General features: G+C 71.9%; 46 protein-coding genes and 2 tRNA genes. 24 read left to right on the top strand and 24 right to left on the bottom strand.

Annotated elements, in window-relative coordinates; all coding sequences use genetic code 11:
* Positions 1–117: 117 nt before the first annotated feature.
* Positions 118–753 carry a lipoyl(octanoyl) transferase LipB gene (lipB, locus tag Psi01_RS08705; protein ID WP_204063435.1) on the bottom strand — a complete coding sequence of 212 codons (636 nt, stop codon included), beginning with the start codon at positions 751–753 and terminating at the stop codon, positions 118–120.
* Between the two features lie 15 nt (positions 754–768).
* Complete coding sequence (locus Psi01_RS08700) at positions 769–963, bottom strand: PspC domain-containing protein (protein WP_204063434.1); 195 nt, start codon at positions 961–963, stop codon at positions 769–771.
* A 271-nt stretch (positions 964–1,234) separates the two neighbouring features.
* Here Psi01_RS08700 and Psi01_RS08695 point away from each other — a divergent pair, with 271 nt between their 5' ends.
* A complete protein-coding gene (locus Psi01_RS08695) occupies positions 1,235–2,773 on the top strand; it encodes a M28 family metallopeptidase (RefSeq protein ID WP_239127339.1) in 1,539 nt (512 codons plus the stop codon).
* 132 nt (positions 2,774–2,905) lie between these two features.
* Positions 2,906–4,414, top strand: coding sequence for a M28 family peptidase (locus Psi01_RS08690; RefSeq protein ID WP_204063433.1), 1,509 nt, complete (start codon positions 2,906–2,908; stop codon positions 4,412–4,414).
* A gap of 47 nt (positions 4,415–4,461) precedes the next feature.
* Here Psi01_RS08690 and Psi01_RS44055 read toward each other — a convergent pair whose 3' ends face one another.
* Entirely contained in the window at positions 4,462–4,587 is a 126-nt protein-coding gene (locus Psi01_RS44055; protein WP_275424502.1) for a hypothetical protein, read from the bottom strand.
* Between the two features lie 114 nt (positions 4,588–4,701).
* On the opposite strand from Psi01_RS44055, the gene Psi01_RS08685 reads away from it, so the two are divergent.
* The 4 genes from Psi01_RS08685 (at position 4,702) to Psi01_RS08670 (ending at position 7,030) form a co-directional block, all read left to right on the top strand.
* Positions 4,702–4,899, top strand: coding sequence for a hypothetical protein (locus Psi01_RS08685; RefSeq protein WP_204063432.1), 198 nt, complete (start codon positions 4,702–4,704; stop codon positions 4,897–4,899).
* 86 nt (positions 4,900–4,985) lie between these two features.
* Entirely contained in the window at positions 4,986–5,402 is a 417-nt protein-coding gene (locus tag Psi01_RS08680) for a CBS domain-containing protein (RefSeq protein ID WP_204063431.1), read from the top strand.
* 172 nt (positions 5,403–5,574) lie between these two features.
* A complete protein-coding gene (locus Psi01_RS08675; protein ID WP_204063430.1) occupies positions 5,575–6,030 on the top strand; it encodes a DUF6098 family protein in 456 nt (151 codons plus the stop codon).
* A gap of 169 nt (positions 6,031–6,199) precedes the next feature.
* Complete coding sequence (locus Psi01_RS08670) at positions 6,200–7,030, top strand: undecaprenyl-diphosphate phosphatase (RefSeq protein WP_204063429.1); 831 nt, start codon at positions 6,200–6,202, stop codon at positions 7,028–7,030.
* 138 nt (positions 7,031–7,168) lie between these two features.
* On the opposite strand, the gene Psi01_RS08665 is transcribed toward Psi01_RS08670, so the two are convergent.
* The 5 genes from Psi01_RS08665 to Psi01_RS08645 form a co-directional block, all read right to left on the bottom strand.
* The gene (locus tag Psi01_RS08665; RefSeq protein ID WP_204063428.1) at positions 7,169–7,489 is read right to left on the bottom strand and encodes a hypothetical protein; all 321 of its coding nucleotides are present in this window, start codon (positions 7,487–7,489) and stop codon (positions 7,169–7,171) included.
* Positions 7,486–8,118 (bottom strand): hypothetical protein, encoded by a 633-nt coding sequence (locus Psi01_RS08660; RefSeq protein WP_204063427.1) that lies wholly within the window; start codon positions 8,116–8,118, stop codon positions 7,486–7,488. The genes Psi01_RS08665 and Psi01_RS08660 overlap by 4 nt, the downstream gene beginning before the upstream one ends.
* A gap of 183 nt (positions 8,119–8,301) precedes the next feature.
* The gene (locus Psi01_RS08655; protein ID WP_204063426.1) at positions 8,302–8,718 is read right to left on the bottom strand and encodes a hypothetical protein; all 417 of its coding nucleotides are present in this window, start codon (positions 8,716–8,718) and stop codon (positions 8,302–8,304) included.
* Positions 8,693–9,409, bottom strand: coding sequence for a DedA family protein (locus Psi01_RS08650; RefSeq protein WP_204063425.1), 717 nt, complete (start codon positions 9,407–9,409; stop codon positions 8,693–8,695). The genes Psi01_RS08655 and Psi01_RS08650 overlap by 26 nt, the downstream gene beginning before the upstream one ends.
* Positions 9,410–9,536: 127 nt before the next feature.
* Positions 9,537–10,490, bottom strand: a complete 954-nt coding sequence (locus tag Psi01_RS08645) for a hypothetical protein (RefSeq protein ID WP_204063424.1) — start codon at positions 10,488–10,490, stop codon at positions 9,537–9,539.
* Between the two features lie 73 nt (positions 10,491–10,563).
* On the opposite strand from Psi01_RS08645, the gene Psi01_RS08640 reads away from it, so the two are divergent.
* Complete coding sequence (locus Psi01_RS08640) at positions 10,564–11,178, top strand: TetR/AcrR family transcriptional regulator (RefSeq protein WP_204063423.1); 615 nt, start codon at positions 10,564–10,566, stop codon at positions 11,176–11,178.
* A 260-nt stretch (positions 11,179–11,438) separates the two neighbouring features.
* Positions 11,439–14,369 carry an ATP-dependent RNA helicase gene (locus tag Psi01_RS08635; RefSeq protein WP_204063422.1) on the top strand — a complete coding sequence of 977 codons (2,931 nt, stop codon included), beginning with the start codon at positions 11,439–11,441 and terminating at the stop codon, positions 14,367–14,369.
* Positions 14,370–14,407: 38 nt separating this feature from the next.
* Here Psi01_RS08635 and Psi01_RS08630 read toward each other — a convergent pair whose 3' ends face one another.
* Both Psi01_RS08630 and Psi01_RS08625 read right to left on the bottom strand, forming a co-directional pair.
* Complete coding sequence (locus Psi01_RS08630) at positions 14,408–15,199, bottom strand: hypothetical protein (RefSeq protein WP_204063421.1); 792 nt, start codon at positions 15,197–15,199, stop codon at positions 14,408–14,410.
* A gap of 77 nt (positions 15,200–15,276) precedes the next feature.
* Positions 15,277–16,008: a hypothetical protein gene (locus tag Psi01_RS08625; protein ID WP_204063420.1), complete on the bottom strand. Its 732-nt coding sequence runs from the start codon at positions 16,006–16,008 to the stop codon at positions 15,277–15,279.
* Positions 16,009–16,167: 159 nt separating this feature from the next.
* Here Psi01_RS08625 and Psi01_RS08620 point away from each other — a divergent pair, with 159 nt between their 5' ends.
* The 4 genes from Psi01_RS08620 to Psi01_RS08605 all read left to right on the top strand — a co-directional run bounded on the left by Psi01_RS08620 (position 16,168) and on the right by Psi01_RS08605 (position 19,660).
* A complete protein-coding gene (locus Psi01_RS08620) occupies positions 16,168–17,022 on the top strand; it encodes an SPFH domain-containing protein (RefSeq protein ID WP_204063419.1) in 855 nt (284 codons plus the stop codon).
* A gap of 2 nt (positions 17,023–17,024) precedes the next feature.
* Positions 17,025–17,207, top strand: a complete 183-nt coding sequence (locus tag Psi01_RS08615; RefSeq protein ID WP_204063418.1) for a type II toxin-antitoxin system antitoxin — start codon at positions 17,025–17,027, stop codon at positions 17,205–17,207.
* 90 nt (positions 17,208–17,297) lie between these two features.
* Positions 17,298–18,662: an amidase gene (locus tag Psi01_RS08610; protein WP_239127337.1), complete on the top strand. Its 1,365-nt coding sequence runs from the start codon at positions 17,298–17,300 to the stop codon at positions 18,660–18,662.
* A gap of 47 nt (positions 18,663–18,709) precedes the next feature.
* Positions 18,710–19,660 (top strand): ARPP-2 domain-containing protein, encoded by a 951-nt coding sequence (locus tag Psi01_RS08605; protein ID WP_204063416.1) that lies wholly within the window; start codon positions 18,710–18,712, stop codon positions 19,658–19,660.
* Between the two features lie 42 nt (positions 19,661–19,702).
* Here Psi01_RS08605 and Psi01_RS08600 read toward each other — a convergent pair whose 3' ends face one another.
* From Psi01_RS08600 to deoC, 3 genes are all read right to left on the bottom strand, one after another.
* Complete coding sequence (locus Psi01_RS08600; protein WP_204063415.1) at positions 19,703–20,569, bottom strand: aldehyde dehydrogenase family protein; 867 nt, start codon at positions 20,567–20,569, stop codon at positions 19,703–19,705.
* 182 nt (positions 20,570–20,751) lie between these two features.
* Positions 20,752–22,176 (bottom strand): aldehyde dehydrogenase family protein, encoded by a 1,425-nt coding sequence (locus Psi01_RS08595; protein WP_204063414.1) that lies wholly within the window; start codon positions 22,174–22,176, stop codon positions 20,752–20,754.
* A gap of 2 nt (positions 22,177–22,178) precedes the next feature.
* Entirely contained in the window at positions 22,179–23,117 is a 939-nt protein-coding gene (deoC, locus tag Psi01_RS08590) for a deoxyribose-phosphate aldolase (RefSeq protein ID WP_204063413.1), read from the bottom strand.
* A 273-nt stretch (positions 23,118–23,390) separates the two neighbouring features.
* Here deoC and Psi01_RS08585 point away from each other — a divergent pair, with 273 nt between their 5' ends.
* Together Psi01_RS08585 and Psi01_RS44050 are read left to right on the top strand one after the other, a co-directional pair.
* Complete coding sequence (locus Psi01_RS08585; RefSeq protein ID WP_204063412.1) at positions 23,391–23,558, top strand: hypothetical protein; 168 nt, start codon at positions 23,391–23,393, stop codon at positions 23,556–23,558.
* A gap of 157 nt (positions 23,559–23,715) precedes the next feature.
* On the top strand, positions 23,716–26,616 hold the full coding sequence (locus tag Psi01_RS44050) for a helix-turn-helix transcriptional regulator (RefSeq protein WP_204063411.1): 2,901 nt from the start codon (positions 23,716–23,718) through the stop codon (positions 26,614–26,616).
* Between the two features lie 45 nt (positions 26,617–26,661).
* Here Psi01_RS44050 and Psi01_RS08575 read toward each other — a convergent pair whose 3' ends face one another.
* The 9 genes from Psi01_RS08575 to Psi01_RS08535 all read right to left on the bottom strand — a co-directional run bounded on the left by Psi01_RS08575 (position 26,662) and on the right by Psi01_RS08535 (position 31,296).
* Positions 26,662–26,976, bottom strand: a complete 315-nt coding sequence (locus Psi01_RS08575; protein WP_204063410.1) for a MarR family transcriptional regulator — start codon at positions 26,974–26,976, stop codon at positions 26,662–26,664.
* A gap of 126 nt (positions 26,977–27,102) precedes the next feature.
* Positions 27,103–27,672 (bottom strand): TMEM165/GDT1 family protein, encoded by a 570-nt coding sequence (locus tag Psi01_RS08570; RefSeq protein WP_204063409.1) that lies wholly within the window; start codon positions 27,670–27,672, stop codon positions 27,103–27,105.
* A gap of 291 nt (positions 27,673–27,963) precedes the next feature.
* The gene (locus Psi01_RS08565) at positions 27,964–29,004 is read right to left on the bottom strand and encodes a UDP-N-acetylmuramate dehydrogenase (protein WP_204063408.1); all 1,041 of its coding nucleotides are present in this window, start codon (positions 29,002–29,004) and stop codon (positions 27,964–27,966) included.
* Between the two features lie 63 nt (positions 29,005–29,067).
* On the bottom strand, positions 29,068–29,439 hold the full coding sequence (locus tag Psi01_RS08560; protein WP_204063407.1) for a hypothetical protein: 372 nt from the start codon (positions 29,437–29,439) through the stop codon (positions 29,068–29,070).
* A 74-nt stretch (positions 29,440–29,513) separates the two neighbouring features.
* Positions 29,514–29,942 (bottom strand): MaoC family dehydratase, encoded by a 429-nt coding sequence (locus Psi01_RS08555; RefSeq protein WP_204063406.1) that lies wholly within the window; start codon positions 29,940–29,942, stop codon positions 29,514–29,516.
* A 1-nt stretch (position 29,943) separates the two neighbouring features.
* Entirely contained in the window at positions 29,944–30,390 is a 447-nt protein-coding gene (locus Psi01_RS08550) for a MaoC family dehydratase N-terminal domain-containing protein (RefSeq protein WP_204063405.1), read from the bottom strand.
* Positions 30,391–30,705: 315 nt separating this feature from the next.
* The gene (rpmG, locus tag Psi01_RS08545; protein ID WP_030921771.1) at positions 30,706–30,870 is read right to left on the bottom strand and encodes a 50S ribosomal protein L33; all 165 of its coding nucleotides are present in this window, start codon (positions 30,868–30,870) and stop codon (positions 30,706–30,708) included.
* A 78-nt stretch (positions 30,871–30,948) separates the two neighbouring features.
* Positions 30,949–31,022: transfer RNA gene (locus Psi01_RS08540), tRNA-Met, on the bottom strand.
* 198 nt (positions 31,023–31,220) lie between these two features.
* Positions 31,221–31,296, bottom strand: a tRNA-Thr gene (locus Psi01_RS08535).
* A gap of 197 nt (positions 31,297–31,493) precedes the next feature.
* On the opposite strand from Psi01_RS08535, the gene Psi01_RS08530 reads away from it, so the two are divergent.
* A complete protein-coding gene (locus tag Psi01_RS08530) occupies positions 31,494–32,129 on the top strand; it encodes a hemerythrin domain-containing protein (protein ID WP_204063404.1) in 636 nt (211 codons plus the stop codon).
* Between the two features lie 22 nt (positions 32,130–32,151).
* Here Psi01_RS08530 and Psi01_RS08525 read toward each other — a convergent pair whose 3' ends face one another.
* Entirely contained in the window at positions 32,152–35,577 is a 3,426-nt protein-coding gene (locus tag Psi01_RS08525; RefSeq protein ID WP_204063403.1) for an ATP-binding protein, read from the bottom strand.
* Positions 35,578–35,663: 86 nt separating this feature from the next.
* Here Psi01_RS08525 and Psi01_RS08520 point away from each other — a divergent pair, with 86 nt between their 5' ends.
* The 8 genes from Psi01_RS08520 (at position 35,664) to Psi01_RS08485 (ending at position 41,282) form a co-directional block, all read left to right on the top strand.
* Positions 35,664–35,975 (top strand): hypothetical protein, encoded by a 312-nt coding sequence (locus Psi01_RS08520; protein WP_204063402.1) that lies wholly within the window; start codon positions 35,664–35,666, stop codon positions 35,973–35,975.
* A 98-nt stretch (positions 35,976–36,073) separates the two neighbouring features.
* A complete protein-coding gene (locus Psi01_RS08515; protein WP_204063401.1) occupies positions 36,074–37,195 on the top strand; it encodes a calcium:cation antiporter in 1,122 nt (373 codons plus the stop codon).
* Between the two features lie 113 nt (positions 37,196–37,308).
* Complete coding sequence (locus Psi01_RS08510) at positions 37,309–37,716, top strand: YybH family protein (protein WP_239127335.1); 408 nt, start codon at positions 37,309–37,311, stop codon at positions 37,714–37,716.
* Positions 37,717–37,830: 114 nt separating this feature from the next.
* Positions 37,831–38,199, top strand: coding sequence for a hypothetical protein (locus tag Psi01_RS08505; protein ID WP_204063400.1), 369 nt, complete (start codon positions 37,831–37,833; stop codon positions 38,197–38,199).
* An 89-nt stretch (positions 38,200–38,288) separates the two neighbouring features.
* Positions 38,289–38,690 (top strand): STAS domain-containing protein, encoded by a 402-nt coding sequence (locus tag Psi01_RS08500; RefSeq protein ID WP_204063399.1) that lies wholly within the window; start codon positions 38,289–38,291, stop codon positions 38,688–38,690.
* Positions 38,691–38,854: 164 nt separating this feature from the next.
* Positions 38,855–39,220 (top strand): hypothetical protein, encoded by a 366-nt coding sequence (locus tag Psi01_RS08495; RefSeq protein ID WP_204063398.1) that lies wholly within the window; start codon positions 38,855–38,857, stop codon positions 39,218–39,220.
* A gap of 132 nt (positions 39,221–39,352) precedes the next feature.
* Complete coding sequence (locus Psi01_RS08490) at positions 39,353–40,003, top strand: formylglycine-generating enzyme family protein (RefSeq protein ID WP_204063397.1); 651 nt, start codon at positions 39,353–39,355, stop codon at positions 40,001–40,003.
* A 262-nt stretch (positions 40,004–40,265) separates the two neighbouring features.
* Positions 40,266–41,282, top strand: a complete 1,017-nt coding sequence (locus Psi01_RS08485) for an AraC family transcriptional regulator (RefSeq protein ID WP_204063396.1) — start codon at positions 40,266–40,268, stop codon at positions 41,280–41,282.
* Between the two features lie 12 nt (positions 41,283–41,294).
* Here the strand turns inward: Psi01_RS08485 and Psi01_RS08480 are convergent, their stop codons facing one another.
* Positions 41,295–41,711 carry a hypothetical protein gene (locus Psi01_RS08480; RefSeq protein ID WP_204063395.1) on the bottom strand — a complete coding sequence of 139 codons (417 nt, stop codon included), beginning with the start codon at positions 41,709–41,711 and terminating at the stop codon, positions 41,295–41,297.
* Between the two features lie 360 nt (positions 41,712–42,071).
* On the opposite strand from Psi01_RS08480, the gene Psi01_RS08475 reads away from it, so the two are divergent.
* Positions 42,072–42,284, top strand: a 213-nt coding sequence (locus tag Psi01_RS08475) for a hypothetical protein (protein WP_204063394.1), incomplete at its 3' end; no start/stop codon positions are given.

The following is a 42,284-nucleotide window of genomic DNA, read 5'->3' as shown; positions in this document are numbered from 1 at the left end:
CGCCCTGCCGTGGGCGCCCGCCGTACGGTCGCGGGCTGTGCGGGCTGTGCGGGCTGTGCGGGCTGTGCGGGCTGTCGGGTGAACTCGTCTCGGCCGGATCAGCTCACCCCTGTCGGGTCAGCTCGCCTCGAAGGCCTCCGCGACCGCGGCCCGGACCCGGTCCATCGGGATGCCGGGGGTCTCGCGGGCGAGGGAGGTCATGTCCACATCCGGCATGCCGCAGGGCACCGCCCAGTCCCACGGGGTCAGGTCGCCGTCGACGTTGAGGGCGAACCCGTGGCTGGTGACGCCGCGGCTCTGGCGCATGCCGATGGAGACGATCTTCCGGCCGGTCTCGCTCGTCCACACGCCGGTGAGCAGCTCCGAGCCGGGCGGGGTGTCGCGGCGCTCGGCCGCAACGCCCAGCTCCCGCAGCGCGTCGACGAGCCGGAGCTCTACCTCGCGCACGTAGTCGACGATCCCCTCGCCCTCGCCGAGCTTGACGATCAGGTAGCCGACGAGCTGGCCGGGGCCGTGGTAGGTGAGCTGCCCGCCCCGGCCCGTGCTCACGACGGGGATGCCGTGGGACGGGTCGGGCAGGTGCTGCTCCAGCGTGCGTCTGCCGACGGTGTAGACCTGCGGATGGCTGAGCAGCCAGAGGGTGTCCGGCCGCTCGTCGCGCTGCCGCTCGCCGACCAGGTCGGTCATCCGCTCCATGGCCTTCTCGTAGTCGACCAGATCGTCCTGGAGCAGGGACAGGGGGCGTTGCCTCATGCCCCCAGCTTATTTTCAGTAGCGGGTGTGGTGGGTCGCGGGCGCCTTGGGGATGAGGATCCACATCAGGACGTAGGCGACCCACAGGGGTCCCGGAATCAGTGAGAGCAGCAGCCACAGCACCCGGACGACCGTGGGCGACCAGCCGAGGCTCTCCGCGATCCCGCCGCAGACGCCGGCGATTATCTTGTGGTTTCTCGAACGGTGCACTTTGCATCTCCCGGATCGTTGTCGTTTCTCACCCGGTGAAACGAACGCCGAAGAGCACCACGTTCCCTCAGCATCCCTGAGAAAACCCTGTCAGGGTCGGGCCTTCGCGCCTCCCGCGTCATGGTCAACTCATGCTTCATAACTTTTTGCAACTCGGCGTCAACAGCTCTAGTCGAAGGTGATTGATAACGGTACGTTCCGCTCTAGTACGGAATGGGACCCCCCATACAGTCTCCCGAGGAGCGTTATGCGCCTGAGATTCCGACACGGCTTGGTCCGAGGCCTCACCCTCGCCACGGCCCTCGCCCTTCCCCTTGCCTTCACCCCCGCGGCGAACGCGTCGTCCGGGGTCGACGTCCCGGATGTGCTGGCCAACGCCATCGCGCACCAGGTCAAGGGCAAGAACGTCAAGAAGCACCTGGACAAGTTCCAGGAGATCGCCACCGCCAACGGCGGCAACCGCGCGGCGGGCACCGCCGGGTACGACGCCTCGCTTGCATATGTGCAGGACAAGCTCCGCAAGGCCGGTTACCGGACCTCCACCACCGACGTGGAGTTCCCGATCAAGTGGGAGGAGTTCTCCCCCTCGGTCCTCCAGCAGATCACGCCCGAGGCCAAGACCTACACCAACGGCCCCGACTTCGTGACCGTGGCCTCCTCCAGCGGCGGTGACGTCACCGCGCCGATCCAGGTGGTCGATCCGGTCATCCCGCCGGCGCCGAACCCCAACACCTCCACCGCGGGCTGCGAGGCCAGCGACTTCGCAGGGTTCACACCCGGCAACATCGCGCTGATCCAGCGCGGCACCTGCCCGTTCGTCGACAAGGCCACCAACGCCAAGGCGGCGGGCGCGGCCGGCGTGATCTTCTTCAACGAGGGTCAGCCGGGCCGTACCGACCCGCTGGCGTTCGACATCGTCGAATGGCGCTTCGGCTTCCCGATCGTGATGGCCAGCACGGCCGTCGGCCTCGACCTGGCCGACAGCCCCGGCACGACGGTGCGCCTGAAGGTCGACGCCAAGACTGAGGTCGGCAAGACCAAGAACCTCATCGCCGACTCCCGCTGGGGCAAGAGCGGTGAGATCGTCATGGTCGGCGCCCACCTGGACAGCGTGGAGGAGGGCCCCGGCATCAACGACAACGGTTCCGGCAGCGCCGCCATCCTGGAGACCGCGCTGAAGATGGCCTACGTGCCCACCAAGTACAAGCTCCGCTTCGGCTTCTGGGGCGCGGAGGAGCTGGGCCTGCTCGGCTCCGAGCAGTACGTGGCCGAGCTGTCGCAGGCCGAGAAGGACAAGATCCGTCTCTACCTGAACTTCGACATGGTGGCCTCGCCCAACGACGCCACGTTCCTCTACGACGGTGACGACTCCGACGCCGAGGGCGCGGGCCCCGGCCCGGCCGGCTCCGCCGAGATCGAGAAGCGCCTGGAGAACTTCTACGCCAAGCGCCAGCTGCCGTTCGAGGGCACCGACTTCGACGGCCGCTCCGACTACGGCCCGTTCATCGCCAACGGCATCCCGTCCGGCGGCATCTTCACCGGCGCCGAGGGCATCAAGACGCCCGAGCAGGCCGCGAAGTTCGGCGGCACCGCCGGCGTCGCCTTCGACCCCTGCTACCACTCCGAGTGCGACACGATCACCAACATCAACGCCGCCGCCCTGGAGCGCAACTCCAAGGCGATCGCCTACACCTCGTCGTTCTTCTCCTTCGACCTGTCCGACATCCCCGACCGCAACGCCGCCGCCCTGGCGAAGTCCGCGGCCGCCTCCTCCGGCCACTCCCACTCCCACGGCGAGCCGGCCAAGTAAGGTCTGAGACGGCCTGAACCGAGCGTGACCCGTCAGGGTCGCCGCTCAGCGCACCACGATGTACGGCGTGCGCCCCGACCGGGGCGCACGCCGCTCGGGGGACCCCCCACCTCAAACCCTGAGGAGCACCCCATGCGCACTCTCCGAGCCATCGGAACGGCAGTGATCCTGGCCCTTCCGCTGGCGTTCACCGCACCCGCGGCCGCCACCGCCGCGGCGGCGCCCGACATCTCCCTGGCCGCCGTAAAGGCCCACCTGTCCCAGTTCCAGACGATCGCGAACGACAACGGCGGCAACCGCGCCCACGGCCGCCCCGGCTATCTGGCCTCGGCCAACTACGTCAAGGGCCTGCTGGACGCGGCGGGGTTCACCACCACGCTGCAGTCCTTCACCTACAACGGCGCGACCGGCTACAACGTCATCGCCGAATGGACGCGGGCAGGCGACGCGAACGACGTCCTCATGGTCGGCGCGCACCTCGACAGCGTGAGCGCCGGGCCGGGCATCAACGACAACGGCTCCGGCAGCGCCGCCATCCTGGAGACCGCCCTGGAGGTCGCCCGCCAGAACCTCGCCCCGGCCAAGCGTCTGCGGTTCGCCTGGTGGGGCGCCGAGGAGCTGGGCCTGCGCGGCTCGCAGTTCTACGTCAACAACCTGTCCGCCACCGAGCGGTCCAGGATCAAGGGCTACCTGAACTTCGACATGGTGGGCTCGCCCAACCCCGGGTACTTCGTCTACGACGGCGACAACTCCGACGGCACGGGCGCGGGCCCCGGCCCGGCCGGGTCCGCCCAGATCGAGCGCACCATCCAGGACTACTTCACCTCGATCGGCGTGCCCACCCGGGGCACGGACTTCGACGGCCGCTCCGACTACGGCCCGTTCATCGCCGTCGGGATCCCGGCGGGCGGCACGTTCACCGGGGCCGAGGGCATCAAGTCCAGCGCCCAGGCCTCACTCTGGGGCGGTACGGCGGGCCAGGCCTTCGACCGCTGCTACCACCGCTCCTGCGACACGACCGCCAACATCAACGACACCGCGCTGGACCGCAACGCCGACGCCATCGCCTACGCGGTCTGGACGATCGCGACCGCGACCCCGCCGGTGGTCGTCTGGCAGGACACCTTCGAGGCGGAAAACGGCTGGACGGTCAACCCGAACGGCACCGACACCGCCACCACCGGCACGTGGGAGCGCGGTGACCCGGCGGCCACCACCTCCAGCGGCGCCAAGCAGCTCGGCACCACGGTCAGCGGGACCAACGACCTGGTCACCGGACGCCAGGCGGGAGCCTCGGCGGGTGACTTCGACATCGACGGCGGCGTCACCAGCATCCAGTCACCGCCGATCACCCTGCCGTCGAGCGGGACGCTGAACCTGTCGCTGTCGTGGTACCTGGCGCACGGGTCCAACTCCTCCAGCGCCGACTACTTCCGCGTCAGCGTCGTCACCTCCGCGGGTACCACGCAGGTGTTCCAGCAGCTGGGCTCGGCTACCAACCGCAACGGCGCCTGGACGACGGCCACGGCGAACCTGTCCGCCTACACCGGGCAGAGCATCCGCGTCCTGATCCAGGCCGCCGACGCCTCCGGCGCCTCGCTGGTCGAGGCCGGGGTGGACGACGTCAAGATCACTCGATAACCACCACGAAGACACGGCCGCGCCCGGACGGGCGCGGCCGTACCCGTTCACTGGAGGTCTTCGAGGTTCTCGTCCTCGTCGGCGGAGGCCCCGTCCCCGTCCTGGTTCTCCTCGGCGACCGACCGCAGGAGCGGGTCGTTGTCATCGGTCTTCGGGCGGCTTTCCTCTGGCATCGTCATAGTCGCCTGATGCCCTCGGCGTCCCATTTCATACCGTCCGGAACTCTCATTCCGGATTCAACGCCACCCTCCGGGGAATCGTCCTGTCTTGATCGAAGGAGGTCCATCATGACCCAGCCGCAACAGAACGAACTCCGCAGGTCCGGCGGCGCCCCGACGAACGACGAGAATCTCGACGTCGTCCCCGAGTCTCCGAGCGGCACCGCCGCCTCCGGAGGACACGCGCACGGCACCGACAAGGGCAACAAGGGTGGCGGAGAGGGCGGCGGCGTCCCGCCCGACCAGCAGCCTCCGCACCCCGCCTGATCACCGATCACACATCCGGAGATATATAGCTTTTTGTCCGCTTTAAGTGGGGTATGAGTCCTCACACAAGCGCGAAGGGGGATCTCATGAGCAAGACGGTGGCCGATGTGATGACGGCCAATCCCGCGACCATCGACGCCGGGCAGCCCGTGTCCGTCGCGGCCCGGATCATGAGCAGCGAGGACACCGGGGCGGTCATCATCACCAACGACGGAGTGATCAGCGGGATCGTGACCGACCGCGACATCGCCGTCCGCATCGTGGCCGAGGACAAGGGACCCGACACTCCGGTCCAGGACGCGTGCAGCGACGACCTGGTGACCGTCGGGCCCGACACCAGCCTGGAGCAGGTCGTCCAGCTGATGCGTTCCAAGGCCGTACGCCGGATGCCGGTGGTCGAGAACAACAAGGCCGTGGGCATCGTGAGCATCGGCGACCTCGCGATGGAGCGCGACCCCGACTCGGCCCTGGCCGACATCTCCGCCGCGAGGGGCAACCAGTAGGCCCGGGATCCGGTGCCTGATGGACGGAGCCGGGACCGCCGCAGGGTGATCCCGGCCTGTCCGTATGGGAGGCATCCGGGTTCCCCGCCGACCCACGGCCGTGTCAACGTGTGTGAGCCGCCGCCGCTGGGGAATCGGCAGCTCACCGTCAACGGGAGGGAGATGGTGACGCATGGCCTCGGAGCCGTCGGTCGTCACCAGCCTGTCGGAGCTCACCACGCTGCTCGACAGGCGGCGGGGACTCTTCATCCGGTGGTCCAAGGATCTGAACGGCAACGGTGAGCACGGCGGCAGCCGGGACTCCCTCACCGGAGCCGAGCTGCCCGGCCTGTCCGCCAACCCCCTGGACATCGAGGAGTGGTGGGGCGACCGCCCGATGCGGCTGTGGGCCGCCCGGCGGCTGCACGACTACTCCCACCTGCGGCGCGAGCGGGGGCCCGGGGTCAAGGCGTGGGTGGTGCACGGGGAGGAGGTGGGCCGCGGACCCGACAACGAGCCGCTCATCGAGTACGACGAGGTGGTGGCCATCGTCGACGACGCGGTCATGAAAGAGGCGAGCGAGCTCGTCGACGGCCAGGGGTGTCCCGAATGGGGACCGCTGGACCGCGGTCGCGGCGCCCCGGGCTGACGGGGACCGGAGCCGCGGCGGCGGAGCCACGGCGACGGAGCCCCAGACCGCCCGCCGCTGAACCCCGGGCCGTCCGCCGGCGTATCAACCGAAAGGCCGAGTCACAGCCTTCACTTCCCTCCGCTAACCTCTCGGAGGTCACGCACGCGCTGGACGGAAGGCATCCACGTTGATCGGCTGGTTCGAAGCGGTGGTCCTCGGGGTCATCCAGGGGCTCACCGAGTTCCTTCCCATCTCCTCCAGCGCCCACATCAGAGTCGTGTCGGCGCTGTTCGGCTGGGAGGACCCGGGCGCCGCGTTCACCGCGGTGATCCAGCTCGGCACCGAGACGGCGGTGCTGATCTATTTCCGCAAGGAGATCTGGGAGATCATCTCCACCTGGACCCGGGCGTTGTGGACGCCGGAGCTCCGTTCCCACCACGCCGCCCGGATGGGCTGGTACGTGATCGTGGGAACGATCCCGATCCTCATCCTCGGCGTGCTCTTCAAGGACAGCATCGAGACGGTCTTCCGCGACCTGCGGCTGATCGGCACCACGCTGATCGTCTTCGCCCTGGTCCTCTGGCTCGCCGACCGCACCGCCCGCAACAGGCTCACGCTGGAGAAGCACCTCAGCTTCACCCACTCCATCGTGTACGGCCTGGCGCAGTCCCTGGCCCTGATCCCCGGCGTCTCCCGGTCGGGCGGCACGATCACCGCGGGCCTGCTGCTCGACTACCGCCGCGAGGAGGCCGCCAAGTACTCCTTCCTGCTGGCCATCCCCGCCGTGCTGGGCGCGGGCGTGCTGGAGCTGTTCGAGATCGGCGAGGGCGGTGCCCCCGACTGGGGGCCGACGATCCTGGCCACGCTGATCTCCTTCGTGATCGGCTACGCGGCGGTGGCCTGGTTCCTGAAGTACATCAGCACCCACCGCTTCACCGGCTTCGTGATCTACCGCATCGTCCTCGGCGTCGTCATCATCGCGCTGGTGAGCTTCGGGGTTCTCGACCCGTCGGCTTAGAAGAGCGGGTCCTGGAGCAGGAGGGGCCCGGCGATGCGGGTGTCTACGGCGGGCCGGGTCCTGCCCACCCGTGAGACGCGTCCGAGACGGGCCGGGCGACACCCGGTCCGCCGGGCACCGCCGTACCCGCTTTCAGCCTCAGGGCTCACTCGTCCAGGGGGTCCCACCATCGGCGCGCTCCGGAAGCCCGGTGCGCGCCGGGCCCTCGCCGTACTCCGTGCCCTCGCCGTACTCCGTGCCTTCGCCGTACTCCGTGCCTTCGCCGTACTCCGAGTACCGGGCCCGGAACGCGGCGGCCTGCTCGTAGGCGGTCACCACGGCCGCGAACATCGCGGCCGGCGCCGCCGCGGCGACCAGCGGCCAGAGCGCGGCGGCCGGGAACATCACCAGCGCCACGATCGTCACGGCGCAGACGGCGACCCAGACGCCCGGGCGGCCCAGTGCTCTTCGCAGCCTCACCACGTCCGCCGCCATTCGTACCAGGGGCCTTCCAGGTGCTCGTAGGACGTCTCGGGCTCCTGCGGGGGAGCGCCGGCGGGGAACCAGGCGAAGCCGTGGGTGTCGAGGAAGCCGGTGTCCCGCAGCCCGAAGCTCACGCCGCCGCCGGTCCTGACGACCGACGAGACGGAGAACAACCCGATCTGGCGGCCGCCGCCCTCGGGCTCGGCCCCGGTGCTCACCGCATGCGCCACCTGCTCCATGCTCGCCCTGGAGAGCGCGAACCGGACGTCCTGGGGAACGCCCGCGGAGCCGAGCCCGGCGACCACGGCCGCCATGAGCGGCACCGCCGCCCAGCGCACCCAGTGCCGGCGCAATCCCGGACGGCCGTCCGCGCGGGCCAGCCCCACCACGAACCGGGGGATCCAGACGACGGCCAGCGTCAGCGCGAGGATCCCGCCCAACAGGGCCAGCCCGAAGTATCCGCCCGGGGCGCTGACGCTGTACAGCAGGAGCAGGCCGGTGAGCGCGCTGAGCGGCAGCAGCCACCGGCCGGGCGGACCGATCAGCGCCCGGGTGAGCCGCGGCAGACGGGGCTCCGGCGTCGTCGGCGGAGCCGGCGGCGTCATCGGGAGGTCCGGCTGTGTCATCGGGGGATCCGGCGGTCGAAGGGCATCGGCGAGTCCAGCGGTCGAAGGGCGTCGGCGACCGCGCGCGTCAGGCGAGATCTCCGCACGTCAGGCGGGTTTCCGGACCATCCTGCCACGCGCCCCGGAGGCGGTCGTCCTCCCGCTCGCCGACTCCCCGTCCCCCCGCAGGGGGATGACGGCCCGTCAGGCGCTGGAGGTCCTGCGCCCCAGGGGGACCCTGCTGGCCAGGGCGAACACCGTACCGAAGCACGCCCACGCCAGGACATAGGCGACGGGGGTGGCCCAGGAGGCTCCGATGATGTCCTCCAGCGTGGCGCGGCCCTCGAAGTACAGAGCCAGGCCGGCGATCGCGCCGGGGATCGCCCCCCACCAGCGGCGCCACCAGACCTCGTTGGTCATGACCTCGAAGAAGACCAGCCCGAGCGGACCGAACAACAGCAGTTTGAGCGGGGCCGGCCCCTCCCCGTCCGTCTCCCCGACCAGCCAGGCGAACAGCATGATCGCGATGGCGGAGAGCACGAGCAGGCCGACCGTCTCCCCGAGCGGGGCGGGGTCGTCACGCGGGTCGGAAGCTTCAGCCGGTACGGGTGGTTCCGTCACGATCTCCATCCTGCCCGACGGAAAGAGCGTCCACGTACGCCAGACGGGTCCGCCACAGCCGTACTCCCAGCGTCAGGCAGACGACGAGGAGCACCGCCTCGGCGATCAGCAGCAGTCGTTCCGGCGTGAGGTTCGCGGGCAGGACGCTGGCCCCCAGGAAGCCCAGGAGCGTCGCGGCGGTGGCCCAGGCCGTGTCGACGGCCAGCTCGGTGAGGGCGAACCGGCGGCGGGGATAGGCCAGCCGCCCGGCCGCGAGGGTGGCGGCGGTACGCCCGCCGGGCACGAGCCGGGCGGCCACCAGCACCAGCGGGCCGTGCCGGTGGAAGCGCTCCGGCCAGCCGTTCACCAGCCCGGGTACGGCCCGCCGCATCCGCCCCGGCAGAGCCCGGGTCACCGCCCCCGACGCGGCCCGCCGCATCCGCCCCGGCACGACTCGCGTCGATCGCCGCGCGCCGGTCAGTCCGCGCAGGCGGGCGCCCGCCTGGTAGGAGGCGAGGTCGCCGGCGAGGGCTCCCGCGGCCCCCGCCAGGATGACGAGGGGGATCTCCAGATCACCGGTGACCGTGAGCGCCCCGGCGGCCATCAGCGTGCCCTCCCCCGGGATGACCGGGAAGAAGACGTCGAACGCGGTGAGCACGGAGATGACCAGGTACGCGAGTACGGCCACCGCGGGCAGCTCCACGCCGTACATGGTCATCTCCTCTTTTCCGGGAATCTTCCGGGAGACGTTCCTTCGGGAAGCGCTCTGATCGTCGTGTTTCCGGCCGGGCCGGGCGATTGCCGGATCCCGACAGTTGCCCGGTCCCCGGCTTCCGGACTCAGGCAACGGGGGCGGGCACGGCCCTCGGCCCCGCCGGGGTGCGGGCGGGGACGGCCAGCATGATCAGGCCCGCCAGTGCCCACGCCCCCAGGACGGCCAGCGGCCAGAGCAGCGCCGCGCCGCCGAAGTGCACGACGTTGGTGACGGCGTCGGAACCCGGGCCGACGGGCAGGAACCGGCCGATCACGGCGTACCACTCGGGGACGAACCGGGCGCCGAGCGGGCCGCCGCTCGCCGGCAGGCCGATCGGGATGAACAGCAGGGCGGCGAGCCCCACCCCCGCCGGGCCGACGACCTTCATCAGACCGGCGGCGACCAGGCTCACGGTGAGGACGATGCCGGCCGAGATCGCCACCAGCCCGCCGAAGCTGCCGGGCAGCGCCCCGAGCACCACGTCGGCCAGCCAGGCGTTCGCCGTACCGACCGTCAGCGCACCGGCCGTCAGCACGCCGAGGCGTCCCGCGAGGCCGAGGCCGGGCACGGCGTTCGACAGCAGCACGGCCAGCGCGATTCCGGGGATGACCAGGCTGAGCACGTAGAACAGACCGGAGATGCCCCCCGCGTCACCGGGCGGCAGCGGTACCGCGTCCTCCACGGTCAGCGACCGTCCCTGGGCCTGGGCCGCACCCTGGAAGACCTGCATGATCACCGTCGAGGCCGTGCGCCCACCGGCGCTCGCGACCACCAGCCTGCCCTCCTGGGCCAGCAGGACCGCGTCGACGTCGCGGCCGAGGAGGGCCTCCCGGGCCGCCTGCTCGGAGGAGTGGCCCTCCAGTGCGAAGGCCCCCGGCTTGCGCTGGTCCAGCGCCGCCTGGAGCTGCTGCGCCGGAGCGCCGACCACCGCGACGGGGACGCCGTGCGGCTCGGGCTTGTGCAGGGCGCCGACGAAGGAGGCGGAGAACAGCATGCCCACCAGCGTCACCGCCGCGAGAAGTGCGATGATCTTCTTCATTTTTCTCACCATCTGTTGACTTCAACTGCGTTGAATTCAACATAGGCGAATTCAACGTGGTTGAATAGGGGGTGTGACGGAAGAGACACGACGACCGGGCAGACGGCGCGGGAGCGGTGAGTCGCCCCAGACGCGGGAGGCGATCCTGGAGGCGGCGCTGGCCGCGTTCGAGGAGAAGGGATACACCGCGACCACAATCCGCGGCGTGGCCACGGCGGCCGGGGTGGACCCCGCCCTGGTCATGCACTTCTTCGGCAGCAAGGACGGCCTGTTCGACGCGGCCATCCGGGGACCGGGCATGCCCCTGCGGCGGCTGCGCGACGTGTTCGAGGCCGGTCCCCTGGACGGCCTCGGAGAGCGCCTGATCCGCCGCTACCTGTCGATCTGGGACGACCCGGTGGCCGGCCCCCGCCTGCACGCCGTCATGCAGGCCGCCGCGTCCTCCCCCGCCGCCGGAGGGATCCTCAAGGACTTCATGGTCGCCGAGGTCCTGCAACCGCTGGCCGAGCACGTGACCGGCGACGACGCCGAGACCCGCGCCGTCCTGCTCGCCAGCCAGATGATCGGCGTGGCGATCACCCGCTACGTGCTCCGCGTGGACCCGATGGCCGCCCTCACCACGGACCAGCTGGTCACCGCCGTCGCCCCCACCCTCCAGCGCTACCTCACCGGCGACCTCGGCCTCTGACCCCGCCATTCCGGCTCCGGAGCCACCAACCGATCCGGCCGCACCCGTCCCCACCCTCCGGCGCTACCTCACCGGCGACCTCGGCCTCCGACCCACCGCTCCGGCTCCGGAGCCACCAACCGATCCGGCCACGCCTGCCCCCGCACCTCCGGCGCCGGTACGGCGAGGCGTCGGACGGAGTGGCCCGGCGCCGCCGTACGGCGGGCAACCCGGCGGGCCCTCGTGGACGGTTCACGGGGGGAGTCGGGGAGACTGGTCGGGTGCGTTCCGAGTGGTCCGGGCTGCCTGTCCGGCATGTCCTTCCCGAGCTGACCCAGGCGCTGGAGGAACACGGCGTGGCCGTGCTCACCGCGCCTCCCGGGACCGGGAAGACCACTCTGGTGCCGCTCGCCCTCTCCGGGCTCCTGGACGGTACGGCGCGCAGGCGGGTGATCGTGGCCGAGCCGCGCAGGATGGCGGTGCGCGCGGCGGCCCGGCGGATGGCCTGGCTGCTGGAGTCGCGCGTGGGAGCGGAGGTCGGCTTCTCGGTCCGGGGCGAGCGCAGGGCCGGGCCGGACACGGTGGTCGAGGTCGTCACCACCGGTGTCCTCCTCCAGCGGCTCCAGCGCGATCCCGAACTCGACGGCGTGGACGCCGTACTGCTGGACGAGTGCCACGAGCGCCACCTGGACGCCGACACCGCCCTCGCCTTCCTCCTCGACGTCCGCGCCACCCTCCGCCCCGACCTGCGGCTGCTCGCCACCTCCGCCACCGCAGACGCGGTCCCGTGGGCCCGCCTGCTCGGCACCGGCACCGGCACCGGCCTGACCGGGACGGCCCCGATCATCCACGCCTCCGGGACCCTGCACCCCGTCACCGCGATCTGGGCGCCGCCGCCCCGGCCCACGGCGCCCCCGCACGGCCTCCGGGTCGATCCCGCCTTCCTGTCCCACGTCGCCGACGTCGTACGGCGGGCGCTGGCCGAGCAGTCCGGGGACGTCCTGTGCTTCCTGCCGGGCGTCGGCGAGATCGGCCGGGTGGCCCGGATGCTCGCCGGGATCGGCACGGCCGATGTGACCGGTCCGGGCGGCCCCACCGGCGGAAACGGCCCCGCCGGCACGAGCGGCCCGGACCGGTCCGGCGAGGCCGGTGGGGTCCAGGTTCTCCAGGTCCACGGCCAGGCCCCCGCCCACGTCCAGGACGCGGTCCTCTCCCCCGGCCGGACGCGGCGGGTGATCCTCGCGACCTCGGTCGCCGAGTCGAGCCTGACCGTGCCCGGCGTCCGGGTCGTGGTCGACTCGGGCCTGGCCCGCGAACCTCGCACCGACCACGCCCGTGGCCTCGGCTCCCTCACCACCGTCCGCGCCTCCCGGGCCTCGGCCGAACAGCGGGCCGGGCGGGCGGGCCGCGAGGCGCCGGGCGTCGTCTACCGGTGCTGGCCGCAGGCCGAGCACGAACGGCTCCCCGAATACTCCCGGCCCGAGATCGCCCTGGCCGACCTCACCGGCTTCGCCCTGCAGGCCGCGTGCTGGGGCGATCCCGACGCCACCGGCCTGGCGCTGCTCGACCCGCCCCCGCCCGCCGCGATGGCCGCGGCCCGCCGCACCCTGCACGCCCTGGGCGCCCTGCGCCCCCGCGACACCCCCGGTTCCCGGAGACCGGTCGGCGGCTCCGGGAGACCGGACGGACCCGCCCTTCCGAAACCGGGTCTCCCCGACGTTTACGAAGCACCCGGCGGCACAATCGGTTCAGGCCGCTCCGGCACCTCCGAAGCACCCGACGGCACAATCGGTTCGAGCTCCTCCGGCACCTCCGAAGCACCCGGCGGCACGGCCGGCCCGGATCTCTCCGGTGCCGTCGTCACCGGCCGGGGACGGCGGATGGCCACGGCCGGTGTCCATCCCCGGCTCGCCCGGGCGCTGCTCGACATCGGCCCGCGGGCCGCCGAGGTGGTCGCGCTCCTGTCCGAGCAGCTCCCCCGGGACGCGGACGACGACCTCGTCGCGGTCTGGCGTTCGGCCCGCCGCGGCGACGACGGCTTCTCCGCCCGCTGGCGGCAGGAGGCCGCCCGCCTGGCCAGGGTCGTCTCCCACGGCGGCCCGGCGACCGGCCGGGACGGTGACCCGGCCGCCGCCGCGTCCCCCGGCGACGCCCCCGGTGCCGTACCCTCCGGCGGCACCCCCGGTGCCGTATCCTCCGACGGCCTCGCCGGTGCCGCGACCCACGGCGCTCCCACCGCCGGACGGTGGGACGACGACCGTCTGGCCGGGACGGTCGTGGCCCTGGCCTATCCCGAACGCGTGGCCCGAAAGCGGGGCGGCGCCTACCTGATGGTCTCGGGGACCGCCGCCGAGACGTCGCGGGGATCACGGCTCGGTACGGCGGAGTGGCTGGCGGTCGCGGTCGCGGACCGGCCCTCCGGGGCGGCGACCGCCCGGATCCGGCAGGCCGTCGTGATCGACGAGGAGATCGCCAGGCTCGCCGCCGCGTCCCTGCACGCCTCAGGCGACGAGATCGCCTGGCGGGTCCCTCCTGGGCAGCGCCAGGGCGACGTCTCGGCCCGCCGGGTCGAGCGCCTCGGGGCCGTCGAGCTGTCCTCCCGCCCTCTCCCCGACGCCGACGTCACGCCCGCCGTACTGCAGGGCCTGCGCACCGAGGGCGTGGCGCTCCTGAGCTGGTCGCCCGAGGCCGCGGCGCTGCGCGAGCGGCTGGCCTTCTGCCACCGCGCGCTCGGCGACCCCTGGCCCGCGGTGGACGACGCCTCCCTCGTCCAGGCCGCCGAACTGTGGCTGGAGCCCGAGCTGTCCCGCGCCCGCCGCCGCTCCGACCTGGAGCGCATCGACGTGACCGCGGCCCTGCGCCGGCTGGTGCCGTGGAGCGCCCGGCTGGAGGACGTGGCCCCGGAGCGGATCGAGGTGCCCAGCGGGTCGCGGATCAGGATCGACTACTCCGGCGAGCGGCCGGTTCTCGCCGCCAAGCTGCAGGAGCTGTTCGGCTGGGACGAGGCCCCGAGCGTCGCCGGGGTGCCCCTGGTGGTCCACCTGCTCTCCCCCGCCGGCCGTCCGGCCGCCGTCACCGGCGATCTCGCCTCGTTCTGGCGCGAGGGCTACCGCGCGGTCCGCGCCGAGCTGCGCGGCCGCTATCCGAAGCACCCCTGGCCCGAGGACCCGCTGTCCGCCGTGGCTACCCGCCGTACCAACCCCCGCCGCTGAGGCCGCCCGGGATCAGCGGCCGTTCCCTCCGGGAACCGTCACCCGCCCACGCCGTACTCGTCGTCGCCGAGGTCGAAGGCGACGTCGGCGATGACGACCGTCCGCACCCGCGGGTCGCCGAGGAGCTTCCCCAGGTCGGCGAGTTTCCAGCCGTCGACGACGAGTCCGTACACGGCGCCCTCCTTGGCCGCCCCGGCGAGCCACCCGGGCTCCAGCTCGAACTCACTGAGGTCGTCCCCCTCGTCGACCAGCCCGACCCACCTGCGGAACTCCGCCAGCGCCGCCCTGGGCTCGGTCTCGCACTCATAGCTGAGACCCACCCAGGTGTTCTCCAAGGTCATGTCACGGTTCCAGACGACCGCGCTCAACGAGGACGGGTCACTGGAGTCGTCGAAGAAGGACGGGAGGTAGATGTAGGAGACGTCCGCCCCTCCGCAGATCTTGTTCTTCCGGTTGAAGTCGACGAGCGGTTCGGTGCTCATCGGGTGTGCGAACTCCACGATCGCCGCGGCTTCGAGCGTCGGGGGAAGCCCGTCGATGATCTTCCGTGCTTTCTCCGCCACATGTTCGTCACGGCCGTTGTCGCCGTCCATGACCGCGAGCGCCCCGCTCACACCGTTGTCGCCGTTGTAGCCGCGCAGGCGCGCGTCCGGGTCCACGACGCGGGCGGCCGTGCCGTGCACCCGGTCCCACCGCTCGTCCCCGAAGTCGACGAACAACCGCAGAGCCCTCTCGGCCCCGCTCAAAGCCAGGAACAGCGCCGCGGTGACGGCCAGGACCTTGACGAGGGACCTGGCCACATACGTCCAGTCGGGTTCTCCCGTCCGCACCGCCGCACGCTCCTACGATCTAGATCGAATCGGGTACGGCGCACCTTATCCCCTGGAACCGGCGCGAACAGGGAAGATCAGGCGGAGAGGCGGTCCCGGGTGGGGATGATGTCCTCCAGCCGGGTGACGGGCATGTCGTAGGAGGTCACCGTGGCGTTGAGGGCGGCGGCCAGGGACACCGCGGTGCGGTAGAGGAGCTCCAGGCCGGGGTGGTCGGCCAGGTCCTTGGCGTCGAGCTCCAGGTCGATCACGTGGTCCTCGACGTCCATCAGGTCGGAGGTCGGCCAGCTGTAGGAGGCCTTGACGACGCTGCCCGGCCCGCCTTCGAAGGAGCACATGCCCAGTTCGTGGTCGTGGCGGACGGTCCGCTCGCCGAGTACGGCGCGCACCAGGTCGGCCACCTCCTCGCAGTCGAGCACGCCCCGCTTGGGGCCCAGGTTCACCTGGACGTCGACGTAGTCGTCCTGGATCTCCGGCGGGTACAGCGCCCCGCCGATCCGGCTGGCCAGGGCGTTGAGCACGAAGCGGGCCGCGTGCTTGTTGCCGTTGCTGGCGATGACGGCCCCCCGCCGGTCGGCCGGGATGCCCGCCTTGGCCGCCACGTCCTGGGTGACCTCCACCCAGCGCACCCGGGTGCCGTTCGCGACGAACCAGCCGTCCGAGACCTTCAGGCCGGGGTCGTACTGGCGGAGCAGGCTTTCCAGCCGGGCCGGCTCCGGGGGCCTGTAGGTGAGCAGAGCGGGGTTGAGGCGGAGCCGGCGTGCTGTGCTGTTGAGGAACCACATGGTGTCCAGTATCAGGGCATTCACTTGCGTTTCACTTGAAAGTCCCAGGCCACAGGCCATACGGCGGGCCGCAAGCCCATGCCGCGAGGCACTCTCTTCCCGATCCGCCGTCGTCCGGCGTGCGCGCGACGGCGCCGCATTAGCTATCGTGGTGATATCACTTCGATAGCAAAGGTGGGATTCATGGAACGACACGCCTTCCGGGTCAGCGGATTCACGGTCCTGGTCGTCCTCCTCGTCCTGGGCGGGGCGGCCGCGGCGGCCGGATCGGCCGTCGCGGGTGTGGAAGGAGCGGCCGTCACCGCGGTGATCTGGTTCGGCGTCGCGGCGCTCATCTCCACCGGGTTCACGATCGTCAACCCCAACGAGGCCAAGGTCGTGCAGTTCCTCGGCCGCTACATCGGCACGGTCAGCCGGGCGGGCTTCCAGTGGGTCATCCCGTTCACCACCAAGCAGCGCGTCAGCCTGCGGGTCCGCAACTTCGAGACCGCCAAGCTCAAGGTGAACGACGCGAGCGGCAGCCCGGTGGAGATCGCCGCGGTGGTCGTCTACAAGGTCACCGACACCGCCAAGGCCGCGTTCTCCGTCGACGACTACGAGGAGTACGTCGCGATCCAGTCGGAGGCGGCCGTGCGGCACCTGGCCACCAGCCACCCCTACGACTCCCACGAGGAGAACCTCACCAGCCTGCGCGACGGCGCCGAGATCGCCGGGGAGCTCACCACCGAGCTGCGTGAGCGCACCGAACTCGCCGGAGTCGAGGTCCTGGAGGCGCGGATCACTCATCTGGCCTATGCTCCGGAGATCGCCCAGGCCATGCTGGTCCGCCAGCAGGCCGCCCAGGTCGTCGCGGCCCGCACGCACATCGTCTCCGGCGCCGTGGGCATGGTCCAGCTCGCGCTGACCAGACTGGCGGAGGAAGGTGTCGTGGATCTCGATGAGGAGCGGAAGGCGCAGATGGTCTCCAACCTCCTGGTCGTCCTGTGCGGCGACCGGGCGACGCAGCCGGTGGTCAACGCCGGCAGCCTCTACTCCTGACCATGCCTGAGCGTAAGAAGCTCCTTCTCAGGCTCGACCCGGCCGTCTACGACGCGATCGCCAAGTGGGCGGCCGACGACCTGCGGAGCGTCAACGCCCAGATCGAGTACGCGCTGCGCCTGGCGTTGAAGGAGGCCGGGCGCGTCTCCCGCAAGGACGCGTCGAAGGACACGTCATCCGATTGAGACGTAGTGCACTTCCCTCTGCGATATCCGCGGGACCACACTCGGTGCATGTCGTGGGTGGGAAAGTCCGCAGCGGATATAGCGGAGGCCGTGCGACGGGGCAAGGTCACCGCTCCGGCGGTCGTCGAGGAGCACCTCGGCGCGATCGCCGAGCGTGACGGACGCATCGGGGCGTTCCGAAAGGTCCTGACCGAGCAGGCCCTCGCCGAGGCGCACGCCGTACAGGAGCGGGAGGACCTGTCGGAGCTGCCGCTGGCCGGGGTGCCGGTGGCGGTCAAGGACAACGTCCCGGTCCGGGGGGAGGCCCTGCGCAACGGCTCGGCCGCCACACCGGACACGCCCGCGGCCGAGGACCACCCCGTGGTGGCCAGGCTCCGCGCGGCCGGCGCGGTGGTCGTCGGGATCACCAACGTGCCCGAGCTGTGCCTGGTCGGGTTCTCCGACAGCGTGTACGGCGTGGTGCGCAACCCGTGGGACCCGGCGCGCACCGCCGGCGGGTCCTCGGGCGGCAGCGCCGCGGCCGTGGCGGCCGGGATGGTCCCGCTGGCCCACGGCGCCGACGGGCTGGGCTCGCTGCGCATCCCCTCCGCCTGCTGCGGGGTCGTCTCGATCAAGCCGGGCCTGGGGGTGGTCCCGCCGCCCGAGCCCGACTGGCACGGGATGTCGGAGAACGGGCCGATCGCGACGACGGTGACCGACCTCGCCCTGGCCCTGGCCGTGATGTCCGGGGACATGTCCCTGGCCACGCCGGGGAAGATCGAGACGCTCCAGGTGGAAGACGAGATCGACGACTACCCGGGCGGGCTGACCACCTCCGAGCCGCTGCGGCTGCGCGTGGCCGTCGCGCCGTGCCCGCTGCCGCCGGGCTTCACGGTGGACGAGCGGTTCCAGGAGGCGGTGACCGACGCCGCCCAGGCGCTCGGCGAGGCCGGGCACACGGTGGTCGAGCACGGCGAGCGGATGCCCCTCTGGCTCGGTTCCGCCGCCGTCGCCACGTGGTTCGCCGTCGCCAGGGAGGACTCCCGCGGGCTCGACCGGCACCGGCTGGAACGGCGCACCAGGGCCCTGGCCCGCACCGGCCGGTTGCTGGGCGCGTTCGGGCTGGACGGCTCGCGGGGCCGCGACCGCTGGCGCGCCAACGGGGCCGACCAGTGGTTCGGCAACGCCGACGTGCTCGTCACCCCGACGTTGGCCATGATCCCGCCGCCCGCGGAACGCTGGGGCCGCCGCGGCCTGTTCAGGAACGCCCGCGCCAACCTGACCTACGCCCCCGCCACCGCGGCCTGGAACATGGCCGGCTGGCCCGCGCTGACCGTCCCGTACGGCCGGCACCCCAGCGGCGTGCCCATCGGCGTGCAACTGGTGGCCGCACCCGGCGGCGAGGCCCAGCTGCTGATCCTGGCCGCCCAACTGGAGGCCGCCCGCCCCTGGGCTCGCCACGCCCCGCCCGCCTGACCCCCCTTCCGGTCCCGTCACGCTCTCCCCGGCCCCGCCCGGCACATATGGTCGCCTCCTGGACCGGCGACGGCACCGCCGCGGCGGCCTACGGCACCCAGCTGGGCGAGCTGGTCGACCGCATGGACCTGCACCTCACCCGGAGGATGGTCCGCCGGGCCGAGCCCGGCAGGGTCCGCTTCCTGCCGCTGCACCTGGCCATGGAGGGGTTCCTCGCCCTGCACTTCGGCGGCCCGTCGATCGCCTGGCGGGAGTGGTCCGCGCAGGCGGTCAGGGACGGGCTGTCACCTCGCGAGGAGGCGGCCTACAGCGGCGCCCAGGTGCGCGGGCTGGACGACGCGCTGCGCGTCTTCGAGATCCACGAGGGCCAGTGCGGGCTGGTGGTCTACGCCGGGGACGTGCTGGCCGGGGCCACCGTGGTGCCGCACCCCGACGACTACCGCGCGCTGCACCCCTCGCTCGTGCGCGACATGTACGGCGAGCTGATCTACCACAGCGCCATGCACTCCTACCCGGTCCCCGACTTCACCGCCCGGCTCGGCTCGCCGTCCACGGTCGCCGGTCTGCGCGCCGCGGTCGCCCGCGCCCACGCCGAGTGGGACGGATTCCACGCCTCCGTCATGACCGCGGGCCTGCTGGAGGGCGCCCACGCCTTCCGGAGGGTCCGCCGCATGGGCCGGTTCACGCTGTCGCGCTTCCTGCCGTCGTTCGAGCGCCGGCGCGACAACCACATCGGGGAGGTCATCACCGACCACCGGGGCGCGGTCGCCTATCTGAAGACCTTCCGCCTGTCGGAGGCGCAGACCAGGCGCGGCCACCTGCTGACCCGCCTGGAGGCCCACGACTGGCATCTGGAGACCGCCGCCCGGGAGATGGACACCGACGCGGCCGGGCTGGCGCTGCGGATCGAGCGGGCCGGTCTCGGCCACCTGCTGCGCCAGGACGTCCTGGACGGCTATCGCAGGGCGAAAGCCGGACAGGCGCCGTCACGTGGGTGACGGCGCCTGCCGTACGGAGCCTTGAGCCTCGCGTAGGACCGGTCAGATGCCGGTGGGGTGCCAGACGGTCTTGGTCTCCAGGAAGGCCGTCATGTGCTTGAGGCCGGGATCGGCGTACCAGTCGGCCGCGGCCGGGCGCAGGACGCGCTTGAGGTTCTCCGCCGCGGCCTGCTCGCACGTGACCGCCAGGTCATCGTCGGCGACGCCGGTCAGGTCGATGGCGTTGACGTCCATGTGCGCGGCCAGCCAGGGGGCGATCTCCTTCACCGAGCCGGTGAGGATGTTCACCACGCCGCCGGGCAGGTCGGAGGTGGCCAGCACCTCGGCCAGCGTGATCGACGGCAGCGGCGCCCGCTCACTGGCGACCACGACGCACGTGTTGCCCGTGACGATCACCGGGGCGATCACCGAGACCAGCCCGAGCAGCGGCTCGTCCGGCGCGATCACCGCGACGACGCCGGTCGGCTCCGGCGAGGAGAGGTTGAAGTACGGCCCCGCGACCGGGTTGGCCGCCCCGGCCACCGAGGTGATCTTGTCCGACCACCCGGCGTACCAGACCAGCCGGTCGATCGCCGCGTCCACGACGTCCCCGGCCTTCTTCGTGCCAGCCTCGGCCAGCTCGGCGACGAACTGCGCCCGGCGGCCCTCCAGCATCTCCGCGATCCGGTAGAGGATCTGCCCCCTGTTGTAGGCCGTCGCCCCGGACCAGCCGCCGAAGGCCTTGCGCGCGGCCGAGACCGCGTCGCGGGCGTCCTTGCGGGAGGCCTTGGAGGCGTTGGCCAGGAACTCGCCCTTGGAGGAGGTCACGGGATAGGACCTTCCGCTCTCCGAACGCGGGAACGCCCCGCCGATGTACAGCTTGTAGGTCTTGCGCACGGCCAGCCGCGCGGCCGCCTCCGTCTTACTCATCTCCGCGCCCTCTCCGCGTGCTCTGCTGCTGTGCCAGCCGTACCGGCACGAAGATCTGGCCGCAGCGGCTCACCCCGCACCGGTGGGCGAACCAGCCGCGCGGCGCCGGACGGCCCGCCCGGGCGAAACCGTGTCCGCGGGTGCTCTGGGCCCGGCGGGCCCGGCGCCGGGACCGGCGATGCTCACACATCGAGGTACGCCTCCAGCCCGTGCCGCCCGCCTTCCCGGCCGTACCCGGACTCCTTGTAACCGCCGAACGGCGAAGTCGGGTCGAACTTGTTGAAGGTGTTGGCCCACACCACGCCGGCCCGCAGCCGGTCCGCCATCCACAGGATGCGCGAGCCCTTCTCGGTCCACACGCCGGCCGACAGGCCGTAGGGGGTGTTGTTGGCCTTCTCGACGGCCTCGGCCGGGGTGCGGAAGGTCAGCATGGCCAGTACGGGGCCGAAGACCTCGTCGCGGGCGATGCGGTGCGACTGGGCGACGCCGGTGAAGATCGTCGGCGGGAACCAGAAGCCCCGCTCCGGCAGCGCGCACGCCGGCGACCAGCGCTCGGCGCCCTCGGCCTCGCCGATGTCGGACAGCTCGCGGACCCGGGCGAGCTGGGTGGAGGAGTTGATCGCGCCGATGTCGGTGTTCTTGTCCATCGGGTCGCCGAGCCGCAGCAGGCTCAGGCGGCGCTTGAGCGACTCCAGCAGTTCCTCGGCGATCGACTCCTGCACCAGCAACCGGGAGCCCGCGCAGCAGACGTGACCCTGGTTGAAGAAGATGCCGTTGACGATGCCCTCGACGGCCTGGTCGATCGCGGCGTCGTCGAAGACGATGTTGGCGGCCTTGCCGCCCAGCTCCAGCGTCACCTTCTTGCCCGAGCCCGCGACATTGCGCGCGATCAGGCGGCCGACCTCGGTGGAGCCGGTGAAGGCGACCTTGTTCACGTCGGGGTGGTTCACCACGGCCGCGCCGGTCTCCCCGGCGCCGGTCACGATGTTCACCACGCCCGGCGGGAGCTCGGCCTGCCGGCAGATCTCGGCGAACAGCAGCGCGGTCAGCGGCGTGGTCTCGGCGGGCTTGAGCACCACCGTGTTGCCGCAGGCCAGCGCGGGGGCGATCTTCCAGGCGAGCATGAGCAGCGGGAAGTTCCACGGGATGACCTGGCCGGCCACGCCCAGCGGCTTCGGGCCGGGGCCGTAGCCGGCGTAGTCGAGCTTGTCGGCCCAGCCCGCGTAGTAGAAGAAGTGCGCGGCGACCAGCGGCAGGTCCACGTCGCGCGCCTCGCGGATCGGCTTGCCGTTGTCCAGCGTCTCCAGCACCGCCAGCTCGCGCGAGCGCTCCTGGATGATGCGGGCGATGCGGAACAGGTACTTGGCCCGCTCGGAGCCGGGCATCGCCGACCAGACGCCGAAGGCCTTGCGCGCGGCCTGGACGGCGCGGTCGACGTCCTCGCCGGAGGCCGTGGCCACCTCGGCCAGCGTCTCCTCGGTCGCGGGGTTGATCGTCTTGAACGGGGCGCCCGTGCCGTCGACGAACTCGCCGTCGATGAACAGGCCGTAGGACGGCTTGATGTCGACGATGTCGCGGGACTCGGGTGCCGGTGCGTATTCGAACATCGTCAGTCCAGAGTGAAGTAGTCGGAGCCCGCGTACCTGCCGGTGGCCATCTTCTGGCGCTGCATCAGCAGGTCGTTGAGCAGGGTGGAGGCGCCGAGGCGGAACCAGTCGGGGTGCAGCCAGTCCTCGCCCGCGGTCTCGTTGACCAGGACGAGCATCTTGATCGCGTCCTTGGTGGTCCGGATGCCTCCGGCGGGCTTGACGCCGACCTTGCGGCCGGTCGTCGCCAGGAAGTCGCGGACCGCCTCCAGCATGATCAGCGTCACGGAGGGGGTCGCGGCGGGCTGGACCTTGCCCGTGGAGGTCTTGATGAAGTCGCCCCCGGCCATCATGGCCAGCCAGGAGGCGCGCCGTACGTTGTCGTAGGTGGCGAGCTCGCCGGTCTCCAGGATCACCTTGAGGTGCGCCTGGCCGCAGGCCGCCTTGATCGCGGCGATCTCCTCGAAGACCTTCAGATAGTCGCCCGCCAGGAACGCGCCCCGGTCGATCACCATGTCGATCTCGTCGGCCCCGGCGGCCACCGCGAGAGCGGTGTCGGCGACCTTGACGTCGAGTGAGGAGCGCCCGCTGGGGAACGCCGTGGCGACGCTGGCCACCTTCACCCCCGAGCCGCCGAGCGACTCGACCGCCTGGGCCACCAGGTCGGGATAGACGCAGACCGCGGCCACCTTGGGCACCGACGGGTCGCCCGGGTCGGGGTGGACCGCCTTGGCGCACATCGCCCGGACCTTGCCGGGCGTGTCCGCGCCCTCCAGGGTCGTCAGGTCCACCATGCGGATGGCCAGGTCGATGGCCGCCGCCTTGGCGGTGGTCTTGATCGAACGGGTGCCGAGCATAGCGGCCCGCTGGTCGGCGCCCACGCGGTCGACTCCGGGCAGGCCGTGCAGGAAAGCCCGCAGCGTGGCGTTGGACGAGGCCACGTCAGCGAGCGAAGACGTCATAGTTGACACCACTCCAGCATGCCGACTGGTGTGATTAGTTCCAAACTGGACGTGGCCCAGTCCTTCCACAGCTTTTCGTCAACATTCGCCGACCCCGGCGCTCCCGGCATGACCTAAGACGCGGAAACGACCTAAGGCGGGGCGCGGGCGATCTAGGTACCCCTGAGGCGGTCCCGGCGCCGGAGATAAGGCATCCGTCCGATGTGGGGGTGGGGGCCTTAGACCGAATCTTGAGTGTGTAAGGGAATCGCACCACTCAAGGAGGCACCCGACATGGGTCCCGACATCCACTTCGACATGATGATGAACCGACACGCCGAGCTCCACGCCGAGGCCGTCAGGCACCGCCGGGTACGCGAGGCGCAGGCCGTCAGCAAGAGCCGCTCCCGCGGCCAGCGCAACCGCGCGCTGAGCTTCCTGCGCAAGTTCAGCGCAGCATGACCGTCTCACGAGAGCCCGGCCGCCTCCTCCCGTCCGGCCGGGCATCTCAGCCCCCCTGACGCCCGCCCGGCGGCTCACCCGCCGGGCGGGCGGTCGGCGCGCCACCGGATGGGTGCGCCGCCGAATAAGGAGGAGAAACCCCGACATAAGGCATGCCATGCTGGACGACATGATGGGTCGGGCGGTGAGCCCCGTCTTCGTGGGGCGGGAGGCGGAGCTCGCGGGCTTGGGTGAGGCCTTCGAACAGGCGCGCAAGAAGGCCGCCGCCGCCGTGCTCCTCGGCGGCGAGGCCGGGGTCGGCAAGACACGGCTGATCAACTGCTTCGCCGAACGGGCCTCGGCCGACGGCGCCCACGTACTCGCCGGGGGCTGCGTGGAGCTGTCCGCCGAGGGCCTGGCCTACGCCCCGTTCACCGCGGTGATCCGCCAGCTCGTCCGCGAGCAGGGGGCCGAGGAGGTGGCGGCCCTGCTGCCCGAGGGCGCGGCCCGCGACCTGGCCCGGCTGCTGCCCGAGTTCGGCGAGCCCAGCGGCGACGTGGAGAGCGAGACCGCACGCGCGCGGCTCTTCGAGCAGATCCTCACCCTCCTGGAACGGCTGGCCGAACGCCGTCCCGTCATCCTCCTGATCGAGGACATCCACTGGGCCGACCGGTCCAGCCGCGACCTCATCGCCTTCCTCAGCCGCAACCTGCGCACCGCGCCGGTCCTGATGATCCTCACCTACCGCTCCGACGACCTGCACCGCCAGCACCCGCTCCGGCCGGTGCTCGCCGAGCTCAGCCGGGTGGAGGGGGTCCTGCGGCTCGAGCTCCCCCGCCTCACCCGGGACGAGGTGGCCGCCCAGATGGCCGGCATCCTCGGTACGGTTCCGGAGTTCGCCCAGGTCGGAAGGGTGTACCAGCGCAGCGAGGGCATTCCACTGTTCGTCGAGGCCCTGCTGGAGTGCGGCGCCGACTGCCGCTTCCCCGACTCCCTGCACGACCTGATCATCGGTTCCGTCGAGCAGCTGCCCGACGAGACCCAGCGCGTGCTGCGCATCGCCGCCGCGGGCGGCATCCGGGTCAGCCACGCCCTGCTGGCCGCCGTCAGCGGCCTGTCCGACGCCGAGGTGGAGGACGCGCTCCGTCCCGCCATCGCGGCCAACGTGGTCCAGGTCGCCGACGGCCGCGCCTACGTCTTCCGGCACGCGCTGATCCGCGAGGCCGTCCACGACGAGCTCCTGCCCGGCGAGCACGTACGGCTGCACGCCCGCTTCGCCGAGGAGATCGAGAAGAACCGCAGGCTGGTCCCGCCGGGCCGGGCCGCGATCGAGATCGCCCACCACTGGTACGCCGCCCGCGACGACCTGTGGGCCCTGGTCTCCGCCTGGGACGCCGCCCTCAAGGCCGCCAAGACCTTCGCCTACAACGAGAAGGTGCAGCTCCTGGAGCGGGTGCTCAGCCTGTGGAGCAAGGTGCCCGACGCCGCCGACCGGATCGGCGTGGACCACACCACGGTCCTGGAGGAGGCCTCCAAGGCCGCCCACGCCAGCGGCGAGATCGACCGGGGCATGAAGTTCGTCAAGGCCGCCCTGTCCGAGCTGGACGAGGAGGCCGATCCCGAGCGGGTGGCCGAGCTGGTGGTGCGGCTCTCCCAGTTCAAGATCTCCAAGCGCAAGCCGGGGGCGCTCGAGGACCTGCGCCACGCCGAACGGCTGGTCCCCCGTCCCGGCCTGGCCCGCGCCAACGTGCTGGCCAGGCTCAGCTCCTACCTGGTGTTCCAGGGCGAGGTGACGGAGGGTACGGCGCTCGCCGAGGAGGCGCTGGACATCGCCCGCGCCCACCGGCAGGAGGACCTGGAGGCCGACCTGCTGCTCACCCTCGGCGTGGGACACTCCGTCGCCGGCCAGATGGAGCTGACGGTCGAGCTGAACGAGACCGCCCGGGCGATCGGCGAGCGCATCGGCTCCGGCCAGGTCATCCTGCGCGCCCTGGCCAACAACGTGGACGCGCTGTACAACATGGGCGACGCGGCCCGGGCGGTGGAACTCGCCCTCGAAGGAGAGCGGCTGGCCAGGAAGTACGGCCGCTACCGCGTCCAGGGCACCTTCATCGCCAACAACCGGGCCGAGGCCCTGGAGGGTCTGGGCCGCCTCGACGAGGCCGCCGAGGCGGCCGAGCAGGCCCTGATCATGGATCCGTCCCTGCGCACCCGGCACCACCTGCGCCGGATCCAGGGGGACGTGGCGGCCATCCGCGGCGAGACCGAGGTCATCAGGTCCGTGCTGGCCGAGGTGGACGGCTTCACCGTGGAGGAGGAGTTCACCCAGGAGCTGACCGCCAACGCCCGGCTCAAGCTGAGCCTCCACCTGCTGGAGGGCGATCCGCGGGCCGCGCTGGAGGTCGCCGAGAAACTCCGGCTCGACACCCGGATCCTGAGCAAGCCGCTGCTGGGCTGGCGCATCCTCGTGCTGATCGCCTGGGTCTGCGACGCCGCCCAGAGCGTCGCCCCCGACCGGGCCGCGGCGCTGCGCCGCCGGGCGGAGGAGGCCGGGGCCGCGATGACGGCCGACAGCCCGGTCGCCGAGGCCTACCGGCTCTGCCTGGCCCGTGACTACGACACGGCGGCCGTCGCCTGGGAACGGCTGGACCGTCCCTTCATGCGGGCCAAGTCGCTGCTGCACGCGGGGCGGGCCGCCGCCGAGGCGGGTGACCGGGAAGGCGTCGCCGTACGGCTGCGCACCGCTTATCCGATCGCCGTCGCCATGCGGGCCCGTCCGCTGATCGCCGAGATCGAGGCGCTGGCCCGCCGGACCGGCGTGACGCTCTCCCGGGACGCCGAGGAGCCGCGGGAGGGGACCGCGGGCGACGACGCCCCGGCCGCCCCGCCGCTCACCCCCCGCGAGCAGGAGGTGCTCCGGCTGGTCGCGCTGGGACGCTCGAACCGGGACATCGCCGCCGAGCTGTTCATCTCGGCCAAGACGGTGAGCGTCCACGTGTCGAACATCCTGGGCAAGCTCGGCGCCTCCACCCGCGGCGAGGCCGCCGCGGCCGCCCACCGCCTGGCCCTGATCGACTGAGCCCTGATCGACTGAGCCCTGATCGACTGGGCCCGTCTCGGGCGGTCAGGTCGTCCCGCCCTGCCGGATCTCCTCAAGAGTCGTCCGCATCGCGGTCGCGGCCCGGGTGAACCAGTCGGTCAGCGTGCCCATCTCCTCCGCCGAGTATCCGGCGGACATCTCGGCGAGCCGCTGGTAGAAGGGGACGTACACCGCAGCGACCCGGGCGGCGGCCTCCTCGTCGGGAACGATCCGCACCCGCCTGCGATCCGCCGGATCGGCCTGCCGGGTGGCGTACCCGGCCCGTTCGAGACGGTTGAGGGCCCCCGTGACGGCCCCGGTGGTGAGGTTCGCCCGCTCGGCGAGCTCGCCCGCGGTCACAAGCCCAGCGGGGTCCGCCCGCCCGGCGAGCGGAACTGGAGGGTGAAGGATCCCATGACCGGCCACACCGAGTGCCTCGCCTGCCGCCTGCCGCCTGGCGGGCAGGCGGCAGGCGAGCAGGCCGGATCAGGCGAGGACCGGCTCCAGCAGCAGGAGGACACCGAAGGTCGCGAAGGCGGCGGCGGCGCCGTAGCGGATGGCCTTCTCGGGCAGGTTCTTGCCCAGCATGCGGCCGACCGCGATGGCGAGGGCGTCGGCGGCGACCATGCCGACCGTCGAGCCGATCCAGGTGCCGAACCAGCCGTGCTGAGTGGCCAGGGTGATGGTGGCCAGCATGGTCTTGTCGCCGAGCTCGGCGAGGAAGAAGGCCACGGTCACCGCGATGATCGCCGAACGGGTGGTGCGCTTCGCCTTCTGCGCCTCGTCGTCGGTCAGCTCGTCGCCGCGCAGCGTCCAGAACGCGAAACCGAGGAACGCCAGGCCCGCGATGATCGAGATGGCGGTGGTGGGCAGGAAGTCCCCCACCAGGCCGCCGAGGCCGACGCTGACGAGGTGGACCACCGCCGTGGCCAGGGTGATCCCGGCCAGCACCGGCCACGGCTTGAACCGGGTGGCGAACGTCATCGCCATGAGCTGGCTCTTGTCGCCGAGCTCGGCCACGAAGATCACAGCGAGACTGATCCAGAACGCTTCCAACGCGATCGCCCTTCATGCGCATGCGACCGGGCCGGAAGGGGGACCCGGGGAGTTTCCGGGCACGCTTCGGCCCGGTGGCATTGATGTCATATGCCTGCCAGGCCGAAGGTCTCGTCCGCCTGTCCGCGGGAGGGCGCGCAACCGCGCGTCTCACCGGGAACGAGGCCCGCGTGACCGGGCGCCCAGGGCGCCAGTGTGTCGATCACGCGATTGGGACTACTCCCCTTCGGGTGTTTCCACCCGACCATAACACCCGCGGGGAGCCGCTCATTCCCTCCCCGGGGCCGGACGCTACAGCCGGGTGCCGACCAGGACGGGTTCGTTGACCAGGGTGACGCCGAACTTCTCGTGCACCCCGTCGCGGACCTCGCGGGCCAGGTCGAGGAGTTCCTCCGTGGTCGCCGACAGCTCCGGGTTCGTCATGGCGAGGGTGTGCTTGGTGGAGATCCGGGCCGGGCCGCGCCGGTAGCCCTTGGGGAACCCGGCGTTCTCGATCAGCCAGGCGGCCGGGACCTTCACCCCGTCCCCGCCGGGCATGTCCCAGCGGGGGAAGCCGGGGGCGCGCAGCTCCAGCTCGGCCACCTGGACGGCGGTGAGGATCGGGTTGGTGAAGAACGACCCCGCACTGCGGCTGTCCGGGTCAGCGGCGTCCAGGACCATGCCCTTGCCCGCGCGCAGCTCCAGGACCGCCTGCCGGGCCTCGGCGAGCGGCACCCGCGTGCCTATCCCGACGCCCAGCCGTACGGCCAGCTCCTTGTAGGCGACGGGGCCGGACAGCCCGTCCCCGGGCAGCGCGTAGGTGACCGCCAGGACGACGTACCGGCCGGGGTCCTCCTTGAAGACGCTGTGCCGGTAGGCGAACCCGCACTCGGCCGCCGGCAGGTCGCACACCCGCCCGGAGACCCGGTCGTAGACCCGCACCCCGGTGATCGTCTGCGAGACGTCCTGCCCGTAGGCCCCGACGTTCTGGATCGGCGTGGAGCCGACCATTCCGGGGATCCCGGACAGGCACTCGACGCCCGACCGCCCCTCCGCCACGGCCCGGGCGACCAGCGCGTCCCAGTCCTCGCCGGCCTGGGCGGTGACCCGGTCGCCGTCGACCTCGACACCCCGTGACGCGACCCGCACGACCAGCCCGTCGAACCCGTCGTCCGAGACGACCAGGTTGCTGCCGCCGCCGAGCACGAGAACCGGCTCGCCCGCCCGGTCGGCCTCCGCGACCAGCTCGACGATCTCCTCGGCCGACCCGGCCTCCACGAACGCCCGCGCCGGCCCGCCCAGCCCCAGCGTCGTGTACGGCGCCAGCCGTACCCTTGCCAACCGTTCTGCCATGCCACGTCCCTCGGGGGTCAATGCGAAATCCGCCGACCACCCTACGCGGCCCGGGGAGTCAGGTCACAGTTCCGTCCCGCCGGTGCGTTCGCCCGATCCGGCGGGGTCCTCGTCCTGACCGCGGGGCATGGCCTCGTCGATCCGCGACGTCCCGGTGGCCCCGTCCCAGTAGCGCTGGGAGGCGGCCACCCGCTGGGGGTTGCCCTCCAGCTCGTTGTCACCGCCCCGGCCGACGAGCTCGGAGCCCTCGGGCACCTGCTCGGGGGCCGCCTCCTCGTCGGCGACCTGCTTGGCCTCGGGCTGGGGGATGGCGTGGGGAGAGCCGCCCGGAGTGGCGGCCTCGGCGGCGGTGGAGGCGTCCTCGGGCCGGCCGTCGAGCCGATCACCGGTCCTCTCCTCGGCCCGCTCGGTCACGTGACGTGGTGTTTCGCTCATTTCCTGACGCTACCCACGCACCGGGAGAAGATTCTCCGGCCCCATCCCGGCCCCGCGCCGCCCCGGACCCCGCCTCAGGCGAGCTGGACCACCGCGCGCGCCTTGGACAGCACCCGGGAGCCGTCGCACTTGGCCGTCAGAGCGACCACCACGCGCTTGTCCTCGAGCTTCTCCTCGATGACGCCGCTGACCGTGATCACGGTGCCCTGGTCGTCGTCGGGGACGACCACCATGGACGAGAACCGCACCCCGTAGTCGACGACCGCCCCGGGGTCGCCCGCCCAGTCCGTGACGAACCGGCCGCCCTGGGCCATGGTGAACATGCCGTGGGCGATGACGTCGGGCAGGCCGACGGTCTTGGCGAAGCGCTCGTTCCAGTGGATGGGGTTGAAGTCGCCCGACGCCCCGGCGTACATCACCAGGTTGATCCGGCGGACCGGATAGTCCACGGCCGGGATCTCCTGGCCGATCTCGACCTCGTCGTACTTGACCGTCGCGGCCATGTCAGCCCGCCCCTCCACGCTCGACGATGGTGTTGTAGGTCGTGCAGACGAGCTCGCCCTCGACGGTCGCGACGTCGCTCCTGACGGTGATGAACTCGTTGCGCCCGACGCTGCGGATGTCGGTCACGGTGGAGACGCTGACCAGCTCGTCACCGGCGTGGATGGGCCTGCGGTACTCGAAGCGCTGCTCGCCGTGGACCACCATCGCGAAGTTCAGGCCGAGCTCGGGGTCGGCCAGGATCGCCCCGCCGGACAGGCTGAACACGATCGGGAAGGTGGGCGGGGCGACGACATCGGGATGACCGGCCGCCTGCGCGGCCTCCCTGTCGTGGTAGATCGGATTGCTGTCGCCGATCGCCGTCGCGAACTCTCTGATCTTCACACGGCTGACCTCGTAGGGCGCGGAAGGCGCGGACGCCCGCCCGACGAAATCACGGTTCAGAGCCATCGTGCTCCTTTACGGAATCCGAGCTGGTGAGGCCGACAGTAACAGAACAAGATTCGGGAGGTCGAGCCCCGATCGGCCACCAGGAAACCGTAGCCCGGCACGCGCCGCGGCCGGCTGTCGAGCACGGTCAACACCCAGCGCGGAAAGCTGTGCGGATGCGACAACCGATCAAGAAAGCGGCCCCGGCGAGGCGGGAAAATCCGGCGGGAACGCGACAGACCGGCGCCCTTGGGGGGAACGCCGGTCTGCGTCGGGTATCTGAGCGCTACAGAAGTTCTCATCCTCCGCCCCGAGGGGGGAGGGCTTCGCAGAGACTTAGCGGGTCTCGCGGTGCGCCTGGTGCGTCTTGCAGTTCGGGCAGTACTTCTTGAGCTCAAGCCGGTCCGGGTCGTTACGCCGGTTCTTCCGCGTGATGTAGTTGCGGTGCTTGCACTCCTGGCAGGCCAGCGTGATCTTCGGCCTAACGTCGGTGGCAGCCACTTGGGAGTGCCTTTCTACGTTCGGGACTGGGACAACCCATGCCGGGGCCCCGCTTGTGGCTGGGGCCCGGGAGGGTAGTAGCGGAGGCCGGACTTGAACCGGCGACACAACGATTATGAGCCGTTTGCTCTGCCTGACTGAGCTACTCCGCCTGGGGCCGGCGAAATCGACCGGCCACCGCAAGGATACCCGACTCGCAGAGCGCCTGCGCACTTGCGCACGTCAGGACAATTCCATGGGGATTTCCCCCCATTGTGCCCGTCCGTGTGCCGGGAACCTTGAGCATTTCACGGGTGGTCCGACCCACCCAAGCCGAATGCCCCGACCAGATGGCCAGGGCATTGAGGCTGTGGAGCCCCCAAACGGAATCGAACCGTTGACCTTCTCCTTACCATGGAGACGCTCTGCCGACTGAGCTATAGGGGCCTGTCCGCTGCCGCTCTCGCGTTGCGGACAGGTGTAACCATACACGTCCTGAGCGCACGATGCGAAATCGGATCCTCCGCGACCCGGCCCCCGTGATCGGGCTCCGAGAGGATCGCAAGTCCTCACCAAGTAGGTTCCAAACGGGCCGTCGCATCGTTGCGGAGCACCACCCGCAACGACGTGAGAAGGACCTTGACATGACCCCCGACCTGCTGGGATTCACGATCGCGCACCGCGCCATGCGGGGCGACACCCGCCGCATGGCCGTCCTGGCGACGGACCTGGCCGCCGGCCGGCAGACCGCCGACGCCGCCCGCGCCGCCGCGATCTCCGAGGACGTCGCGCTGCTGTGCGCCAGCATCCACCACCATCACACGATGGAGGACGAGATGCTCTGGCCGGTCATCGAACGTTCCGCCGGCGCCGAGGTGGACCTGCGCGACCTGAGCGACGACCACTCCGAGCTGGACCCGCTGCTGGAGGAGATCACCGCGCAGGCGGCCCGCTTCGCCGCCACCCGGGACGCCTCGGCGCTCGCCCCCGCGCTGACCCGGCTCGCCGACATGCTCGACGAGCACATCGAGGAGGAGGAGCGGCTCATCTTCCCGATCATCACCGAGTATGTGTCCGTGGCCGACTGGGAGACGGTCGAGAACGCGGTCCGCAAGGGCGGCAACATCAAGTTCGACCTGCCCAGGATCGAGCGCTACGCCAGGCCGGACGAGCTCGCCCGGCTGCGCCGGATGGCCGGCCCGGTGCTGACCGTCATGCTGGCGCTGCTGCGCGGCGGCTACCGGCGCCGTCAGCGGCTCGTCTTCGGCCAGGCCGCCTGAGCCCCGGCCGCCCGAGCCCCTGCTACCTCAGCCCCGGCCGCCTGAGCGCGGCCTCGGCCCTGCGCGCCCAGTGCGGGGAGCCGATCGCCTCGGCGACCCGCGCCGCCTTCGCGTAGTGGGCCGCGCCGTCCCGGCCGAGGAACTCGGCGAGATCGCCGAGAACGTGGGCGACCGGCCCGATGGTGATCGACCCGGACTGCAGGCCGGCCAGTTCCCCGTCCCAGGGCAGCAGCTCCCGGTAGCACCGCTCGGCCACCTCCCGGTCCCCGAGGGCCACCGCGTTCTCCGCCCGCAGCGCCAGCCGTACCAGCCAGTAGTAGTCCTGGCGGTGCTCCCAGTCCGGCTCCCAGAAGGAGCGCGCCTCCTCGTGGCGTCCCTCGGCCACCAGCGCCCGGACCAGGATCTCGGAGGTGTCCTGCGGGATGAGCTCGTAGACGGCCGCTATCTCGTCGAGGTCCTGGGGCGAGCCCGCGGCCAGCCTGGTCACGAACCGGCCGACGACGCCGATGCCGGGCGCGTTGGCTCCCCCGGCCGCGGCCATGATCTCGGAGGTGGCCGTGTAGGAGCTCTCCGCGCGCTCGAACTCCCCTCTGATCAGCAGGACCAGGGTGTCGAGCAGCGCCAGTACGGCCAGCGCGAGGCCGAGCTGCCCACCGGTGGAGTACTCCAGCGCCCGGTCGGCGTGGTGCCGGGCCGCGGTCAGGTCGCCCCGGCCCAGGCTCACCATGAACAGGGCGTGGTGGCCCTGCATCGCGTACCCCGGCAGCCCCGCGCGCTCGCCGAGCTCCACCAGCTCCCGGCCCACCGCCTCCAGCTCGTCGCGCCGGCCCGGGGTCAGCAGCAGGAAGTAGCGGGCGTTGAGGGCCAGGCAGAGGAGTTCGGTACGGCCCAGCGCGCGGGCCAGCCGCAGGGACTCGGCGCTGTAGCGCTCGCACCGCTCGTCGTCGTGTCCCTCCAGCTCGAAGACGAGCGTGGCCAGCAGCCGGCAGCGCGCCTCGTCGTCCGGCCCGGCCGGGTCCGGCGTGTCCCGCGACGCCTCACCGTCCCGCCCCGGCGCGGCCAGCGCCTCCTCCAGCGCGGCGACGAACGGCTCGTCGACCTTCCGGTTCGGCTGGATCGACCAGGTCACCGGGGCGTCGTAGGAGGTCAGGGCCCGCACCAGCCCGGATCCCAGGCGCCGCGCCACCTCGATGGCCCGCTCCCGGTTCTCCCTGGCCGCCATGACGTTGCCCTCCTGCGCCTGGACGCCCACCAGCCCGCACAGCAGGTCGAGCCGCAGGCGGTCGTCGTCGCCGACGAGGCCGAGCGCACCGCAGTACAGCGTCCCCGCCTCCCGGTAGGCGTGCAGGCCCGCCGCCGCCGAGGCGGCCGCCACGATGTACGGCAGCGCGCGCTCCGCCGCGCCGGGGGTGGCCGCCGCGAGCGCGTGGTGCCCGAGCGCGGAGACCTCCCCCGGCCGGGCCCGTTCCAGCGCGGCGAGCACCCTGCCGTGCAGGCGGGTACGGCGGATGCCCGGGGTGTCCTCGTAGAGGGTCTCGCGCACGAGCACGTGGGCGAAGCGCACCCGGCCCGGCGCCGGCTCGGTGAGCAGGCCGGTCAGCACGCCGGCCTCCAGCCCTTCGAGCACCGTGTCCTCGTCGGCCCCCTCCATCGCGAGCAGCACGTCCACGTCCACGTCGCGGCCGACGATCGCCGCGTCCCGCAGCACGGTCCTGGCGGTTGCGGGCAGCCGGGCGATCCTCCGTCTGATCAGGTCGCGCACCCCGGGAGGGAGCGCTCTGGCCGCGGAGGCGCCGTCCGTGCTGATCAACCGCGCGGTCTCGGAGACGAACAGCGGGTTGCCCCCGGTCCGCTCCGCCACCGCGCGGGCGGTCATCGCGTCCACCTCGATCCCGGAGCGCCGCCTCAGCAGCAGGGCCACGTCGCCGCCGCCGAGCCCGCCGAGGTCGACCCGGTGGGTGTCCCGGCCCGCCAGGGCCGCCCAGGTGGCGCCGAGGTGGTCGCCGGCCTCCGCGGGGCGGTAGGTCGCCACCACCGTGATGTCCCGCGCCGCGAGCCGTACCACCAGGTGGCGCAGGAGCTGGAGCGTCTCCCCGTCGGCGCGGTGCACGTCCTCCAGCACGACCAGCAGCCGCACGCCGTCCCGTACGGCTCCGGCCAGATAGTCCTCCACCGCCCTGGCCAGCAGGAACTGACCCGCGGCCGGGGCGTCGTCGGCCAGCAGCGGCGCCAGCCGCACCGCCACGTCGCCCGGCGGGGGGCACACCGCGGCCAGGGCGCGCACCACCTCGCTCCACGCCCACGCGGGCGGCGCCCCGCCGTCGGTCTCCGGGCACTGCCCCGTCGCGGTCAGCCATCCCCGCGCCGCCAGCCTCCGGGAGAACGTCTCGGCCAGCACGCTTTTGCCCGCGCCCGCCTCCCCGCCCAGCCAGACGGTGTGCAGCCCCGGCGAATCGGCCACGGCGTGCAGCGCGGCCAGCTCCGCCGTACGGCCAACGAGCCCGCCGGTCTGCTCGGAGGCGCGGCCGTCCTCGCGGGCGCCGTCATCGCGGACGTCACCGTTGTCACTGGCGCCATCGTCGTCGCGGGCGCCGTCACCGCGGGCGTGACCGTCTCCGGGGTCGTGGCCGTCCGGGACGGGCCCGGCCGCCCGCAACCGGACCGGCGGGCGGGCGGACGCCGGCGGCGGCTCCCGGCGCAGCGACTCGGCGTGCGCGAGGATGTCGGCCTCCAGCGCGCGCAGGCCGGGTCCGGGGTCGACTCCCAGCTCCTCGGCGAGCACGTCGCGGGCCCGCCTGATGGCGGCCAGCGCGTCGGCCTGCCGTCCGGCGCGGTAGTGGGCCAGGGCGAGCAGCCGGACGGCGTTCTCCCTGAGGGGGTGGGCGCGCACGTGCCGTTCGAGCTCGATCCCGGCGTTGCGCCCGAGCGCCAGCAGCGCCTCGGCCCGGTGCTCCACCGCGACGAGCCGCAGCTCCTCCAGCCGCGCCGCCTCCGGCTCGGCCCATTCCTCGTCGGCGAACTCCGCGTAGGCGGCCCCCTGCCACAGCCCGAGCGCCCGGTCGGCCAGCTCCAGCGCCCGTTCCCCGTCACCCGCGGCCAGCGCGGCGGCGGCGGAGTCGGTCAGCGCGGGGAACGACCAGGCGTCCACCTGCTCCGGGTCCAGGCGCAGGCGGTATCCGGGGGCGGCGCTGACCAGTATGGTCGCAGGGGTGCGCGGCGCCCGTGCGGGTTCGAGCACCCGTCTCAGGTTCGACACGTAGACCTGGAGGGCGGCCAGCGCCTTGGGCGGCGGCTGCCCCCGCCACAGGTCGTCGATGAAACGATCGGTGGAGACGACGTGCCCGCCCGCGGCGACCAGCCTGGCGATCACGGCCCGCTGCCGGGAGGTGCCCAGGTCCACCGCGCGGCCGTCGATCTCCGCCTGCAGAGGACCGAGTACGCGCAACATGACCAGGCCAGACTAAGGACCCGGTGAAGCTGTCCGGACCGCGAAGACCGGCGGATTTACGGCGTTTTCGGCAGATGGGATGGAAGATGCTGCAGGACCAGCGCAGATACATGATCCGGACGCTCGACGAGAGCGACCGGCCGCACCTGTACTGGCACGGCGTGGACGGCGACGGCCGCATCTGGCTGTTCGAGACGGTCGTGGACGACGGCGGCGAGTACTGGCCGGTCAGGCACGCCGAGCTCGGCTCCGACGGCCTGGCCCGGAGATACTCCTGGCGCCATCTGGAGGACGAGCACGGTTTCCTGGCCGAGGGCCCGCTCTATCCGCACGACTTCGGGCTGAACCCGCTGACCGCCGAGGAGTTCACCACCCTGTGGACCGCGCTCGACCGGTGAGGGCCGCCGCCGAGGGCCGCCTCTGAGGGGTCCCGCTGGGAGTCCCCGTTGAGGGCCGCTTCCCGGCTGGGCAGGGGCGGTGAGGCAGCATTGGAGGCATGGCCCGCCCACTCTCCGGCGTCAGAGACCTGATCCGCTCACCCGCCGCCCACTGGACCGTCCTCGTCCCGCTGCTCGCGACCGTGGTGCTGGTCCTGTCGTGGGGACGCGACCTGCCGACGGCGGGAGTGATCATCGCGGCCGTGTTCCTGGCGGGCGCGGTGCTGGCGGCCGTCCACCACGCCGAGGTGGTCGCCCACCGGGTGGGCGAGCCGTTCGGCTCCCTCGTCCTCGCGGTGGCGGTGACGATCATCGAGGTCGCGCTGATCGTCAGCCTGATGCTGTCCGGCGGCCCGGAGACGGCCTCGCTGGCCAGGGACACCGTCTTCGCCGCGGTGATGATCACATGTAACGGCATCGTGGGCCTGGCGCTGCTGGTCGGAGCGTTGCGGCGGCGGGTGGCGGTGTTCAACGCCGAGGGCACGGGCGGCGCGCTCGCCACGGTGGCGACATTGGCGACGGTGAGCCTGGTGCTGCCGACCTTCACCACGAGCACGCCGGGACCGGCCTTCTCCCCCGCCCAGCTCGCCTTCGCCGCGGTGGCCTCGATCACGCTGTACGGGCTCTTCGTCGTCACCCAGACCATCCGGCACCGCGACTATTTCCTCCCCGTCACCTCCGAGGGCGCCGTCATCGACGCCGACGAGCACGCCGCTCCGCCGTCGGGGCGCAGGACCCTGGCGAGCCTGGGCCTGCTGCTGGTGGCGCTCGTGGCCGTCGTCGGGCTGGCGAAGATCGAGTCCCCGGCGATCGAGGCGGCCGTCGCCTCCGCCGGGATGCCGCAGGCGGTCGTGGGCGTCGTGATCGCGCTGCTGGTGCTGCTGCCGGAGACCATCGCCGCCGTCAGGGCCGCCCGGCGGGACCGGATCCAGACCAGCCTCAACCTCGCGCTGGGCTCGGCCATGGCCAGCATCGGGCTGACCATCCCGACGATCGCCGTGGCGTCGATATGGCTCGACGGGCCGCTGCTGCTCGGCCTGGGCGCCGTCCACATGGTGCTCCTGGCCATCACGGTCGCGGTGACGACCCTCACCGTCGTCCCGGGACGCGCGACGCTCCTGCAAGGCGGCGTGCATCTGGTCCTGCTCGCCTGTTTCCTCTTCCTGGCCGTCAGCCCGTAAGACGGAAAAGAATTATCCGCCATTGTTTCTCGCGGGTACGGCCGCGGATGCGCAGCCGTACAAGACAACAAAACTGGAAATTCCAACTAAATTCGTGTTATGATGCATAAGTCATGATGAGTAATCATGACCCCGTACGGCCTCGCGTGCATCTCACCGAGGACCCCGCCCTCCACCACTCCGTCTTCGTCGACGCGTTCAACGCCGGCGATCCGGCCGCCGTCGACCAGACGTACGAGGAGAACGGCCTCGTCGTCCCGCGTCCCGGCCACCCGCTCACCGGCCCGGCGCGGACCGGGGCCATCGCGCACCTGGTCGGCCTGGGCGTGCCGATCGAGTCACGGCCCCGGCACGTCTACGTCGCCGACGACATCGCCCTACTGATCGTCGACTGGTCCATCCGCGGCACCGCGCGCGACGGCTCCGACGTCCGCTTCGAGGGGACCGCCGCCGACGTCGCCCGGCGCGGCCAGGACGGCCTGTGGAGATACGTCATCGACAACCCGTACGGCACCGCGTGAACCGGGCCGGCCGGCGCCCGTCATCCGGCGCCGGCCGGCTTCCCTCACTCTTCGGTCCTGTCCCATCCACAGGTACGGCCGTGGAAGCCGGGCGCCTCCGCTACGGTGAAAGGCGTGGACGCCCCTGACCCTGCCGGCCACGACGACATCGCCCGCCTGAAGGCGCGCGTACGCGCCCTGCTGACCGACGCCGGATTCATCAACTCCCGCACCTCCGAAGACGACCCCTACAGCGTGCGGTTACGCTCCGACGCCGACCTCGGGGTGGTCGTGGTGTGGGATCCCACCGACGCCGAAGGGATGTCCGGCCGCTACCCCGGCATCCGCGCCGCGGTGCACCTGGCCGTGATGAGCGTGCTGACCAACGCCGGCTACCAGGCGGTGTTCGAGCCCGAGGCCGCCATGGTCTACATCGCCACCGGACCGCCGTTCCTGGACGGAGCCTGGGAAGACGACCGTCTCGACGGATCACGGGGAAGATGAAGGTTATCTATTGCCGTACATGGCAAGGTATTTCCTGGTAAGACAGCGAGTGCCTGCCCTGCCCCCGCAGGCGCGAGGGAGCACAAGTCATGATGCGGACACCAGAGCGCGGTCCGGCGCTCACCGTCACGACCGCTCTGTACAACGACGCCGTCGTCGTCCGTGTCGCCGGAGAACTCGATCTCGCCACGGTGTCGCTGCTACGCGCCCATCTGGAACGCGCCCGGGTCCTGCCGGAGGTCTCGGCCCTCATCATGGACCTGTCCGAACTGGTCTTCTGCGACTCCACCGGGCTGGGCGAGCTGGTGGACGCCCATCGGAGCAGCGAGGCCCACGGCGTCCGGCTGGTGCTGTCCGGTGTCCGCCGGCACCTGGAGCAGCTCCTGGAGCTGACGGGACTGCGGAGCATCTTCGAGGTGCGCTCCGATCCGATCTCGGCCCTGCGCGCGGTGTCCGGCTCGGGCGACGGGCTGCTCAGCCCGTCGGCGTGACATCGGCCCCGCCCTTCTCCCGGTCACGTCTTTCTCCCGGTCACGGCTTTCCGCGTGAGCCTCCTCCTCCCGGCAGGCGTACGACCCGCACGTCCCGCGCGCCGGGAGAAAAAGGAAGGACAGCGCGAGCCCTCGGGCTCTTCGCAAGTTCGAAGGAGGTGAGCATGGACCCCCCGCACGACGGGGAACTCCCGCACCGGACACACCGGCACGCCCTGCCCCATCCCCCGTCGAGCCGCCCCCGCCTCCAGGAGAGCCGGAGATACACGGCCGAGGCCGTCGCCTACCTGCAGCAGGCCAGGCAGAACATCCGGCGGGCCTACCTGGCCACCGCCGACGCCCTGGAGCGCCTGGCTCTGCGCTACGACAAGCTCGACAGCGACAACCCCCGCAGCAAGGTCCTGTACCGCATGGAGGCCCGGCGCTGCCGCCGGAGGGCGGCCGAATGGCGCGGGCGGGCCGAGTCCGTGCCGGACGTCCCCGGGGAGGAGGACGGCTCCTGCGGCACCGGCACCCCGGCCGCCGGGTGACCGGCCCTGCCGCGAGTCCGGCCGCCCCGGCATATCCGCATGTCACCGAGAGGAGCGACCGGGTAGGTTGAGCCTGCGATGAGCCCTCAACCCCCGCCCCCTCAGACGTCCCGGCACGCGATCGCGGACAGCATGATCGAGATTCCGCCGGGAAGGATCCTCCTGCACGACGAGGGCACGAAGACCGGCTGGACGGTCGAGGTCGGCGCCTTCCGGCTGGCGCCGTACCCCGTGACCCGCGAGCTGTACCACGCCGTCCGGGACGAGGCGTCCCCGGACCCGGCGAGGCCGCGGACGCCGGTGACCGACGTCTCGTGGAAGGACGCGGTCCTGTTCTGCAACCTGCTCTCGCGGGCCGAGGGGCTCACCCCCTGCTACTCGGCGGGCGACGACCCCGACGGGCAGGACGTGACCTTCGACCGGGGGGCCGACGGCTACCGCCTCCCGTCCGAGGCGGAGTGGGAGTACGCCTGCCGGGCCGGAACCCACGGCGTCCGGTACGGCGAGCTGGACGAGATCGCCTGGCACCGCGGCAACTCCGGCGGCGTGGTGCACGACGTCGCGACCAGGGCGCCGAACGCCTGGGGCCTCCACGACATGATCGGCAACGTGTGGGAGTGGTGCTGGGATCTCTACGACCCCGGCGTCTACGGCCCGTACCGCGTGTTCCGCGGCGGTGGCGCGCACGACCTCCCCCGGGGGTGCCGGGCGTCGTGCCGCCGCAAGAGCCACCCGACGCTCCGCATCGACGACCTCGGGTTCCGCGTCGCCCGGTCGCCGTGAGCCGCGGCCGGTCGCCGTGAGCCGCGGCCGGTCGCTGTGAGCCGCGGCCGATGCCACGCGGGCGGCCTTTCGCGTTCCGGCATGGCGTGCCAGGCTGAGAAGCAGCCTCGCCCGGCGGGTGCGGCGCTCGTCCCGCCGCCATCGGGGCGCGCCGAACGCGGGGAGCCGCCATGCCGGGTGCGACCGCCCATCCACGCCGGCGTCGGGCCCCGTACGCCCGCGCCTTCGGCGTGACGCCGCCATCCGCCCGGACGTCGTGCTCATGAGCACCGGTCAGGTGGAGGAGACCGGCGCCGTGCCTCCCGCCCGGATGCCCGCGCAGGAGCCGCACCGGCTCCGGATCGAGTTCGACAGCGCCGATCCCGAATGCACCGCGGCGTTCCTGGCCGCCGCCTACGGCGCCCCCGTGAAGATCAGCGAAACCCGCGAGAACTACCGGTTCCGCCACACCCGGCTCGGGCCGGGGCCGTTCTATCTCAACACCATCGACCACACCGCGACCACCGAGTATCGTGCCGACCCCTTTCCCATGCTCATCGTCGTGCAGGTGCACCGGGGGCTGCGCACCGCCCTCGACCTCGACGACCGTCTCGGTCCCGGCGGCTTCGCCGTCCACGCCCAGCCCGGCCGGCCTTACCACACGCAGCTGGCGTCCATCCGGTCCACCGCCGTCATGGTGTCGCCGCAGGCGGCCGCCGAGGTCGCCCGCAACCGGCCGGACGATCCCCTGCCGCCGTTGCGCTTCGCCTCCCTGCGCCCCGCCGGTCCGGCCGTTGCCCGCTGCTGGCTGTGGACCGTCGACTACGTCATCGGCAACCTGCGGGCGAGCCCCCGGACCATGGCCCAGCCGCTGCTGGCCGGGGCCACCGCCCGGCTGCTGGCCGCCGGCCTGCTGACCGCCTTCCCCAGCACCTGGAACAGCGAGCCGCACCACCTGGACCGCCTCGACGCCACCCCCACCACCCTGTCCCGGGCCGTCACCTTCATCGACGCCAACGCCGGCCTCGACATCGGCACCGCCGACATCGCCCGCGCCGCCTCGGTGACCGCGCGCGCCGTACAACTGGCCTTCCGCCGTCACGCCGGCACCACCCCCGGGGCCTATCTGCGCCGTGTGCGCCTGGAACGCGCGCATGAGCAGCTGCTGGCCGCCGTCCCGGGCGACGGCACCACCGTCACCGCGGTGGCCGCCCGCTGGGGCTTCTTCCACCCGGGCGACTTCGCCGCCGCCTACCGCCGGGCCTACGGCCGCTCGCCCAGCCACACTCTGCGCAGCTGACCGAGTCAGTGGCTACGGAGAAGCGTCCCCGCGAGCGTCCTGATCGTTCTGCTGTGCTTCCTGCCGCTCCTGCGCCGCCCGCTCCCGATGCCAGGACTCATCCCCGAGCTCCTTCTGAGCCGCGCGCTCATGCAGCGCGGCATTCGCGCGATGCACCTGGGCGGCACGCCGGTGACCGTCGCGAACCTCGGCCTCGGCCTGCGCCGCCTCCTGACCGGCCCGCTCGGCCTGCTCGGCCGCCTGCTGCGCCTGCTGCCAGGTGGAAGCGGGCATCGCCGTCCCGCGCGAGGACTGCTCGCGTGCCTCCGCCAGCTCTCTGATCCGCTGCCTCACCTGCGCGACCCGCTCATCGAGCCGCTGCCCGCGCTCTTGAGCACGCTGAGTCCGTTCCTGCCACTCCTCGTTCTGATCAGGAACATGCTCGGCCATCCGGGTGACCTACCCGCCATCCGCATGATCGATCAGGGAGACCGAACAAGCCCGGAAAACCCGGCCGCCCACCAGGCGCGACGAGCCATGTCCCGCGGAACCACAGGGTCGTACACGGACAAAAAACCTCCGTGAAGCTAAGTGAAAATCCGCTTTGCCGTACGGCCGGCCGAAGGATCTTTTTGCAAGCCCAGAAATGTCGGCCCGGCCACATTTCCAACGTTTACAGTGGCAGTCAAGCGCAGTAATGGTCGCCCGAAGAGTAGGTCAATGAACTCTATTTCGGTTTGGACATTTGCTTACTGCGGGATGTACGGCGGGTCCCCGAGAGTCGATGATTCCCAAGATCCGGAGAAGGAAATGACAAACACGACATTGCCGGGATACGCACATTCCACCACTCCCTATCCCTACCCCGAGTACGCCTCCAAGGGCCCGCAGGACCAGGCGGGTCAGGGTCAGATGGTGCCGGCCGAACTCGTCAGCACGCTCATCGGTCTGGGCATCACCGTCGGCCCCAGCATCGTCGAGGGCATCCTGGACCTGTTCCAGAAGCAGGGCACCGGCGGAGGC

Origin of the sequence: Paraplanobispora siamensis (assembly GCF_016863175.1) — a bacterium.
Taxonomy (GTDB): Bacteria; Actinomycetota; Actinomycetes; order Streptosporangiales; family Streptosporangiaceae; genus Planobispora; species Planobispora siamensis.
The sequence above is the reverse complement of the archived record's forward strand: the minus strand, read 5'-3'. Positions and strand labels throughout refer to the sequence as shown.

Coding starts and splice junctions, on each gene's coding strand:
- lipB (WP_204063435.1), bottom strand. CDS start 753: ATGAGGCAACGCCCCCTGTCCCTGCTCCAGGACGATCTGGTCGACTAC.
- Psi01_RS08690 (WP_204063433.1), top strand. CDS start 2,906: ATGCGCACTCTCCGAGCCATCGGAACGGCAGTGATCCTGGCCCTTCCG.
- Psi01_RS44055 (WP_275424502.1), bottom strand. CDS start 4,587: ATGCCAGAGGAAAGCCGCCCGAAGACCGATGACAACGACCCGCTCCTG.
- Psi01_RS08685 (WP_204063432.1), top strand. CDS start 4,702: ATGACCCAGCCGCAACAGAACGAACTCCGCAGGTCCGGCGGCGCCCCG.
- Psi01_RS08680 (WP_204063431.1), top strand. CDS start 4,986: ATGAGCAAGACGGTGGCCGATGTGATGACGGCCAATCCCGCGACCATC.
- Psi01_RS08675 (WP_204063430.1), top strand. CDS start 5,575: ATGGCCTCGGAGCCGTCGGTCGTCACCAGCCTGTCGGAGCTCACCACG.
- Psi01_RS08660 (WP_204063427.1), bottom strand. CDS start 8,118: ATGACACAGCCGGACCTCCCGATGACGCCGCCGGCTCCGCCGACGACG.
- Psi01_RS08650 (WP_204063425.1), bottom strand. CDS start 9,409: ATGTACGGCGTGGAGCTGCCCGCGGTGGCCGTACTCGCGTACCTGGTC.
- Psi01_RS08645 (WP_204063424.1), bottom strand. CDS start 10,490: ATGAAGAAGATCATCGCACTTCTCGCGGCGGTGACGCTGGTGGGCATG.
- Psi01_RS08620 (WP_204063419.1), top strand. CDS start 16,168: ATGGAACGACACGCCTTCCGGGTCAGCGGATTCACGGTCCTGGTCGTC.
- Psi01_RS08615 (WP_204063418.1), top strand. CDS start 17,025: ATGCCTGAGCGTAAGAAGCTCCTTCTCAGGCTCGACCCGGCCGTCTAC.
- Psi01_RS08605 (WP_204063416.1), top strand. CDS start 18,710: ATGGTCGCCTCCTGGACCGGCGACGGCACCGCCGCGGCGGCCTACGGC.
- Psi01_RS08600 (WP_204063415.1), bottom strand. CDS start 20,569: ATGAGTAAGACGGAGGCGGCCGCGCGGCTGGCCGTGCGCAAGACCTAC.
- Psi01_RS08595 (WP_204063414.1), bottom strand. CDS start 22,176: ATGTTCGAATACGCACCGGCACCCGAGTCCCGCGACATCGTCGACATC.
- deoC (WP_204063413.1), bottom strand. CDS start 23,117: ATGACGTCTTCGCTCGCTGACGTGGCCTCGTCCAACGCCACGCTGCGG.
- Psi01_RS08585 (WP_204063412.1), top strand. CDS start 23,391: ATGGGTCCCGACATCCACTTCGACATGATGATGAACCGACACGCCGAG.
- Psi01_RS44050 (WP_204063411.1), top strand. CDS start 23,716: ATGCTGGACGACATGATGGGTCGGGCGGTGAGCCCCGTCTTCGTGGGG.
- Psi01_RS08565 (WP_204063408.1), bottom strand. CDS start 29,004: ATGGCAGAACGGTTGGCAAGGGTACGGCTGGCGCCGTACACGACGCTG.
- Psi01_RS08560 (WP_204063407.1), bottom strand. CDS start 29,439: ATGAGCGAAACACCACGTCACGTGACCGAGCGGGCCGAGGAGAGGACC.
- Psi01_RS08555 (WP_204063406.1), bottom strand. CDS start 29,942: ATGGCCGCGACGGTCAAGTACGACGAGGTCGAGATCGGCCAGGAGATC.
- Psi01_RS08550 (WP_204063405.1), bottom strand. CDS start 30,390: ATGGCTCTGAACCGTGATTTCGTCGGGCGGGCGTCCGCGCCTTCCGCG.
- Psi01_RS08530 (WP_204063404.1), top strand. CDS start 31,494: ATGACCCCCGACCTGCTGGGATTCACGATCGCGCACCGCGCCATGCGG.
- Psi01_RS08525 (WP_204063403.1), bottom strand. CDS start 35,577: ATGTTGCGCGTACTCGGTCCTCTGCAGGCGGAGATCGACGGCCGCGCG.
- Psi01_RS08520 (WP_204063402.1), top strand. CDS start 35,664: ATGCTGCAGGACCAGCGCAGATACATGATCCGGACGCTCGACGAGAGC.
- Psi01_RS08515 (WP_204063401.1), top strand. CDS start 36,074: ATGGCCCGCCCACTCTCCGGCGTCAGAGACCTGATCCGCTCACCCGCC.
- Psi01_RS08510 (WP_239127335.1), top strand. CDS start 37,309: ATGATGAGTAATCATGACCCCGTACGGCCTCGCGTGCATCTCACCGAG.
- Psi01_RS08500 (WP_204063399.1), top strand. CDS start 38,289: ATGATGCGGACACCAGAGCGCGGTCCGGCGCTCACCGTCACGACCGCT.
- Psi01_RS08495 (WP_204063398.1), top strand. CDS start 38,855: ATGGACCCCCCGCACGACGGGGAACTCCCGCACCGGACACACCGGCAC.
- Psi01_RS08490 (WP_204063397.1), top strand. CDS start 39,353: ATGATCGAGATTCCGCCGGGAAGGATCCTCCTGCACGACGAGGGCACG.
- Psi01_RS08485 (WP_204063396.1), top strand. CDS start 40,266: ATGAGCACCGGTCAGGTGGAGGAGACCGGCGCCGTGCCTCCCGCCCGG.
- Psi01_RS08480 (WP_204063395.1), bottom strand. CDS start 41,711: ATGGCCGAGCATGTTCCTGATCAGAACGAGGAGTGGCAGGAACGGACT.